53 protein-coding genes, 1 tRNA gene and 1 pseudogene (1 of these 55 running past the window's edge) are annotated in these 57,671 nt (G+C 65.3%); 51 read left to right on the top strand and 4 right to left on the bottom strand.

The window, feature by feature from the left end:
• From ACTNAU_RS10075 to ACTNAU_RS10030, 10 genes are all read left to right on the top strand, one after another.
• On the top strand, positions 1 to 175 hold the 3' portion of the coding sequence (locus ACTNAU_RS10075) for a YabP/YqfC family sporulation protein (protein ID WP_441098353.1). It extends 125 nt beyond the left edge of the window; 175 of the gene's 300 nt are visible here — the last part of the coding sequence; its start codon lies off the left edge, out of view; it ends in the stop codon at positions 173 to 175.
• A 21-nt stretch (positions 176 to 196) separates the two neighbouring features.
• Positions 197 to 1,372, top strand: coding sequence for a sporulation protein YqfD (locus ACTNAU_RS10070; protein ID WP_441098352.1), 1,176 nt, complete (start codon positions 197 to 199; stop codon positions 1,370 to 1,372).
• A 281-nt stretch (positions 1,373 to 1,653) separates the two neighbouring features.
• A complete protein-coding gene (locus ACTNAU_RS10065; RefSeq protein ID WP_441098351.1) occupies positions 1,654 to 2,628 on the top strand; it encodes a PhoH family protein in 975 nt (324 codons plus the stop codon).
• Positions 2,629 to 2,700: 72 nt separating this feature from the next.
• Positions 2,701 to 3,201 (top strand): rRNA maturation RNase YbeY, encoded by a 501-nt coding sequence (gene ybeY, locus ACTNAU_RS10060; RefSeq protein ID WP_044991953.1) that lies wholly within the window; start codon positions 2,701 to 2,703, stop codon positions 3,199 to 3,201.
• A complete protein-coding gene (locus ACTNAU_RS10055) occupies positions 3,198 to 3,689 on the top strand; it encodes a diacylglycerol kinase family protein (RefSeq protein WP_441098350.1) in 492 nt (163 codons plus the stop codon). The genes ybeY and ACTNAU_RS10055 overlap by 4 nt, the downstream gene beginning before the upstream one ends.
• 9 nt (positions 3,690 to 3,698) lie before the next feature.
• Entirely contained in the window at positions 3,699 to 4,610 is a 912-nt protein-coding gene (era, locus tag ACTNAU_RS10050) for a GTPase Era (protein WP_021659323.1), read from the top strand.
• A 160-nt stretch (positions 4,611 to 4,770) separates the two neighbouring features.
• The gene (locus ACTNAU_RS10045; protein WP_216401658.1) at positions 4,771 to 4,932 is read left to right on the top strand and encodes a hypothetical protein; all 162 of its coding nucleotides are present in this window, start codon (positions 4,771 to 4,773) and stop codon (positions 4,930 to 4,932) included.
• Complete coding sequence (gene recO, locus ACTNAU_RS10040) at positions 4,880 to 5,629, top strand: DNA repair protein RecO (protein ID WP_082671823.1); 750 nt, start codon at positions 4,880 to 4,882, stop codon at positions 5,627 to 5,629. Before ACTNAU_RS10045 ends, recO begins: the two co-directional genes overlap by 53 nt.
• 79 nt (positions 5,630 to 5,708) lie before the next feature.
• Entirely contained in the window at positions 5,709 to 8,063 is a 2,355-nt protein-coding gene (locus ACTNAU_RS10035) for an endonuclease MutS2 (RefSeq protein WP_441098349.1), read from the top strand.
• A gap of 27 nt (positions 8,064 to 8,090) precedes the next feature.
• Positions 8,091 to 8,648, top strand: a complete 558-nt coding sequence (locus ACTNAU_RS10030; protein WP_185916183.1) for a hypothetical protein — start codon at positions 8,091 to 8,093, stop codon at positions 8,646 to 8,648.
• 768 nt (positions 8,649 to 9,416) lie between these two features.
• Here ACTNAU_RS10030 and ACTNAU_RS10025 read toward each other — a convergent pair.
• Complete coding sequence (locus ACTNAU_RS10025) at positions 9,417 to 9,857, bottom strand: GNAT family N-acetyltransferase (RefSeq protein ID WP_021659840.1); 441 nt, start codon at positions 9,855 to 9,857, stop codon at positions 9,417 to 9,419.
• Positions 9,858 to 10,073: 216 nt separating this feature from the next.
• On the opposite strand from ACTNAU_RS10025, the gene putP reads away from it, so the two are divergent.
• Positions 10,074 to 11,516 carry a sodium/proline symporter PutP gene (gene putP / locus ACTNAU_RS10020; protein WP_207721321.1) on the top strand — a complete coding sequence of 481 codons (1,443 nt, stop codon included), beginning with the start codon at positions 10,074 to 10,076 and terminating at the stop codon, positions 11,514 to 11,516.
• A 967-nt stretch (positions 11,517 to 12,483) separates the two neighbouring features.
• Here the strand turns inward: putP and ACTNAU_RS10015 are convergent.
• Both ACTNAU_RS10015 and pdxR read right to left on the bottom strand, forming a co-directional pair.
• Positions 12,484 to 12,813 carry a rhodanese-like domain-containing protein gene (locus tag ACTNAU_RS10015; RefSeq protein ID WP_216401663.1) on the bottom strand — a complete coding sequence of 110 codons (330 nt, stop codon included), beginning with the start codon at positions 12,811 to 12,813 and terminating at the stop codon, positions 12,484 to 12,486.
• A 63-nt stretch (positions 12,814 to 12,876) separates the two neighbouring features.
• Entirely contained in the window at positions 12,877 to 14,244 is a 1,368-nt protein-coding gene (gene pdxR / locus ACTNAU_RS10010; RefSeq protein ID WP_441098348.1) for a MocR-like pyridoxine biosynthesis transcription factor PdxR, read from the bottom strand.
• 120 nt (positions 14,245 to 14,364) lie between these two features.
• On the opposite strand from pdxR, the gene pdxS reads away from it, so the two are divergent.
• From pdxS to ACTNAU_RS09855, 31 genes and pseudogenes are all read left to right on the top strand, one after another.
• Positions 14,365 to 15,243, top strand: coding sequence for a pyridoxal 5'-phosphate synthase lyase subunit PdxS (gene pdxS / locus ACTNAU_RS10005; RefSeq protein ID WP_044993025.1), 879 nt, complete (start codon positions 14,365 to 14,367; stop codon positions 15,241 to 15,243).
• Between the two features lies 1 nt (position 15,244).
• The gene (pdxT, locus tag ACTNAU_RS10000; protein WP_059005271.1) at positions 15,245 to 15,820 is read left to right on the top strand and encodes a pyridoxal 5'-phosphate synthase glutaminase subunit PdxT; all 576 of its coding nucleotides are present in this window, start codon (positions 15,245 to 15,247) and stop codon (positions 15,818 to 15,820) included.
• Positions 15,821 to 16,006: 186 nt separating this feature from the next.
• A complete protein-coding gene (locus ACTNAU_RS09995) occupies positions 16,007 to 17,146 on the top strand; it encodes a hypothetical protein (protein WP_441098347.1) in 1,140 nt (379 codons plus the stop codon).
• A 301-nt stretch (positions 17,147 to 17,447) separates the two neighbouring features.
• Positions 17,448 to 19,325, top strand: a complete 1,878-nt coding sequence (locus tag ACTNAU_RS09990; RefSeq protein WP_441098346.1) for a DUF3825 domain-containing protein — start codon at positions 17,448 to 17,450, stop codon at positions 19,323 to 19,325.
• Between the two features lie 413 nt (positions 19,326 to 19,738).
• The gene (locus tag ACTNAU_RS09985) at positions 19,739 to 20,956 is read left to right on the top strand and encodes a YibE/F family protein (protein WP_441098345.1); all 1,218 of its coding nucleotides are present in this window, start codon (positions 19,739 to 19,741) and stop codon (positions 20,954 to 20,956) included.
• An 897-nt stretch (positions 20,957 to 21,853) separates the two neighbouring features.
• Positions 21,854 to 22,591 carry a gamma-glutamyl-gamma-aminobutyrate hydrolase family protein gene (locus ACTNAU_RS09980; RefSeq protein WP_185916191.1) on the top strand — a complete coding sequence of 246 codons (738 nt, stop codon included), beginning with the start codon at positions 21,854 to 21,856 and terminating at the stop codon, positions 22,589 to 22,591.
• Between the two features lie 236 nt (positions 22,592 to 22,827).
• The gene (locus ACTNAU_RS09975; protein WP_185916192.1) at positions 22,828 to 23,367 is read left to right on the top strand and encodes a phosphoribosyltransferase family protein; all 540 of its coding nucleotides are present in this window, start codon (positions 22,828 to 22,830) and stop codon (positions 23,365 to 23,367) included.
• A 50-nt stretch (positions 23,368 to 23,417) separates the two neighbouring features.
• Positions 23,418 to 24,941 (top strand): ComEC/Rec2 family competence protein, encoded by a 1,524-nt coding sequence (locus ACTNAU_RS09970; RefSeq protein WP_441098357.1) that lies wholly within the window; start codon positions 23,418 to 23,420, stop codon positions 24,939 to 24,941.
• Positions 24,942 to 26,090: 1,149 nt separating this feature from the next.
• Entirely contained in the window at positions 26,091 to 27,263 is a 1,173-nt protein-coding gene (locus ACTNAU_RS09965; RefSeq protein WP_216401670.1) for an iron-containing alcohol dehydrogenase, read from the top strand.
• A gap of 908 nt (positions 27,264 to 28,171) precedes the next feature.
• Positions 28,172 to 29,203 carry a DNA polymerase III subunit delta gene (gene holA / locus ACTNAU_RS09960; protein ID WP_441098344.1) on the top strand — a complete coding sequence of 344 codons (1,032 nt, stop codon included), beginning with the start codon at positions 28,172 to 28,174 and terminating at the stop codon, positions 29,201 to 29,203.
• A 13-nt stretch (positions 29,204 to 29,216) separates the two neighbouring features.
• Entirely contained in the window at positions 29,217 to 29,804 is a 588-nt protein-coding gene (locus tag ACTNAU_RS09955; RefSeq protein WP_216401672.1) for a toprim domain-containing protein, read from the top strand.
• Between the two features lie 47 nt (positions 29,805 to 29,851).
• Positions 29,852 to 29,938: transfer RNA gene (locus tag ACTNAU_RS09950), tRNA-Leu, on the top strand.
• 115 nt (positions 29,939 to 30,053) lie between these two features.
• Entirely contained in the window at positions 30,054 to 30,530 is a 477-nt protein-coding gene (locus ACTNAU_RS09945; protein WP_441098356.1) for an N-acetyltransferase family protein, read from the top strand.
• Between the two features lie 915 nt (positions 30,531 to 31,445).
• Positions 31,446 to 31,703, top strand: a pseudogene (locus ACTNAU_RS09940) (CHC2 zinc finger domain-containing protein); the annotation flags it as partial.
• A 292-nt stretch (positions 31,704 to 31,995) separates the two neighbouring features.
• Entirely contained in the window at positions 31,996 to 33,837 is a 1,842-nt protein-coding gene (locus ACTNAU_RS09935; RefSeq protein WP_441098343.1) for a DUF927 domain-containing protein, read from the top strand.
• A gap of 768 nt (positions 33,838 to 34,605) precedes the next feature.
• On the top strand, positions 34,606 to 34,794 hold the full coding sequence (locus ACTNAU_RS09930) for a hypothetical protein (protein ID WP_185914981.1): 189 nt from the start codon (positions 34,606 to 34,608) through the stop codon (positions 34,792 to 34,794).
• Entirely contained in the window at positions 34,791 to 35,201 is a 411-nt protein-coding gene (locus ACTNAU_RS09925; protein WP_441098342.1) for a hypothetical protein, read from the top strand. Before ACTNAU_RS09930 ends, ACTNAU_RS09925 begins: the two co-directional genes overlap by 4 nt.
• 358 nt (positions 35,202 to 35,559) lie before the next feature.
• Positions 35,560 to 35,808: a hypothetical protein gene (locus ACTNAU_RS09920; RefSeq protein WP_441098341.1), complete on the top strand. Its 249-nt coding sequence runs from the start codon at positions 35,560 to 35,562 to the stop codon at positions 35,806 to 35,808.
• A gap of 49 nt (positions 35,809 to 35,857) precedes the next feature.
• A complete protein-coding gene (locus ACTNAU_RS09915; RefSeq protein ID WP_441098340.1) occupies positions 35,858 to 36,412 on the top strand; it encodes a hypothetical protein in 555 nt (184 codons plus the stop codon).
• 376 nt (positions 36,413 to 36,788) lie between these two features.
• Positions 36,789 to 37,835 carry a hypothetical protein gene (locus ACTNAU_RS09910; RefSeq protein WP_441098339.1) on the top strand — a complete coding sequence of 349 codons (1,047 nt, stop codon included), beginning with the start codon at positions 36,789 to 36,791 and terminating at the stop codon, positions 37,833 to 37,835.
• Between the two features lie 301 nt (positions 37,836 to 38,136).
• Positions 38,137 to 38,541 carry a KGG domain-containing protein gene (locus ACTNAU_RS09905; RefSeq protein ID WP_441098338.1) on the top strand — a complete coding sequence of 135 codons (405 nt, stop codon included), beginning with the start codon at positions 38,137 to 38,139 and terminating at the stop codon, positions 38,539 to 38,541.
• A 601-nt stretch (positions 38,542 to 39,142) separates the two neighbouring features.
• Positions 39,143 to 40,462 (top strand): phage terminase large subunit, encoded by a 1,320-nt coding sequence (locus tag ACTNAU_RS09900; protein WP_441098337.1) that lies wholly within the window; start codon positions 39,143 to 39,145, stop codon positions 40,460 to 40,462.
• A 4-nt stretch (positions 40,463 to 40,466) separates the two neighbouring features.
• Positions 40,467 to 40,703, top strand: coding sequence for a hypothetical protein (locus ACTNAU_RS09895; protein WP_441098336.1), 237 nt, complete (start codon positions 40,467 to 40,469; stop codon positions 40,701 to 40,703).
• Positions 40,700 to 42,241: a hypothetical protein gene (locus tag ACTNAU_RS09890; protein WP_441098335.1), complete on the top strand. Its 1,542-nt coding sequence runs from the start codon at positions 40,700 to 40,702 to the stop codon at positions 42,239 to 42,241. Before ACTNAU_RS09895 ends, ACTNAU_RS09890 begins: the two co-directional genes overlap by 4 nt.
• A 133-nt stretch (positions 42,242 to 42,374) precedes the next feature.
• Positions 42,375 to 42,542: a hypothetical protein gene (locus ACTNAU_RS09885; protein WP_441098334.1), complete on the top strand. Its 168-nt coding sequence runs from the start codon at positions 42,375 to 42,377 to the stop codon at positions 42,540 to 42,542.
• 53 nt (positions 42,543 to 42,595) lie between these two features.
• Entirely contained in the window at positions 42,596 to 43,036 is a 441-nt protein-coding gene (locus ACTNAU_RS09880) for a hypothetical protein (RefSeq protein ID WP_441098333.1), read from the top strand.
• A 17-nt stretch (positions 43,037 to 43,053) separates the two neighbouring features.
• Positions 43,054 to 44,097, top strand: a complete 1,044-nt coding sequence (locus tag ACTNAU_RS09875) for an FN3 associated domain-containing protein (RefSeq protein ID WP_441098332.1) — start codon at positions 43,054 to 43,056, stop codon at positions 44,095 to 44,097.
• 1 nt (position 44,098) lies between these two features.
• Complete coding sequence (locus tag ACTNAU_RS09870) at positions 44,099 to 44,482, top strand: hypothetical protein (protein ID WP_185914988.1); 384 nt, start codon at positions 44,099 to 44,101, stop codon at positions 44,480 to 44,482.
• Entirely contained in the window at positions 44,479 to 46,311 is a 1,833-nt protein-coding gene (locus ACTNAU_RS09865; protein ID WP_441098331.1) for a hypothetical protein, read from the top strand. Before ACTNAU_RS09870 ends, ACTNAU_RS09865 begins: the two co-directional genes overlap by 4 nt.
• A gap of 17 nt (positions 46,312 to 46,328) precedes the next feature.
• Positions 46,329 to 47,129: a hypothetical protein gene (locus ACTNAU_RS09860; protein ID WP_441098330.1), complete on the top strand. Its 801-nt coding sequence runs from the start codon at positions 46,329 to 46,331 to the stop codon at positions 47,127 to 47,129.
• 10 nt (positions 47,130 to 47,139) lie between these two features.
• Positions 47,140 to 47,337 (top strand): hypothetical protein, encoded by a 198-nt coding sequence (locus ACTNAU_RS09855; RefSeq protein WP_441098329.1) that lies wholly within the window; start codon positions 47,140 to 47,142, stop codon positions 47,335 to 47,337.
• Positions 47,338 to 47,404: 67 nt separating this feature from the next.
• On the opposite strand, the gene ACTNAU_RS09850 is transcribed toward ACTNAU_RS09855, so the two are convergent.
• Positions 47,405 to 47,803 (bottom strand): hypothetical protein, encoded by a 399-nt coding sequence (locus ACTNAU_RS09850; protein ID WP_441098328.1) that lies wholly within the window; start codon positions 47,801 to 47,803, stop codon positions 47,405 to 47,407.
• A gap of 124 nt (positions 47,804 to 47,927) precedes the next feature.
• On the opposite strand from ACTNAU_RS09850, the gene ACTNAU_RS09845 reads away from it, so the two are divergent.
• The 9 genes from ACTNAU_RS09845 to ACTNAU_RS09805 all read left to right on the top strand — a co-directional run bounded on the left by ACTNAU_RS09845 (position 47,928) and on the right by ACTNAU_RS09805 (position 57,287).
• Entirely contained in the window at positions 47,928 to 49,001 is a 1,074-nt protein-coding gene (locus ACTNAU_RS09845) for a tyrosine-type recombinase/integrase (protein ID WP_441098327.1), read from the top strand.
• The gene (locus ACTNAU_RS09840; protein WP_185914994.1) at positions 48,986 to 49,711 is read left to right on the top strand and encodes a pyocin knob domain-containing protein; all 726 of its coding nucleotides are present in this window, start codon (positions 48,986 to 48,988) and stop codon (positions 49,709 to 49,711) included. Before ACTNAU_RS09845 ends, ACTNAU_RS09840 begins: the two co-directional genes overlap by 16 nt.
• A 107-nt stretch (positions 49,712 to 49,818) precedes the next feature.
• Positions 49,819 to 50,427, top strand: coding sequence for a hypothetical protein (locus ACTNAU_RS09835; protein WP_441098326.1), 609 nt, complete (start codon positions 49,819 to 49,821; stop codon positions 50,425 to 50,427).
• A 12-nt stretch (positions 50,428 to 50,439) separates the two neighbouring features.
• A complete protein-coding gene (locus ACTNAU_RS09830) occupies positions 50,440 to 50,724 on the top strand; it encodes a hypothetical protein (RefSeq protein WP_185914996.1) in 285 nt (94 codons plus the stop codon).
• 12 nt (positions 50,725 to 50,736) lie between these two features.
• The gene (locus tag ACTNAU_RS09825; RefSeq protein WP_441098325.1) at positions 50,737 to 51,774 is read left to right on the top strand and encodes a LysM peptidoglycan-binding domain-containing protein; all 1,038 of its coding nucleotides are present in this window, start codon (positions 50,737 to 50,739) and stop codon (positions 51,772 to 51,774) included.
• Between the two features lie 20 nt (positions 51,775 to 51,794).
• On the top strand, positions 51,795 to 52,232 hold the full coding sequence (locus ACTNAU_RS09820; protein ID WP_185915311.1) for a phage holin family protein: 438 nt from the start codon (positions 51,795 to 51,797) through the stop codon (positions 52,230 to 52,232).
• Between the two features lie 52 nt (positions 52,233 to 52,284).
• Entirely contained in the window at positions 52,285 to 53,157 is an 873-nt protein-coding gene (locus ACTNAU_RS09815; protein WP_441098324.1) for a hypothetical protein, read from the top strand.
• Between the two features lie 21 nt (positions 53,158 to 53,178).
• The gene (locus ACTNAU_RS09810) at positions 53,179 to 54,648 is read left to right on the top strand and encodes a hypothetical protein (RefSeq protein ID WP_441098323.1); all 1,470 of its coding nucleotides are present in this window, start codon (positions 53,179 to 53,181) and stop codon (positions 54,646 to 54,648) included.
• A gap of 1,280 nt (positions 54,649 to 55,928) precedes the next feature.
• On the top strand, positions 55,929 to 57,287 hold the full coding sequence (locus ACTNAU_RS09805) for an amidohydrolase (RefSeq protein WP_441098322.1): 1,359 nt from the start codon (positions 55,929 to 55,931) through the stop codon (positions 57,285 to 57,287).
• The last annotated feature ends 384 nt before the right edge of the window (positions 57,288 to 57,671 follow it).

Genomic DNA, 57,671 nt, shown 5'->3' with positions numbered 1-57,671 from the left:
CGAGGCGGTGGTGGAGGGCTGCAAAGGGGTGCTGGAATACGACGAGAACGTCATCGTCCTCAACCTGGGGAAGATGTCGGTGAAGTTTGAGGGGGAGGACCTGAGTCTCAAGTGCATGAACGACTCCGACGCGGTGGTGGAGGGGGTGTTTGTCAGCATCGAGTACCTGCGGTGAGAAGAGAGGGGAGAGAGAAGGTTGTATCTGGTTCGATTTATCCGCTGGCTGCTGGGGACGGTCCGCTTCACCCTGCGGGGGATCTTCAGTGAGCGGTTCATCAATTTGGTCTACAAAAACGGCCTGCGCCTCTGGGGCACCCAGAAGCGGGAGGACGGCTTTGACTGCTACACCGTGGCGGGGGACTACAAGCGGATGCACCGGCTGGCCCGGGCCACCGGGGTGCGCATCCGGGTGCAGGAGAAGAGGGGCGCCCCCTTCTGGCTGCACCGCTACCGCAAGCGGGTGGGGGTGGCGCTGGGCATCCTCCTCTTCTGCCTCTTTCTGGGGTGGATGTCCCGGCTGTGCTGGACCATCGAGGTGGTGGGCAACGAGGCGGTGAGCAGCGAGCAGATCGTGCAGGCGGTGGCCGAGTCGGGGATCAAGCGGGGGGCAAACATCAAAAAAATCGACCTCAAGTCGGTCGAGGAGCGCACCATGGTGCTGCTGCCCGGCCTCTCGAGCATCTCCATCAGCAACATGGGCACCACCGTGGTGGTGGAGGTCAAGGAGGTCAGGGAGAAGCTGCCGGTGGTGGACCCCTCGCAGCCCTGCAACCTGGTGGCCGCCAAGAAGGGCCGCATCACCCGGGTGCTGGCGCTGGAGGGGAACGCCGCCGTCAAGGTGGGGGAGTACGTCACCGAGGGGCAGCTGCTGGTCACCGGGGTCTACGAGGACCGCTGGGGCAAGGCACTCTTCAAGCACAGCCAGGGCCAGGTCTTTGCCGAGACCGAGGAGGAGGTCACCTTTGAGATCCCCCTCACCGAGCTGGTCAAGACCCCGGTGGGAAAGGTCAAAAACCGCCATGTGCTGGAGATCTTGGGCTTCAAGGTGCCCTTGTTTTTCCCCGGCAAGTTGGAGGGGGACTACCTCTCGGAGGTGGAGCGGCAGGAGCTCTCCCTCTTCGGGCTGACCCTGCCCATCACCTGGCACACCCAGCACATCACCCCGGTGGAGGTGGGCAGCCGGGAACTGGGCGAGGAAGAGGCCCTCGGGCAGGCCCAGGCCCGCGCCCAGGAGTACGCCGACAGCCACTACCAGGGCAAGGAGGTGCAGATCCGCCAGACCGGCGGCGAGATGGGGGACGGCGCCTTTCGCGCCACCTTCACCCTCACCTGCGAGCAGGACATCGCCCAGGAACAGGCGGTGCAGCGGTAGCGGGGGACGAAATTTGGAATTTTTTCTGAAAATTTCAGAAAAAACCTGTTATAACCCCCAATTGTGTGATATAATGTGCTAGGAATATGTGAACAATTATTAGAATTTCAAACAAAACGTTCAGTTTTTATGCCATATTTTCTAAAATCCGCCCCTGAGAGGGCTATTTGGCGGCAAAGGAGCCCAATCTCCCTTGTGTCGGGCGCCTCTCTTTTGGGCCCGGGGCGGCGGCGCGCCCATTCCCCTCGCCGCAGACAGCGTTGAAAAAAAGGAAGTTTTGAATGGAAGACATCGTACTGGAAAACCTCGACCCGGTCCAGCTGGCGGCCCTCTTTGGCAACCTGGACGAGAACGCCCGCCGCATCGAGGGGCGCTTTTTGGTCAAACTCACCGCCCGGGACGGGGCCCTGCACATCACCGGGGAGAGAGAGCAGGCCCACCTGGCCCAAAAGGCGGTGGAAAACCTGCTGCTCATCCTGAAAAGCGGCACCCCGCTGGACGAACAGAACGTGGGCTACACCCTGGAGATGGTGGGCGGCGGCCTGGACGAGGTGCCCCCCCAGGCCCAGCCGGGGGTGGTCTGCCTGACGGCCAAGGGCAAGCCGGTGAAGGCCAAGACCTTCGGCCAGAAGAAATACGTCGAGGCCATCTCCAAAAACAGCATCGTCTTCGGCATCGGCCCGGCGGGCACCGGCAAGACCTACCTGGCGGTGGCCATGGCCGTAAAGGCCTTCAAGGCCGGGGACGTGAGCAAGATCATCCTCACCCGCCCGGCGGTGGAGGCGGGGGAGAAGCTGGGATTCCTCCCCGGCGATCTGCAGACCAAGGTCGACCCCTACCTGCGGCCCCTCTACGACGCCCTCTTTGAAATGCTGGGCGCCGAGAGCTTTTACAAGTACCAGGAGCGGGGGAGCATCGAGGTGGCGCCCCTGGCCTATATGCGGGGGCGCACCCTCAACGACTCCTTCATCATCCTCGACGAGGCGCAGAACACCACCCCCGAGCAGATGAAGATGTTCCTCACCCGGCTGGGGGCGGGCTCCAAGGCGGTGGTCACCGGCGACGTCACCCAGATCGACCTGCCGGAGAAGAAAAAGAGCGGCCTGGTGGTCTCGGCCGACATCGTCAAGGGCATCAAGGGGATCGAGCAGATCTACTTCACCGAGAAGGACGTGGTCCGCCACCGCCTGGTGATGGAGATCATCCGCGCCTACGAGGCGTATTACCGCCGCACCCCCGAGGGAAAAGAGGAGTAGTCCCTCCCGGCCGGGCCCTCCCCGGCGAGAGGTTCTGTGACAGGACGACAAAATAAGCGAAGGAGAATGAACATGGCTCTCGTAAAGGTATCCATCACCAACCGCCAGAAGAAGGTCAAACTGCCCTCCGGGCTGCGGCTGCTGGTCCGCCGGGCCTGCAACGCCGTTTTGACCGCCGAGAAATTTGCGGGTCCCGCCGAGGTGAGCGTCACCTTTGTGGACAACGAGCAGATCCAGGAGCTCAACGCCGAGTACCGGGGCAAGGACATCTCCACCGACGTCCTCTCCTTTCCCCTGGGGGAAAACGGCAAGTTCGACAAGAACCGGGAGACCGGCGCCTACGTGCTGGGCGACGTGGTGATCTCGGCCGAGAAGGCGGTGCTGCAAGCCGAGATCTACGGCCACTCCCTGCAGCGGGAGATCGCCTTCCTCACCGTCCACTCGATGCTGCACATCCTGGGCTACGACCACGTGGCCGGGGGGATGGAGCAGGTGCGGATGCGGGAGAAGGAAGAGGCCATCATGCTGCAGCTGGGCCTGCCCCGGGACGCCAGTTACGTCAGCGAGGAGTGATCTTGCGCCCCCACCGCCCGGCGGCCCTGGGCCGCAGCTTCGCCTGCGCCGGCCGCGGGCTCTGGCGGGCCCTGCGGGCCGAGCGCAACCTGCGCATCCATCTGGCGGCCACCGCGCTGGTCTTTTCCCTGGCCCCCTTCTACCCCTTTGACCGGGGGGACTGGGCCCTCCTCTTTCTGGCCTGCGGGCTGGTCTGGGGGGCCGAGCTCCTCAACACCGCCGTCGAGCGGCTCTGCGACCGGGTCTGCCCGGACAGGGACCGCGCCATCGGCTGGGTCAAGGACGCGGCGGCGGGCGGGGTGCTGGCCTGCGCGGTTTTTGCCGCGGGCGCGGGGGTCTGCCTCTTTGCCGACCCGGCGGGGCTTCGCGCCCTCGGGGCGGCGATCAGGACCCCGCTGGGGGCCGGGGCGGCCCTGGCCCTCCTCGCCGCGCTGGGGCTCTTTGTCCTTTGCGGCGGGAAAAGAAAAGACGATAAAACCCATTTTTAAGGAGAAAATATGACGGAACAACCAATCAGCAAATCGGTCTTTGTCAGCTTGGTGGGCAGGCCCAACGTGGGCAAGTCCTCCCTTCTCAACGCCGTGGTGGGGGAGAAGGTGGCCATCGTCTCGGACAAGCCCCAGACCACCCGCACCCGCATCACCGGGGTGCTCACCCGGGGGGCGACCCAGCTGGTCTTCATCGACACCCCGGGGCTGCACAAGGGCAAGACCAAGCTCAGCGAGCAGATGAACCGGGCGGTGACCCAGTCCATCGGCGACGTGGACGTGCAGGTGCTGGTGGTGGAGCCCGAGGGCCCCATCGGCGCCGCCGAGGAGAGCTTGCTGGCCAGCATCCGCCAGTCGGGGGCGCCGGCGATCCTCTGCGTCAACAAGGTGGACACGGTGTCAAACAAGGAGTCCCTGCTGCTGCGCACCGCCCAGTTCACCGAGAAATACCCCTTTGCCGAGGTGTTTTACACCTCCGCCCTTCAAAATGACGGGGTGGAGGAGCTGGTGCGCGCCCTGGAGGGATACGCCTCCGAGAGCCCCCACTTCTTCCCCGACGACGCCTTTACCGACCAGCCCGAGCGGGTGATCGTGGCCGAGATCGTGCGGGAGAAGATCCTGCGCAACACCGCCCAGGAGATCCCCCACGGCACCGCGGTGGTGGTGGAGAAGTTTGCCGAGCGGGAGGGCAAAAAGGATCTGGTGGACATCGACTGCACCCTCTACTGCGAGCGGCCCAACCACAAGGGGATGCTCATCGGCAAGGGCGGCTCGATGCTCAAAAAGATCCTCACCCAGTCCCGCCAGGACATCGAGGCCTTTTTGGGCTGCCAGGTCAACTTGCAGTGCTGGGTCAAGGTGAAAGAGGACTGGCGAAACAAGGACCGGCTGATCCAAAACTTCGGCCTCAAGGTCGAATAAAAGCCCTTTTGGGCGCAGAGCAGCGGCCGGGGGCCGCCAAAAATCACCCCCGGCGGCCGCCGGTTTTCCGCCAAAACGGCGAACCTGTTTTTGACAGGACTAATCTTCCCCCCAGGGGCCGATGCTAGTTTTGCAGAGGTCAAAAAAAGGGGGGGTCGCCGTGTATACCGACGAGAGCCAGCAGCTCTGGGCCCAGTTTGAGATGACCGGCAGCGTGGGGGACTACCTGCGCTACCGGCAGGCCAAGGAGCGCACCGGGGAGGTCGAAGATGGCCTATACACAGATGTGCGGGATCGTGATCCGCGAAGTGCAGGTCGGTGAGGCGGACAAGATCGTCCACCTGCTCACCGACCGGGCGGGCATCGTCTCGGCCTCGGCCAAGGGGGCCATGCGGGTCAAGAGCAAGCTCGTCAGCGCCACCGGACTGCTGACCTATTCCAGCTTTTCCCTCTACGAGGGAAAGGCGATGTACATAATCGAGGACGCCAAGGTCCTCAACCAGTTTTGGAACCTGCGAAAGGACGTGGTGGACCTCTCCACCGCCGTCTACTTTTTGGAGCTCATCCGCCGCCTGAGCCCCGACGAGCCCGACCTCTCGGGCCATCTGCGGCTGCTTTTGAACACCCTGCACTTTTTGGACGCCAAAAAGCGCGACCGGCTGCTGCTCAAGGCCCTGTTTGAGCTGCGGCTGCTGGCCATGAGCGGCTACATGCCCGATTTGGTGGGCTGCTGCCGCTGCGGCGGGTACGAGTGCGCCGGGGGGATGCTCTTCTCCCCCCAAAACGGCAACCTCCTCTGCCGCGACTGCGCCCAGCCCGGCGACGGGGGGCGGTATGTCCCCCTCTCCCCGGGGCTGCTGGCGGCCATGCGCCACATCATCTACAGCGATTTTTCGGCCCTCTTCAACTTTCGCGTCGAGCCCGAGACCGGGGCGGCCCTGGCCCGGCTGGCCGAGCAGTACCTGCTCTGCCAGACCGAGGGGGGCTTTCAGGCGCTGGACTTTTTGAAGTCCCTGTGAGGGGGCCGCCTGCGAGGACCACCCACCGGCGGCAGGGCAGAGCGCTGCCCGCCGCCGCGCCACAGTGAGGATACGACCATTGAACGCGGAAAAACACTACAAGACGCTGGAGTTCGACAAGATTTTGTTCCAGCTGCAAAAAAAGACCTTTTGCGAGAAAAACGAGACCCTCTCCTTTGAGGACCTGCTCTGCCCCTCGGCCGACGAGGCCAGGGAGGCGCTGGCGCGTACCGACGAGATGTACACCCTGCTGCTGCGCTACGGCGACCCCGGGGTGGGGCGGGTGAGCGACCTCTCCCGCCCCCTGACCCGGGCGGACAAGGGCGGGGTGCTCTCCATCAAGGAGCTTTTGGGGGTGCGCAAGCTGCTGGGCGCCTGCCGCGCCGTGCAGGACTGGTACAAGAACAGCCGCCAGGTGGGCAGCGGGCTGCTGGACCCCTACTTTGCCTACCTGACCTTTCACGACGGCATCTACCGCCGCCTGGGGGACGCCATCTTGAACGAGGAGGAGCTGGCCGACTCGGCCAGCCCGGAGCTGCACTCCATCCGCCGGGGGATCCTGCGGGCCCAGAACCGGGCGCGGGAGAAGCTGGAGGACATCCTCCGCTCCTCCTCCCAGCAGAAATACCTCCAGGAGGCCCTGGTCACCATGCGGGACGGGCGCTTTGTGCTGCCGGTCAAGAGCGAGTTTCGCACCCAGGTGCCCGGGCTGGTGCACGACGCCTCCCAGAGCGGGGCCACCCTCTTTGTGGAGCCGATGGCGGTGGTGGACCTGAACAACGAGGTGCGGATGCTGCGGGGCAAGGAGCAGGAGGAGATCGAGCGCATCCTTCAGGAGCTCACCGAGCTGGTGGTCTCCTGCAAGGCCGACCTGCTGGCCGACTACGACCTGCTGGCCGCCATCGACCTGCTGCTGGCCAAGGCCAAGCTGGCCAAGGCCCTGGACTGCACCGCCCCCGAGATGGGGGACGAGCAGCAGATCGACCTGCGGGGGGCCCGCCACCCCCTGATCGCCGCCGGGGACGTGGTGCCCATCGACATCTCCCTGGGGCGGGACTTCGACACCCTGGTCATCACCGGGCCCAACACCGGCGGCAAGACCGTCTGTCTCAAGACCCTGGGGCTCTTTGCCCTCATGGCCAAGAGCGGGCTGCTCATCCCCGCCAAGAAGGGGAGCCGGGTGGACTACTTCGCCCACGTCTACGCCGACATCGGCGACGAGCAGTCCATCGAGCAGAGCCTGTCCACCTTCTCCTCCCACATGGTCAACATCATCGGGCTGCTCAAGGAGGCGGGCCGGGGCTCCCTGGTGCTGCTGGACGAGCTGGGGGCGGGGACCGACCCCACCGAGGGGGCAGCCCTGGCCATCGCCGTGCTGGAACACCTGCGCGCGGCCCGCTGCCGCACCGCCGCCTCCACCCACTACGCGGAGCTGAAGATGTACGCCCTGAAGGAGCCGCGGGTGGAGAACGCCAGCTGCGAGTTCGACGTGGAGAGCCTGCGCCCCACCTACCGCCTCATCGTGGGGGTGCCGGGGCGCTCCAACGCCTTTGCCATCGCCGGCAAGCTGGGGATGAGCAGGATGGTGCTGGACGCGGCGCGGGGCTACATTCAAAAGGACGACATCAAGTTCGAGGACGTCATCGAGAGCCTGGAGCAGAAGCGCAGCGAGCTCACCCGCCAGTTGGAGCGGGCCGAGCAGTACGCCGCCAAGCAAAAGCGCCAGCAGGAGTACGCCGAGAAGGAGCTCTACCGCCAGCTCAAAGCGGCCAAGCAGGAGGCGGAGGAGGCCCACATCGCCGCCCAGCGGGTCATTGAGCAGACCAAGCGGGAGGCGGAGGCGGTCATCGCTGAAATCAAGGAGCGAAACCGCAAGAAGGACGCCGCCCTCACCCCCGGCGCGGTGCGCAACCGGGTGGACAAACTCTACGACGTGGCCGGCAGCCAGCCCCAGGTGGACGACCACTACACCCTGCCCCGCCCCCTGAAGGTGGGGGACGTGGTCACCCTGCGGGAGATGAACACCCCCGCCGAGGTGGTGGAGATCAAGGGCGAGGACGTGACCATCCAGACCGGGGCCATCAAGACCCGGGTGAAGATGAAGGACGTTCGCCTCTCGGGCAAGAAGATGCCCAAGAGCGGCGAGCGCAGCGCCCGCCGGGTGGCGGGCAGCAGCCAGAAGACCCGCCGCGCGGCCCTGGAGATCGACCTGCGGGGCCAGAGCGTGGACGAGGCGGTGATGGAGCTGGACGGCTTCATCGACCGGGCCGTCCTCTCGGGGATGGAGCAGATCTCCATCATCCACGGCAAGGGGACCGGGGCCCTGCGCGCCGGCATCCACAGCTACCTCAAGCGGCACAAGAACGTGGCCGGGTTTCGGCTGGGCACCTTTGGCGAGGGGGAGGCGGGGGTCACCATTGCCACCCTCAAATAAAGGGCTCAAAAAAGGGAGGAATCGCCGGTGAAGATGGACACCTATCTGCAAAAGACCCTCAAGAAAATCGACCTGCCCGAGGGGGACAAGGCCCTCATCGAGGCGGACCTGCGCCGCGAGATCGAGGAGAAGCGGGCCGCCGGGATGCGGGACTGGCGCATCCGCCGGAAGATGGGGCAGCCGGTCTGCCTGGCGGCCTACTGCTACACCCTCTACGGCGACCCGGTGCAAAAGGAGATTCGCCGCCTGCAGCGCTGGACGGTGAGCCTGCGGCTGGCCACCGCCGTCTTCACCCTGTTGGCGGCCGCCTGCTACCTGCTGCGCTTCTTTGCCAGTCGGGGGACGGTGCAGGTGGCCTTCAGCGACACCGTCCTGCAGGAGGCCACCCTGCGGATGGCCCCCCTGATGCAGGTGATGGAGGGGCTGGCCCTGGGGTTTTTCTTCTCGGCGGCCATCTTCGCCCTCCTCTCCCTGCTGGCCGACCACTGCCAGCAGAAGCTGGGCGGCCAGGCGAGCCCTTCGGCGGTGCTGGAGTGGCTCCACCGCCTGGCCGGCCGGCGCAAAGAGGGGGAGAGCCAGCAGTAGGCCGAGGGGAGCAAAAGAGAGAGGGAGGCCCGGCGCGGGGTGCGCCGGGCCCTCTTTTTTATTTTGTCGGCGGGAGACGCCGGGAGAGATGTCCAAAAAGAGGCGTTTGCTGCGGCATTGAGCGGAGCGGACTGCCAGCGGCGGAGGGACGACCCAAAGGGGATGTCACAAGAACGGAAGAACGGGCCATAGGGCAGGCAGTGCAAGTGCAGGGGAAGCGAAATTTCGGCGGGTCTTCGCCTGCCTGCCGGCGCCGGGCCCTTATGTGGCCGGAGCGGGCGAGCGGATGTGTGAGCGGTCGCAGCGGTCCCGTTGGCACCCTGTTCTCCGGCTCTGCCGGAGGGAGGAGTGAGAGGAAGGGCGCGAAAGGCGCAAGAGAGGGCGGCCCAGCTTGCTGGTTGGCCGGTGGCGGCGGACGGGGTGCAATCGATGCCCTCGGGGGCAAAGCCCGCATGGCCTCCTTTTAAAGGTGGCGCACACCGGCGGGGTGGCCGGTGGCTTCGATCGGGTCGGGGGGAGAGAAGCCCCTTGGAACTGCCGGGGGCGGAGCCGAGGGAACTGCACTTGAAAATGCGGGCGCGGGCAGACTTTTTCCACCTGCAGGCTGGCGGAGAGGGAAGGGGGGCCCTGTCGGCCGCTGGGGCGGGGACGGCCCGCGGCGTTTTGCGCCTCCAAAAGGCCCGCCGCAGCGGGGGCGGACAGAATAGAGAAAGCGGGGGCCGGCCCGGGTGGGCCGACCGCCGCTTTTGGCGCTCTGGAGAGGAAAAGTCAGTTGGGTTTGACCATGCAGCGGTAGGGGAGGAACTGAAAGCCCTGCCGCCCGTAGAGGCGGATGGCCCCCTCGTTCTCGGCAGTCACATCCAATCGGAAGGCCGCCGCCTCGCGGTACTCGGTGAAGAGCCAGTCAAAAAAGGCCCGGCCGAGCCCCCTGCCCTGAAAGGCCGGGTCGACGTAGAGCTCTTCCAGCAGCACCAACAGGCCGCCGTACTCGCAGGTGTGGGAGAGGGAGAGCAGGGCGTAGCCCGCGGGGGCGCCCCCCTCCTCCAGCAGCAGGCCCCGCACATAGGGGCTTTTCTCCACCGCCAGCGCGAAGGTCTTCTCCCGGTAGGCGTCGGGGATGTCGTGATCGGTGGCGTCGGTGTGGTAGAAGGCCCGCGAGAGGGTGAGAAATGTGTCTCGATCTGCATGGGCGAAGTCTCGTATATTCATTTTTTGCCCTCCTTTTCGGCATTTGACCGCCATTATACCACAGGTTTTACAATATTCCAAATCGAACATTGCGGTTGGGTTCAAAAAAAGGTATAATACAAATATCTCTGCGCCGGGCCCTCGGGTCCGGGCGCGGCAACGATCTGAAAAGAGGGGGATTTTTCTGTGGAAGTCAGTGTCACCACACTGATCACCTTCGTTCTCTACCTGCTGTTGATGGTGGGGATCGGGGTGTTCTTTTTCAACAAATCAAACAACCTGTCCGACTACTTTTTGGGCGGGCGGGGCCTGGGCAGCTGGGTCACCGCCATCAGCGCCCAGGCCTCGGACATGAGCGGGTGGCTGCTCATGGGGCTGCCCGCGGCGGCCTACATCTCGGGGCTCTCGGCCTCCTGGATCGCCATTGGCCTGGGGCTGGGCACCTACCTCAACTGGAAGGTGGTGGCCGGGCGGCTGCGCAGCTTTACCGAGCTGTCGGGCGACGCCATCACCATCCCCGAGTACCTGGAAAACCGCTTTATGAGCAAGTCCAAGGTGCTGCGGCTGTGCTGCGCGGTCATCATCTTCGTCTTCTTCCTGGTCTACACCGCGTCGGCCTTTAACGCCGGGGCCAAACTCTTCATGTACGTGCTGGGGATGGACAGCTATGTGGCCGCCCTCACCATCGGCGCGCTCATCATCATCGCCTACACCTTCTTGGGGGGCTTTTTGGCCGTCTGCTGGACCGACCTGATCCAGGGCATCCTCATGTTCTGTGCCATTGTGCTGGTGCCGGTGCTGGCGGTGATGAACGTGCCCGACTTCTCCCTCTCCACCCTGACATCCATCGCCGGGGGGAGTTTCACCAGCTTCTTCAACAGCCCCCAGGGGGCCCTCTCCTTCACGGCCATCATCTCCAGCCTGGCCTGGGGGCTGGGCTACTTCGGGATGCCCCACATCCTCACCCGCTTCATGGCCATCAAGAGCCGCTCCCTCATCAAGCGCTCCCGCCTCATCGCCATGATCTGGGTGGTCATCTCCCTGACGGCGGCGGTGGTCATCGGCATGGTGGGGTATGTCTACCTGACCCAGGAGGGGATCGTCTACGCCGACAGCGCGGCGGCCGAGGTCATCTTTATGCAGATGGTGGGCCGGCTGGCCCCGGGGCTGCTGGCGGGGGTGCTGCTCTCGGCTATCCTCGCGGCGGTGATGAGCACCGCCGACAGCCAGCTGCTGGTCACCGCCTCGGCGGTCTCCAACGACTTTTACAAGCCCCTGCTGCGCCCCCAGGCCAGCGACAAGGAGCTGATGTGGGTCAGCCGGGGGGCGGTCATCGCCGTGTCGGTGCTGGCCTACCTGCTGGCGCTGGACCCCACCAGCTCGGTGATGGGGCTGGTCTCCTACGCCTGGGCCGGGTTTGGCGCGGCCTTTGGGCCGGTGATCCTGCTCTCCCTCTTCTGGAAGCGGATGACCCTCAAGGGCGCCATCGCCGGGATGGTCTCGGGCGGCGCCGTGGTGCTGCTGTGGGAGAACCTGCCGGTCTGCAAGGCCACCGGCCTCTACTCGCTGATCCCTGGGTTCTTCCTGGCCCTGGCGCTGGTGGTGGTCGTCTCCCTCTGCGACAAGGCCCCGGGCAGAGAGGTGACCGACCTCTTTGAGCGGGCCTCCAAGGCGCGGTAGACAAGCGGAATCAAAATGAAAGAGAGCCAGTCCCTGCGGGGGCTGGCTTTTTTTGTTGGGTTGTGGGAAAAGGGCGACGGTCGGGCAGGAAAGGGACGGGTCTCTGCCCCCCTGTGGTGGGGGAGGAGAGGGAAAAACAGGCAGGGGTCCGGCCGAGTGGTTTGGGTGGAGCTGGGGTGCGGGGAAGGGGATGCCCGGTGGTCGGGCGGCCGAGTCTTTGCCGGTTGGCCGCGGATGGGCTGTGGGGGACCGGCGCTGGGTGGAGAGAGGTCCCTCTGCTGCCGGTTGGGCGGGGGCTTGGCAGTGTATCCCAGCAGGTGGGCGGCTTTGCGCAGGAGGAGCTGTTCTGCGGCCAGGTGGTCGCTTGCAGTTGATTTGCCACAGGCGCGGGGAATTGGTGCTGGTGGGGAAAGGGGCCACCGCTGCCGGGTTGGGCGGGCACTTGGTCACAGAACACGGACAGGGATGTGGTTTGGCGTAGGGGAAGCTGTTTTGCCGCCGGGAGCCCCTTTTGGCCGGTTTGTCGCGGACAGTGCAGAAAATCGGTGTTGGTTGGAAGAGGAGCCCAGTCGCTGCCAATGGGGGGATATTTGTCCACAGGGCCCGAGTGGGCAGGAGGTCTTTCGGGGAAGAGTCTTCCCGGTGGTCGGGCGGCCCTTTTTGTCCGTTTGCCGCAGAGAAGTGCGGGGAACAGATGGCGGTTGGGACACCCCTTTTTCTCTGCCGGTCGGGTTGTGGGGAAAAAGGATGTTTTTCTGATGCGAGGGCTGGGTCTTGAAAGGGGATTTGCCCGCCGTGCCAGAGCTTTCACGGGGGCGCGAGGGGCGCAGGCGGGGATGTGTTGGCCGGGCGCGGGGAGTATGCTGCCCGGGTGCGCATCGGGCGGTAAGAGACGCCCCCGGACAGGCGGCAAGCAGTCGGCTGTCCGGGGGCGTTCGCTGTGCAGATAGGGGCTTGGCGGCGGGCCCTACCTGCCGGACACCGTGTCGTAGGGCCAGCGGTCGATCCCGCCGAAGTGGCAGACCCGGCGGTAGCCCAGGCCGGCCAGCAGGGCGCTGGCCCGCAGGCTGCGCACCCCGATCTGGCAGTAGACCAAAAGCAGGGCGTCCTTGTTGGGCAGCAGGGTGGGGGCCTGCTCCACCAGTTTTTCCAGGGGCAGGTTGAGGGCCCCCGGGATGTGCCGGGAGCGGTACTCCTGCGGGCCCCGCACGTCGAGGATCACCGCCTCGGGGTGGGCCTGCATCAGGGCCCGGGCCGCCTGGGGGGTGATGTCCTGAAACAGCTCTTGTTGCGGCATGTATACGCCTCCTCTCTCCTATGGCTGCCCCATCCTATGAGAGAGGGGGAAAAAGGGGACCGCTCAGGGCAGCCAACAGGCCCGCAGGGCCTCCACCGCCGGGGCGATCTCCTCCCGGGGGATGGCGGAGATGGAGAAGAGCACCTGGGGGCGTTCCCCCGGGGTCAAGGGGGGCACCGGGCGCAGTTTGACCCCGGCGGCCAGGGCCCGCTGGCAGAGGGAGGCGGCGCTCTCCCCCAGCTCCAGCCGGGCGGTGAGCTGGAGGGCGCTGGCAAAGCTGCCGGGGCGGCAGAGGGGGCCGAAGGAGGCGGCGAGGCACTGGCGCAGCAGCCGGCTCTTCTCGGCGTAGAGGCGGCGCATCCGCCCGATCTGGCGGGCCAGGTGGCCGTCGGCGATCAGCCCCGCCAGGGCCAACTGCTCCAGGGTGGAGCAACTGGGGTTGTAGCGGCCCTTGAGGGGGAGGTAGCGCGCCAGCAGGGGCTGGGGCAGGGCCATGTAGCTGATGCGGATGGAGGGGAGCAGCAGCCGGGAGAAGGAGCCCAGGTAGACCACCCGGTCGTTCTCGGCCAGCCCCTGCAGGGCGGGCACCGGCTGTTTGGCGTAGCGGAACTCGCCGTTGTAGTCGTCCTCCAACAGGTAGGTGCCGGTCTGCTGGCACCAGGTCAGGAGGCGGAGCTTCTCTCCGGCGGCGAGGGGGCGGCCCCGGTAGGGGGAGGAGGGGTTCAGGTAGATGGCGGGGTAGGGGCTCTCCCGGCGGGCGAGGAGCTTTTCCAGGGAGAAGGGCTCGGCGGGGAAGCCGTGGTCGAAAAAGACCTGTTCGGCCTGCAAAAAGCCCGGGTGCTCCACCCCGATGGGCCGCCCGTCCCGCCCCAGCAGGGTGCAAAAAATCTGCAGCAGGCTCTGCACCCCGGCCCCCACCACCAGGCTCTCGGGGGTGCAGACGGCCCCGCGGGAGCGGCGGGTGTACTCGCAGAGGGCCCGGCGGAGGGCGGGTTCCCCCTGGCTGTCGCCGTAGCTGGTCATGGCGGCCTGGGTCTCCAGCGCCCGGCCCAGGTAGCGCTTCCAGAGGCGGCGGTCAAAGAGGGAGGCGTCCACCGCGCTGGCGGCAAAGTCGTAGCGCACGGGGGAGGCGGGGACGGCGGCGGGCCCGGCGGACCCGGACGGGTGGAGGGGGGGCACCGCCCCCAGGGGGGAGACGGTGTAGCCGCTGCCCGGGCGGCTGGCGATATAGCCCTCGGCCAGGAGCTGGGCGTAGGCGCTCTCCACCGTGGTCTTGCTGACCTCCAAGCTGGCGCTGAGGGCGCGGATCGAGGGGAGCTGCGCCCCGGCGGGGAGCTGCCCGGCCGCCACCGCCCGCCGCACCGCCCCGGTGAGCTGGGCGTAGAGGGGCTCCGGCTTGGCGCGGTCCACTGCGAAAACAAAACTCTCCATTGCAAACTGCCCTTACTAAAAATAATAAAATTGTATATTTTCAAGGGAACAGTATGATTGTACAATGGCCCCATACCAAATGCAACCCCCGCCTTGGGGGCGACGAGAGGAGAGCGTGAGATGACAGAGCGCGAACAGATGAACCGGAACCTGGCCCAGATGCTCAAGGGCGGGGTGATCATGGACGTGACCAATCCCCGGGAGGCGGAGATTGCCCAGGAGGCGGGCGCGGTGGCGGTGATGGCCCTGGAGCGGGTGCCCTCGGACATCCGCCGGGAGGGGGGCGTGGCCCGGATGAGCGACCCCAAGATGATCGCCGAGATCCAGGCGGCCGTCTCCATCCCGGTGATGGCCAAGGCCCGCATCGGCCACATTGTGGAGGCCCGGGTGCTGGAGGCCATGAAGATCGACTTCATCGACGAGAGCGAGGTGCTCACCCCGGCGGACGACCGCTTCCACCTGGACAAGCGGGCCTTTGCGGTGCCCTTTGTCTGCGGCGCCCGCAATCTGGGGGAGGCCCTGCGCCGCATCGGCGAGGGGGCGGCCATGATCCGCACCAAGGGGGAGGCGGGCACCGGCAACATCGTCGAGGCGGTGCGCCACCAGCGCTGCATGAGCGAGGAGATCGCCCGGCTGTGCTCCCTGCCGAAAGAGGAGCGGATGAGCTTTGCCAAGGAGATCGGCGCGCCCTACGAGCTGGTCTGCCAGGTGGCCGAAGAGGGGCGGCTGCCGGTGGTCAACTTTGCCGCCGGCGGGGTGGCCACCCCGGCCGACGCGGCCCTGATGATGGTGCTGGGCAGCGAGGGGGTGTTCGTGGGCTCGGGCATCTTCCGCTCGGAGAACCCGGAGCGGCGGGCCAAGGCCATCGTCACCGCCACCACCTACTATAACGACCCCAAGATCATCGCCGAGGTGTCCCGCGATCTGGGGGAGGCCATCCGCGGCGTGGAGATCTCCCAGATCCCCGAGAGCCAGCGGATGGAGAACCGGGGCTGGTAGGATGGCGGGGGGAGAGAGGACCGTCGGGGTGCTGGCCCTGCAGGGCTCCTTTGCCGAGCACCTGGCCTGCCTGGGGCGGCTGGAGGGGGTGCGGCCCCTGCCGGTGAAGACCCCGGCCGACCTGGCGCGGGCCGAGGCGCTGATCCTGCCCGGCGGGGAGAGCACCGCCCAGAGCCGGCTGCTGCGGCGCGCCGGTCTCTGGGAGCCGCTGAAGGGCCGGCTGGCGGAGGGGATGCCCGCCTGGGGCACCTGCGCCGGGGCCATCCTCCTGGCCGGCGAGGTGGTGGGGGAGGACCCCCACCTGGGGGCGATGGACATCGCCGTGCGGCGAAACGCCTTTGGCAGCCAGTTGGACAGCTTTACCGCCCGCCAGGCGATCGCCGAGGTGGGACCCGAGGAGCGGGCGCTGGTCTTCATCCGCGCCCCCTGGATCGAGCGGGTGGGGCCGCGGGCCCAGGTGCTCTGCCGGGTGCGGGGGCAGATCGCGGCGGCCCGCCAGGGGCGGCTGCTGGCCACCGCCTTTCACCCGGAACTCACCGGAGACCTGGATTTTTACCGCTACTTCCTCTCACTGTGAGGGGGAAACGGAAAGGGGGACGCGCTGCCTGCGGGCGGCACGCCCCCCTTTTTTGCCCGGTTTGGGGGGAGGGGGCAGTCCGGCAGCGGGTGGGGAGAGCGGGAGCTGGTGGCCAGATGGAAAATGTGATAAAATAGGGTAAAATGCACGCCGACCAAAGGATGTGCGCAGGGGGAGAGAGGGAACATGGCCGACACGATTTTTTTAGAGGGAGAGGCGGGCGACCTGGTCGAGGTGAGAGAGACGCCCTACCCCTCGGAGGACGATTTTCAGAGGCTGATCGAGAGGCACCCCGCCATCCTCGCGGGGGGACAGATCGCGCCGGAAGACGCGCTGCGCTTTGTGCTGATTTCGCGGGAGATGGGGGTCCCGGAGACAGAGAAGGGGGGCAGCCAGTGGTACTTGGACCACCTGTTTATCGACCAGAACGGAATCCCCACCTTTGTGGAGGTAAAGCGCTCGACCGACACCCGGATCCGGCGGGAGGTGGTGGGGCAGATGCTGGACTACGCGGCCAATGCGACCGAGTACTGGAGTGTTGCCGACATCCGCCAGCTCTACGAAAAAGGGGGGCACGCCCGCACCCTGGAAGACGACTGGGGCTTTGATGAGACGCAGGTGGAGGCGTTTTGGACAGAAGTCGGCGACCATCTGCGCGCTGGAAAGGTGCGCCTTTTATTTGTGGCCGACCAAATCCCCAAGACGCTGCTGCGCATCATCGAATTCCTCAACAACCAGATGGTCAACACCGAGATTTTGGGCCTGGAGATCAAGCAGTACTTCTCCGGCGACGGGCGGAGGATCGTTGTTTCCAGGGCGGTCGGTCAGACCGTCCAGGCGGACGATGTCAAGAAGCCCGAAAAGCGGGAGTGGGACCGCGATTCCTTTTTGGAGGATGTGGAGCGGGTGGGCGGATCGGACGCGAGGGATTTGGCGGCCCGCGCCATGGAGGACTTTGCGGAGATGGGGTGCAGGATCTGGTTTGGCAAGGGGCACACCCATTCCAGCATTGTGGCAATCTGCGACGGCAAGTGCGCCAAGTCGCAGCTCGTCAGCATCTACCCGTGGAAGAAGGGCGTTTTTGCGGAGATCGAGTTTTGCTACTTTAAGGCCCCCTATGACACGGTTGAGGGGAGGCGGCCACTTAAAGAGCGGTTTGAAGCGGCCTTGGGCGTTGCTATTCCGGGAAAAAAGGCGGAGGGGGGACGTTTTAGCTTTTTGCTCTCAAAATTGCTGGATGAGCAGGTGTACCGAGACTTTATGGAAGTCGTTCGCTCGATTATTTGCGGCATCAGGGCCGTGGAAGAGGAGACGCTTCCCGGCTGAGACGGGAGTAGCAAAACAGTTGGGCGCTGCCTGTACGGCTTAAAGGAAACGGAGAGGGGAAGAGGGAGAGCCGCTCTTCCCCTCTTTTTTAGAGGACACAGGGGAAGTGACAACTCTTTTGATGTTCGATTTGCCGGGGAAATACGTGACTGTCGAGGGCGGGAGAAGGGCTCAAACCCCTTTCAATAGAGCCCCCCGCCGGGACGGGCTGCGCCTTGTCACTGCCGGCGGATGATGGTACAATAAAACCAGTTTGAGCGCCGCCGGAGGGCGGCCGATTTTGCGGCAAAGGAGCAGATGGATGGACGGCGAGGAGATGCGGTGGGAGGACTGCCCACTGGAAGAACTGATCGGCCGGGAGATGGTCCACTCCCTGGCAAAGCGGTTACAGGTAGAGGAGGGGCCCCTCTTCGAGCGGCTCTGCGCGGCCTACGAGGGCGCCCGGGCGGGCGGCACCCTGCGGCGGGAGGGGGAGGGCCTCGGCTTTTCCCTGGACGGCGGGGTGGAGATCTTGCTGGTGAAAAACAGCAACCCGGCCCGGGACCGGCCCTGTTACCTGAAATACCGCATCGGCGGGGAGCTGCGGCCCGAGGCGACCGCCCTCTCGGAGGAGGTGCGGGGGGAGATCTACCGGCTGCTGACGGGGCTGCACCCCTTTGGGGAGCCCATCGCCCTGGCCCAGGCCAGCAGCGACCTGATCGCCGCCGGGTACACCAAGGCCAGCTTGGGGGTGTACAAGATGAAGACCGCCTTTGAGCAGCTGGAGGAGTTTGCCCAGCTGCTGACCCGGGAGGAGTTCAGCCCGCCGGTGGTGGAGGTGGTGCTGCGCCCCTGCCCCCGGTACGAGGCGGCGCCGGGCGCGCCGGCGACCCCTGCCGCGCCGAAGGAGCCGGCGGCCACCCCCGGGGGGACGCCCCCGAGCGGCGGGGGAGAGCGCCCCCTCCCCGAGGGGATGGAGGGGAACATCTTCCTAACCAAGGCGGCGGCGCAGAACGCCAACTACCTGCTCACCGGCCTGCGGGGCGGCTATTTGAGCCACCAGCAGACCGCCCAGCTGATGGAGGGGTACCGGGCGGCCTACCGGGGCGACCGGATCGAGCGCCGGGGGGACGCCTGGTTTTTCGACACCACCCTCACCGGCACCACCGGCGAAGGGGTGGTCGCCTCCTTCAAAGAGGCCAGCCCCGGCGGCAGCTACGGCTGGTATGTCAACTGGGTGGGCTACGACCGGGACAACAGCCGCCCCGGGGACGAGCTGGGCAAGTTCGCCTACCTGGGGAACATGACCGAGTTCCTGCGCACCCTGGCCCAGATGGCCCTGCCCGAGCGCTGGAGCTTTTCGCGGGACAACGCCGACGACTACTCCATTTTGGTGCGCTACATCAAGTACACCTTCTACCGACTCAAGCAGGAGGGGAAGGTCTGCATCCTCGAGCGGGAGGGGCGGCGGGAGTTCGCGGCCTTCAACACCGGGCTGGTGGACCACACCTACGAGGAGATCTACGCCTGTTTCCTCCCCAACGCCCAGCCGGAAAAGACCCCCTGGGCCTTTGACTGCTTCTGCACCGCCGGCTCGCGGGGGGCGGGCAAGCGGCTGGTGGACAGCTTCAACCCCCTGCCCCAGGCGGCCAGCTACTTCCGCCGCAAGGAGGACCTGCTCTACGACCTGGAGCGGGAGCTGATCCTCGACCGCCACCACATCATTGTGGACAACGTCAACCGCCTCCCCCTGGACTTTTTGGAGGAGGTGCTCTACGACAGCGGGGAGATGCGCCCGGTGCTCTGCGGGCTGCGGGAGGGCCGTCCCGGGGAGCAAAAGGCCCTCTACGACCAGTTGCGGGCCTTTTTGGACAGCGGCGACAAGCACTTTCGCCGCATCTGCAGCCGGGTGGACGAGGCGGTGGAACTGGCCAAGAAGCGGGTGCGGTGGAACTTCAAGACCGCCCTGCCCTGCTTCTTCCCCACCCGCAATGTGATGAGTTTGATGCTCCCCCTGGCCCTGCTGCGCGACGACCGGGTGGACGTGGCGCTGGTGGTGGAGCTGACCCAGTCGGGCAACTACCAGGGGCAGACCATCCTCCCCCTGCGGGAGGCCTACATCGACGCCCGGCTCCTCTGCCGGCCCGACAGCGACTGGCTGGACACCAGCGCCGCCGCGGCCGCGGGGGAGGAGGACTAGGCCGGCAGAGAGGGCGGCGCGAGCAGATGGACCGCCGGGGTGGCTGACTGCGGGGGAAGGCGAAGAGGGGGCCTTGGGAAAGAGGTGCTCCCGCTTTCCTGCGGGGGATTTTGCGGGGAAGAGGGGACTTTTTGGGGCGCTGTTCCGACTCTCTGCAGGGGGGGAGCGCCGCCTATCTGGGCGGGGCTGCGCAGGGGCGCGCTCGCGGCGGCCGTGTGGGAGCGGCGGGCAAAGCGGCTGTTCGCCCCCCTTTGGCGGCGACGGCGAAAGAGGGGGCGGGATAGCCCTCTTTTTTGTTGCCCGGCGGGGAAATTTGACATTGCCCGGCGGTTGACGGGGGCGGCGGCGGGACGGTATACTGGTATAATATTGCCCGCCCGCCGTGGCGGACGGAAGAGAGGGAGGACGGACGCGTGAAGCAGAAACTGATCTACCTGCTGACGGTGCTCTGCTCGGTGCTGCTGCTCTGGGGCGGCAACAAGATCGCCACCGAGGACCTGGCGCTGCAGGGCGATGGGGCCGCCGCCGAGACGGTGAAGGTGCGGGTGGTGGAGATCACCGCCCGGGTGCCCAGCCAGGTGGTCATCGACGGGATCACCCAGACCACCCAGGACAGCACCTACTTCAAAGGGGAGGTGCTCGCCGGGGCGCGCAAGGGGCAGGTGCTCTTTGCCAAGCAGCAGCTCGACCCCCTCATGGGCGGGCAGCCCGACCAGGTGCAGGCGGGGGACAAGGTGCTGCTGACCCACAACCCCGACGAGCAGGCCGACACCGACTGGATCTGGGCCGAGCGGGTGCGCAGCGACGCCCTGATTTGGCTGGGCGCGGTGTTCTGCCTAGTGCTCTTTGCCTTTGGGCGGGCCAAGGGGGTCAACACCATCCTCTCCCTGGGCTTCACCATCGCCGCCATCTTCGCGGTCTTTGTGCCCGCCATCCTCTCGGGCCAAAACGTCTATCTCTGGGCCATTTTGGTCTGCGCCTTCATCGTGGTGATGACCCTGCTCATCGTCAACGGGCCGGGCCGCAAGAGCCTGGCCGCCGGGCTGGGTTGCGCGGCGGGGGTGCTGATCACCGGGCTGCTGACCTTTGGGATGGACAAGATCATCCGCCTGACGGGGATGGTGGACGAGAACTCGATGTTTTTGATGTACCTCAACGGGGAAAAGCCGCTGGATCTGAAGGCCATCATCTTTGGGGCCATCATCATCGGCGCGGTGGGGGCCATCATGGACGTGGCGGTGGACATCGCCGCCTCTCTCTACGAAATCAAGCGGAAGCTGCCCCAATCGAGTTTTCACAGCCTGGTGCGCTCGGGCTACACCATCGGGCGGGACATCCTGGGCACCATGGCCAATACCCTGGTGCTGGCCTACATCGGCAGCTCCCTGTCGGTGGTGCTCCTCCTCTTTGCCTACAACGACTCCCTGCTCTACATCCTCAACCGGGAGATGATCGTGGTGGAGATCTTGCAGGCGCTGGTGGGCAGCTTCGGCATCCTCCTGACCATCCCTGCCACCTCCCTGATCTGCGGGCTGCTCTACGGCCACCGGGGAGGCGAGGGGGAGGACGGCGCCAAAAAAGCCGAGGAGGCGCCCCGGCGGGCCAGCTGGGAGGACCTGCCAAATCTATAAAGGGGATAGACTTTACATGCTCTGGCGCGCCCCGGCGGGCAGGCTGTTGCGGCGCGGGCGGGGCCAAATGGGAGAAGCGGCCAAGGGGCGGCGGTGCTGGTGCGGAGGGCACCGGGACCGCCGCCCCTCCTTCTTTTTTAGGGGGCTGCCGGCAAGGGGGGAGGCGCGGGGGAAAGTGCCCCTGTGGGGAAGGGGGTGGACGCTGGGAGCAGATGGCAGTGCGGCCCCTCCGGACACGGCCCACTTGGGCGGGGAGACGGCCGGGTCGGGAGTGGATGGCGGCGCTGCCCTTCCGGACACGGCCCGCCTGGGCGGGGAGACAGTCGGGTCGGGAGCAGATGGCGGCGTTGCCCCTCCGGACGGCCCGCCTGGGCGGGGAGACAGTCGGGATGGGAGCGGATGGCAGTGCTTCCCTTCCGGACGGCCCGCCTGGGCGGGGAGACAGTCGGGATGGGAGCGGATGGCAGTGCTGCTCCTCCGGACACGGCCCACTTGGGCGGGGAAGACGGCCGGGATGGGAGTGGATGGTGGCGCTGCCCCTCTGGACACGGCCCGCCTGGGCGGGGAAAGACGGCCGGGTCGGGAGCGGATGGCAGTGCGGCCCCTCTGGACACGGCCCTCCTGGACGGGGAAGACGGCCGAGATGGGAGCAGGCAGGGCCTTTTAGAGGAAGGAGAGGGGGACTTTTTCCCTGGGGACGGCTGCGGGGTGGGCAGGGATCGCTGTAAAGGCAAGTGACTTTATATAGGCCGAGGAGGAGCCGTCCGGCAATATGCACCTGAACGGGGGAAAAAACTGATACAAGTGTAGAAAATAAGCCTGGGCACTGGTTGCTTTTTGTGTTTTTTGGTATACTGATAGCAGGCAAAGCGCCAATACATAAAAGGTAGTGATTCTATGAAAAAACCAGTGATCGGCATCACTGCGGGCACCACCGTACACGACGACCCGGTGTTCTTCGGCTGCAGCAGCGACTATGTGCACGATGAGTACGTCGCCGCTGTCCATCGGGCGGGGGGGGTGCCGATCCTGCTGCCCATCACCGGCGACCGGGCGGTGGTACAGGCCCAGCTGGAGCTCTGCGACGGGGTGGTGCTCACCGGCGGAAACGACTTGAGCCCCCTGCTCTACGGGCAGGAGCCCCACCAAAATCTCACCGCCGTCTCCGACCGGCGCGACCGCTTTGACATGTATGTCTGCAAGCTGGCGCTGCAGGCGGAACTGCCCATCCTGGGCATCTGCCGGGGCTGCCAGATCCTCAACGTGATGTGCGGCGGCACCCTCCACCAGGACCTGCCCAGCCTCTCCACCTCCTTTGTGCAGCATATGCAGCCCAGCCACCCCACCCAGGCCAGCCACACGGTGAGCGTGGACAGCCAGTCGGTGCTGGCCCCCATTTTGGGGGAGACGGCGCTGGTCAACTCGCTGCACCACCAGGCCATCGACCGGGTGGCCGAGGGCTTTCTCACCGCCGCCACCGCCAAGGACGGGGTGGTGGAGGCCATCGAGCGCCAGGGCGGCTCCTTTGCCCTGGGGGTGCAGTTCCACCCGGAGATGCTCTCCGCCACCCGGGCGGACATGCTGGCGATCTTCCAGCTGCTGATGGAGGTCTGCGGCGGCGGGGAACAGGACTAGGCAGGGCAAAATTTTTCGCCCCTTTTTTGGCGTTTCCCCTTTATTGCGGGGGAAGTTGTGCTATAATAGCCGAGGACGGCTGTCCCCCCGGGGGCGGCCGATGTTCCCTTTTGCCCCTTTGCAGGGGCGCGAGAGGGGGCAAGACGGGGGACCGGGAGAGGCCCGGCCCAAAAAAAGGTTCGGCGGGCGCGGCCCTTATGGGGCGGGCCGCCGAAGCGGTGTAAAGGGAGTTTAGCATGGAAAAGTTCTATCCGATCGAGATCGCCGGGTGCAAGCGGCAGCTGCCCATCTGCAAGGTGGACGACCACCTGTCCATTGCGGCCTTCGTCATGTTTTCCGACGTGGAGATCACCATCGCCTGCGCCAGAGAGCTGCTGAAGGTCGTGCCGGAATTCGACTACATCGTCACCGCCGAGGCGAAGGGCATCCCCCTGGCGTACGAGATGTCCCGCCAGAGCGGCAAGAATTACTACCCGGCCCGCAAGATGACCAAGCTCTACATGACCGACCCCATCCACGTGAGCGTCAAGTCCATCACCACCGCCAAGGTGCAGGACCTCTACCTGGACAAGGCCGACGCCGACGTGCTCAAGGGCAAGCGCATCCTGATCGTGGACGACGTCATCAGCGGCGGCGACTCCCTGCGCGCCATGGAAGTGCTGGTCAACGAGGCCGGCGGCAACATCGTCGGCAAGGCCACCGTGCTGGCCGAGGGCGATGCCGCCAACCGCGACGACATCATCTTTTTGGACAAACTTCCCGTTTTTGAAAAATAGGACAGACTGCGGCGGGCTGCGGCCTGCCCACTGAAGAGGTGGGGCAGTTGGTGAAGCGGCCTCTGGGGACGATCGGCTTTGGCTGGTTTTTGTCCCTGGAGGCCGCTTATTTTCTGCCCCTCTCCCCGCTGGGCAAGGGGGTGCTGGCGGCGGGGTCGGCGGCGGCCGGGCTGCTGCTTTTGCTGCTGGCGCGGCGGCGGGCACTGCCGTCGGCCCTCCTCTGCCTGGCGGCGGCCGCGGCGGTGGCGGCCAACGCCTGGGTCTGCGCCGCCCGGGTGGAGCCGGTCCGGCGGCTGGCCGGGCAGCTGGGGGAGACGGTGCTGGAGGTGACCGAGGCCCCCCGGCAGAGCGGCGGGGCGACCCGCTTTGTGGCCCGGGTGGAGTCCACCACCGCCGAGGGGGCGCCGGATCTCCCCTTTTTGGCGGAGGTGCTCGTCTGGGGGACGACGGATCTGCAGGTGGGGGACCGGGCCGTCTGCACCGCCCGGTTTGGGCTCCCCGACCGCCCGGCCGGGGGCTGGGACAGCTTGACGCCCCGGGGCATCTACCTCTCGGCCGAGCTGTTGAGCGAGGAGCACCTCCTCTTTTTGGAGCACCGGGACAGCCCGGCCGCCGCCCTGGAGCGCTGGCGGCAGCGGCTGGCCGCCTCGGTCCGGCGGCAGCTGCCCTCCCAGGCGGGGGAGCTGGTGGCGGCCATGAGCTGGGGGGAGCGCGCCGCCCTTTCGGAGGGGGTGCGGGGGGACTTTCAGACGGCGGGGGTGGCCCACCTGCTGGCCCTCTCGGGGCTGCACCTGGGGCTCTGCGCGGCCATGGGCGCGGGGCTGGTGCGGCTGCTGGGGGGCTCCAAGCGGGGGGCGGTGCTGGCGGGGGCGGTTTTGGCCCTCCTCTACGGGGCGCTGGTGGGGTTTTCCCCCTCCATCTGCCGGGCGGTGGTGCTCTGCTGCTACGGGGCGGGGGCCTTTCTCTGCCGCCGGACGGTGGACGGCCCCACCGCCATGGGAGTGTGCGGGCTGGTGCTGACCCTGGGGGACCCCTTGGCGGTGGCCGACCTGCGGCTGCTGCTCTCCTTTGGCGCCACCTGCGCGCTGGTGCTGGCCCTGCCCCGGGTGCGCCGGGCGGTGGGGGAGCGGGGGCTGCTGGTCACCAGCCTCTGCCAGACCGGGGTGGTGCTGGGCTGCACCGGGCCGCTGTTGGCTGTCTCCTTTGGCGAGCTGTCGCTGCTGGCCTTCGCCGGCAACCTGCTCTGCCTGCCCCTGGCGGGACCCACGGTGCTGGGGGGCGCCCTCTGCGGCCTGCTGGGGCTGTTGCCCGGCCCCTGGGGGCAGGCGCTGGGCTACCCCTTTGCCGTTTTGGCCGGGCTCTGCGCCCGGGCCATGGCAGCGGCGGCCCACCTGCTGGCCCGGTGGGACTGGCTGGTGATCCCCCTGCGGGGGCCGGGCGTCTGGTACGGGCTGGGGGCGGCCTGCCTGTGGGGGGCCATCTGCCTGCAGCTGCCCGAGCGGTTTCACCGGCTGCGCTGGCTGGCGGCGGGGGCGGCGCTCTGTGTTTTGGGGGGCTGGCTGCTGGCGGGGTGAGGGGGGGAGCGGCGGGCTTTGCCTTTGGCGCGGGGGCGCGGGGCCGCGACGCGCCGGTTTGGCCGGCTGGGGAGAGGGCGCCCTGCCCTGTTTTCTTCGCGCAGGGTGTGAGATCGCGCCGGCGGATCGACGGGCGGGCCGGGGGAAGAGATCCCCTCGCCCCGCTTTTTTGCTGGATCGGGGGCGAAGTCTCCTCCTCTCTGCCCACAGGTCTGCCCACCGGCGATTTCATCGCTGTGCGGGAACGGAGGTGCTGGTGGATTCGGCGCGGTGTTTGGGGCTGGGCTGCCTTTGGGAGTGGTCGACTGTGGTCCCAAGCGGGAGAGGGGACCGTCTGGCTCGCCGGTGCGCCGGAGGGGGAGCTGCTGCAGGGGGCGCGGGGGTGCAGCGCGCCTGCCGCCGCCTGCCAGTCTTCTTTTTCCCTCAAAAGGGGATCTCTCTTGGCCTCCCGCAACAAGCCCGCCGCCCGCACGACCGCTCCACACCGACACAGGGGGGGCTGCGCTCCCCCTTCACAAGTGCCTAGCCAACCGCGCTTCCCCCACCCCCCCAGGCGGTTGAGCTGCCCATCCGCCTTGACTTTATCTCTACTGCAGAAAGCAGTGCAAAAAAGGCGTCTTCCCCGCGCTGCAGCGCGTGCTGGAGGGGCGGCCGGCCTCGCGAGTGCTTGGAACTGCTTTGCGGGTGTGCGGCCCGCAGAGGAGGGCTGGGGGGCTTTGGAAAGGGCGCGGCGGTCGTCGGATGCGGGGAGAGAGGAGGGACGCCGAGCTGTCGGTTTGCCCGGGAAATGGGGAAAGCGACGATTTGCCGGACGCCGGTGGAGAGGGCAGAGGGGAGAGGTTTCCCATGTCGGCGCGGGCCGGTCTCCACGTGTCCGCCAGGTGGACGGCGCGCTCGGTCAAGGGGGGGGATGTCCGCCCGCGGCGGGAGCGCTCTGGTTTGAAGGGGCTGTCAGAGGGGCCACACGGCTCGGCAAGGAGCGCCAACGCGCCCTTCTTCGGCTGTTTAGACGGCTTGGCGGGGCTGTGAGGGGGAGAAAGGCGTGGGAATTTTTTACATACTCTTTTCAAATCTCTCCCCGGCCGCTACAATAGGGGAAAGGGAGAGTGGGCGGCGGTAGGGCGCCGCACGGCGAGGGGAGGAAACGATATGACACAGTTTTGCGGCCGGGTCGACACCGAGCTCATCAGCGGCCCCCAGGTCTTTGACCGGGCCATTGGGGCGGTGCGCGGGCACCTGGACAAGCTGATGGTGCTCTACGACGGGCGGGTGATCGGCGGGCGGCTGCACGATCTGCTCTACGAGACGCTCTGGGCCCACGGCTTTCACTGGACCGAGATGGACCTGGCCGAGGGAGAGGGGCCGCCGTTTGCGCGGGACGCGCTGGGGCCGTCGTCCCTGGCGGGCGGGGAGGACCCGTCCGGCGGCAGTCGGGTGGTGGCCCGGGGGATCGACATCTACCAGAGATACCGGCTCGACGGCATCCTCGCCGTGGGCGGGGCCCGCACCCTGCTGTGCGCCCAGGCCATTGCCGCGGCGGGCCGCTTTGGCCGGCGGGAGGCGGGCGGGGGCCCGACCATCCCCCTCTTTGCCATCTTTACGCTGGCCTCCTCCGGCAGGGAGGGGGCGCTGCCGGGGTTCGCCCCGGTGGGCTCGCCCGAGCTGCTGCCCCGGCTCATCGCCCTGGACCCCGTTTTTGCCTACACCGGCGACCGGGGCCAGGTGGCCGAGGAGATCGCCGGCCTCTTCTGCCGGGGGCTGGAGCTCTCCTTTGCCCCGGGGGAGGGGGCCTATCTGCAGCGGCAGCTGGCCGAGGGCATCCTCAGGACCTGTATCCACTGCGCGGGCGGCGCCCTGCGGGGGGAGGAGCGGGACTGCAGCGACCTGCTCCGGGCCCTGGGGCTGGCTGTCAGCGAGCTGCCCGGCTGGGGCCGCAAGCTCCCCTGGGGGGTGCACGGCATGGGGCGGCAGCTCTGCGAGCGCTTTGACATCCCCTGCGGGGCGGCGCTGTCGGTTCTGGCCCCGGCCTGGATGGGCTACGTGCTGCGGGCGACCACCCTGGAGAAGTTTGCCGAGTACGGCGTTCACGTCTGGCGGTTGAGCGGAGAGCTGCCCAAAGAAGAGCTGGCCCGCCGGGCCATCGACGAGACCCAGCGCTTTTTCACCCAGGTGCTGGGGCTGCCCGAGCGGCTGGGGGAGCTGGGCGTCGCTGGAGATCAGCTGGGGGAGCTGGCCGAGCGGGCCGCCACCCCGGCGCTGCAGGAGGGGGTCGTCCCCCTGGACGCGGCCGACGTGCTGGAGATCTACCGGGCCTGCCTGTGAGGCGCGCAGGGGGCGGGGCGAAGGGAGGAAACTCCCTTGCCCCGCCCCCTTTTTGTTTTTCGGTGGCCGGATCGGACAGCGCTTGGCGGAGAGCAGGGGAAAGGGGAAATCGTGACCCGCTGCCGCTGCGCCGGGGCGGCGGGGGGATGCGATGGCGGGGAATGGGCTGGCGAGGGGGCTGTCTGGCGGGGGCGGAGAGGAAAAGTCCTCGGCCTCATGTCCTTTTTGCTTCTGCGGCCGGTTGGGGCGTCTGGAGGAGGGGACCCCTTCTGCCGCTGCGCCGGGCGGAGGGAGGGCGCGGCGGCGGGCCGCTCTCTTTGCAGGCGATGCTCTGGCGGGGCAGTCTCGGCCCGTGCCGGCGGGGGCTGTCTGGCTTGTGCGCGCCCCTCTTTCGGCCGCTCCTTCGCCGCTGCACGGAGGTGGGGTGGAGGGGAGCGGCTTATTTTGGCGGCTGGGTTCTCCGCCGGGTTTCCCGGGGATTTTTGCGCTCCTTTCGAGGGGGCGTTTCGCTCGGCGGGGGGAGAGGGGTGCGGACGCCCTTTTGGCCGGCGGTATGATGGGGGAGCTTGGCCCTCTCTCTGGCGGGATGCGCTGCCCTTTTGCCCGGCGGGAGAGCGTTTGGGCGGAGGGGAGGGGGTGCCGGACGGGCTCTTGGCCGGCTGTGCGCGGGGGGCCAGGCGCTGTGCCGACAGGGGGAAAAGGGCCTGTCGGGGATGGAGGGGGAGAGCGCCGCTCCGGCACGGCCGCGGCGGGGAGCTCGGCGGCGGGGGGGGGGAGGGCGCTTTGTCCCAACTGCCCGCCGGCGGGGCGGGCGGCGGATTGCCTATGGAAAAAGGGGCGGCGGTTTGCTATAATGACTAGAGATGCGGGCGGCCACGGGGCGGCCCGGCGAGAGGGGAGAGGCGAGCTTGAAGTACACGGCCACCAACTTTGCCAAGGCGGTAAAGGGCGGGCCCCTGGGGGGGCTCATCTACTTTTTCGGCGACCAGCGCTACCTGATGGAGCGCTTCACCGCACAGCTGCTGGAGGCGCTGGGTGCGGGGGAGGAACAGGTCGTCCGCCTGGACGGGGACGAGCTGGACTTCGACGCCCTGGGCGACGAGGTGGTGACCGTCTCCTTTACCCCGCCCAAAGTGCTGGTGATCAGCGGGCTCTCCCCCGAGGGGATGAGCGAGGCCCAGATCAAGCGGCTGGGGGAGATGGCCGACTACCTCTCCCTGGAGACGGTGCTCATCGCCCAGGAGAAGTTTGTCAAGGAGAGCTACAAGGTCAAGCGGGCCAAGGCCCAGAAGCTGCGCAAGCTGGCCGACGCCAAGGGGGCGCTGGTGGACGTCAACAAGCCGGACGCGTCCTCCTGCGCCAAGCTGGCGGCGGCCCTCGCTCGGGAGGAGGGCATCGCGATCGCCGAGCGGGACGTGGCCTACCTGGTGGAGCACTGCGGCGGCGATCTGCTGAAGGTGCAAAACGAGCTGAAGAAGCTGGGCAGCTACCGGCTGGGAGAGACGGTGCGGCGGGAGGACATCGACCGCTTCACCGCCCCCACGGTGGAGCGCACCTCCTTTGAGATGGCGCGGGCTTTGATCCGGGGCGATGTGCGCCGGGCGCTCCACCTGCTGGGGGACCTGCTGGACGCCCGGGAGGAGCCCATCACCATTGTGGCGGCCCTGGCCACCAACTTCTGCGACATGTACAAGGTCAAGTGCGGCCAGGCCGACCGGCTGGCCACCCCGCAGATCGAAAAGACCTTTGGCTACCGGCCGGGGGACTTTCGGGTCAAGCAGGCGGTGCAGAACAGCCGCAGCCTGAAGTACGGGCAGGTGGTGAAGATCGTGGAGGAGCTGCTGGAGGCCGACCTGGCCCTCAAGTCCTCCGGCGCCGACGCCACCGTGATCTTGCAGCGGCTGCTGGTGCAGATCAGCCTGCTGCTGCGGGCGCGCTAGAGGGGGGAGCGGGATGGTTCGCTGTGAGCGGGTGATCGTGGTGGAGGGCCGCTACGACAAGATCAAGCTGTCCAACTTGGTGGAGGGGACCATCGTCCCCTGCGGGGGGTTCTCCCTCTTTCACAACGAGGGGAAGAAGCGGGAGATCCGCACCCTGGCGCGACAGAAGGGGGCGGTGATCCTCACCGACAGCGACGTGGCGGGGTTTCAGATCCGCAGCTACCTGAAAAACTACCTGGCCGACTGCGACGTGGTGGACGCCTACATCCCCGACATCTACGGCAAGGAGCGGCGGAAGGCCCGCCCCTCCAAAGAGGGGAAGCTGGGGGTCGAGGGGGTGCCGGGGGAGGTGCTGCTGCGGGCGCTGCAGACCGCCGGCGCCCTGGCGGACGGGGCGCCCCGCCCCCGGGAGATCACCCGGCTGGACCTCTACAACTGGGGGCTGGTGGGGGGCGCTGACAGCGCGGCGCGGCGGGGGGCGCTGCTTGCGCGGCTGGACCTGCCGGAAAACCTCTCCCCCAAGGGGCTTTTGGGGGCGGTCAACGACCTCTGCACCCGGGAGGAGTTGGCGGCCCTGGTGGAGGAGCTGGGGCGGCCTTGACAAACGCGGCCCCGGCGGATATACTGAAAAAGCTGCCAGAGAGGCATGCCGCTGTGGTGGAACCGGCAGACACAAGGGACTTAAAATCCCTCGGGGGAGACTCCGTACGAGTTCAAGTCTCGTCAGCGGCACCAAAAGACCTATCTTCCCCTGGGGGACGATAGGTCTTTTTCTGTGCTTTCAATCGCGCTGCATGGGGGGGATGGCAACATGCCGTATTTTGATAGATTGGAAGTTGGCGGGGCGGCTATGGGTTATGCGATCAGAAAGATAAAGCAGTCAGAAATACCGCTGTTATCTGATTTTCTGTATGAAGCAATATTTGTTCCGGAAGGGGTCGCACCGCCGCCAAGGGAAATCATCGACCGGCCGGAACTTCAGGTCTACACATCTGCTTTTGGGGAGAGGGACAGCGATATTTGCTATGTTGCAGAGGTGAACGGCAGGGTCGTTGGGGCCGTATGGGTCCGCGTGATGGACGATTATGGGCATATCGATGATGAAACGCCCTCCTTTGCGATTTCTCTTTACAGGGAATACCGGAGTCAGGGCATGGGCACGGCATTGATGAAGGCGATGCTCGATGAATTGAAAGAAAAGGGCTACCGACGAGCTTCCTTGGCGGTGCAGAAGGCGAACGGCGCACTGAACATGTACAAAAAGCTTGGATTTGAAATCGTAGACGAAAAGGATGAGGAGTATATCATGCTCTGTCATCTGTGTTAGAGGGACAACGCCCCATTTGGCGGGATGCTCAGCAGTTCGACGTATGGTCTCGTTCGCCGTGCGGGTCCGATTTCCCCGCGTTTCCCTTAAAAACGCAATGGCGCTCAGGATGGGCACACCTCACAGCGCGGCGCTGGACCCAATTTCGATTGCGTTCAGCGCTCTTTTTGCGCTCGTACTCGCGAATTAAAAATGGCATCTTTTTGGCAGTTTCGGCGGCTTGTGGGCCGCCCTTTTTTCTTTGGTGCGGGGCCCTTGGGAGAGCAGCCCTTCGGCGGGCTTGAAAGGGGGGCGGCTTCTCTTGGGCGGGGGAACTCTCGACGGAAGGTTCTCCTTTTGGGCGGGTGGGTTTCTTTTTGGCGTTTCGGCGGCTTGTGGGGCGGTCTTTTTTCCTTTGGTGCGGGGCCCTTGGGGGAGCAGCCCTTCGGCGGGTTAGAAAGGGGGGGGGCTTCTTTTGGGCGGGGGAGCTCTCGACGAGGGGGGCTCCTTTCGGGCGAATTTCTCATTGCCGGGCTTCGGCTTTGTGGGCTGCTCGGCGGACGGCTTCCTTTTCAGAGAGAGTGACTCAATCTTCCCGGGCCGGGACAGGCGTTCGATCGCTTGCCCCGGCTTTTTTTGTGTGCGGGGAGCACTGGCGGGACGCCCTCTGCGGAGGGGGGCGGCTGGTTCGCAGTGGGGGCGGGGGAGGCCCTGTCTGGGGGCCGCTGTCGCTCGGCGGGCGCTGGCAGGGTTCGGAACGCGGGCATTTTGACTCGGACGGAGAGCACCGGTTTTGCGTGGTAGAGTGGTCATAGGGCGGGGCGTTTCGGCGCTGCATGGGAAAATCCGGCGTCCGCGGCAGGGGGGCGGGGAAGGCGCCCTGCTTCCCGCCCGGGAAAGGTGGGGGAGATATGTGTCAAAAGGGGAGTTTATGAAATGAGCGGTTTGGCGGGGAGGGGCGCGGCGGAGGAGGTCAAGGCCCGGGTAAGCCTGCCGGAGGCGCTGCGGCGCTACGGGCTGCCCACCTCCCCCCGGGGGCGGATCGCCTGCCCCATCCACGGGGGGGAGGGGCCCAACTTCGCCTACGACCAGCGGCGGTTTCACTGCTTTGTCTGCGGGGCGGGGGGCTCGGTGATCGACCTGGTGATGGGGCTTTTCGGCCTGGCCTACCCCCAGGCCCTGGTGCGGCTGGACGAGGATTTTTCCCTGGGGCTGTTGCTGGGGCGGGGGGACGAGCGGTCGCGGCGGCAGGCGGCCGAGGCGGCCCGGCGGCGGGCGGCGGAGAGGGAGAGGCGAGAGGCGGGGGAGCGGGCCTACCGGGCCCTGGCGGCGGCCGTCTGCGCCGAGGTGCGGCAGCTGCGGCTGCGCGCCGGGGAGCCGCCCCCCTGGAGCGGGGAGGGGGAGCCCCCGCCCCTGCCGGAAAACTGGGTGGAGGCGGCCCACCGGCTGCCCTACCTGGAGCACTGGCTGGAGGAGAACGAGCGATTTGAAAAATGGGAGGCGAATGGACATCGAGGCCATACAGATACCAAATTACACCCGGGAGGACTACCTGGAGGGGACGGACCCCTACGAATTCCTCTACCAATTCGCGGGGGACCCCTTTGTGCTGGAGCGGCTGGCCCAGCGGATGGGGGAGCAGGCCCGGCGGCTGCGGGTATACGGGTTCAAGAGGACCTTTGGCGAGTACGCCAAGAAGCAGCGGGCCCTGCTGGCCCCCGCCTGCGGTCAGGGGGTGACTCGGTTTGCGGGCCAGCCACTGGAACTGGCCACCGGCTCCTGGCGGGCCGACGGGGAGGGGGTGGCGATCTTTGAGGGGTACCGGGAGATGGAGGCCTGCAACCACCCCATCCTCCCGGTGATGCGGCTGGTGAACATCGACACCGGGGTGGAGAAGATGGTGCTGGCCTTTTGCAAGGGGGGCCGCTGGCGGCAGATCACCGCCGAGAAGCGGACCCTGGCCAGCCGCCGGGAGATCTTGGAGCTGGCCAACGCGGGGGTGGCGGTGACCTCGGAGACGGCGGGGACCCTGGTGCGCTATCTCCACGACATCGAGGGGCTCAACTACGAGCAGATCCCCGAGCGGCGGAGCGTGGGGCGGCTGGGCTGGATCGAGGGGGAGGGGTTCTCCCCCTACGTGGAGGAGCTGGTCTTTGACGGGGACCAGAGCTTTCGCCCCTTTTTCGAGAGCGTGCGCACCCGGGGCGAATGGGAGAGCTGGCTGGCCGTTGCCAGGGAGGTGCGCGCCGGGGAGGGGATCGCGGCGCGGATGGCGCTGGCGGCCTCCTTTGCCAGCGCGCTGGTGGGGCCGCTGGGCTGCCTGCCCTTCTTTTTGCACCTCTGGGGCGGCACCGAGACCGGCAAGACGGTGGGGCTGATGCTGGCCGCCAGCGTCTGGGCCGACCCGGAGATGGGCCGGTACATCCACACCTTCAACTCCACCGCCGTGGGGCGGGAGCGGTCGGCGGCCTTCTGCAACGCCCTGCCCCTGGTCCTCGACGAGTTGCAGATCGCCAAGGACAGGCAGACCTTTGACAAGGACATCTACCTGCTGGCCGAGGGGGTGGGCCGCACCCGGGGCACCCGGGAGGGGGGGACCGACCGGGTGCCCACCTGGCACAACTGCATCCTCACCTCGGGGGAGATGCCCATCACCAGCGCCTTTTCCGGCGGGGGGGCGGTCAACCGGATCTTGGAGGTGGAGTGCGGCGAGCGGCTCTTTGCCGACCCCCGGCGGGTGGCGGCGGCGGTGCGGCTGCACCACGGCCACGCGGGGCGGCGGTTCGTGCAGCGGCTGGACGGGGCCGGACTGGCCGAGGCGGTGGCCCTTTTTGAGGGGCACCGGGCGGCTTTGGGCGAGGGGGACGCCACCGAAAAGCAGGCCATGGCGGCGGCCCTGCTGCTGACCGCCGACGAGCTGGCGACCCGCTGGCTCTTTGCCGACGGGCGGGCCCTGGAGCGGCGGGAGGTGGCGGAACACCTGCGCAGCCGCGCCAGCGTGGACCAGAACGGCCGCTGCTACGACTACCTCTGCGAGTACGCGGTGCAAAACCGCCACCGCTTCTGCGGCGAGAGCGAACAGACCGAGGTCTGGGGCGCCCTGGAACCGGGGCGGGTCTACATGGTGCGCAGCGCCTTCGACCGCATCTGCCGGGAGGCGGGCTACGATCCCCGCGCCTTTTTGAGCTGGGCCCGCCAGGCCGGGCGGATCGATGTGCGGCCGGGAAAGGGGTTCACCCTGACCCGGCGGATCAACCACGCCCCCTGCCACTGCGTGGCGCTGCGGCTGCCCGGAGAGGAGGACGACAGGGCGGAGGAGGCGGTTTAAAGGGCGAGCGGAGCGGGTGTCGGCCGGGTTTTGGGCTGGGGAGAGAGGATGGACTTGCTGCCAAAAGAGGGGGGATATGGGGCCTTGGGTGCGGGCTTTGCTGTCAAAGGGGGCGGCGGGGCGGCCCCTGTGGCGGGGCGGCTGCGGCTGGGCCCTGGGGGGAGAGGCGGAGCTGCCGAAGGGGGAAGGGCTGGGGGCAGGCTGCCGCCGGTCGGGCGAGCGGGTCTGTGCCACTGTGCGAGTTGTGCGAGGAAATGGAGAGGGTCCTCTTGTGGAGAGGAAAATTTGCGCAGGGGGCGAGACTGACTTTGGGAAGGCTGGGGGGAAAAGAAATATCCCCTATAGGGGAGAAAAAGAGGTGGCACAGTTGCACAGGGGGTCAAAAAGGGGATGGGGAAGCCGAAAACAGAGTGCGAGGAGAGGTGGCACAGGGTGGCACCTTTGGCACCCGGAGGGGAGGGTGTGCCACCGTGCGAGTTGTGCGAGGAAATGGAGGGGGTCCTCTTGTGGAGAGGAAAATTTGCGCAGGGGGCGAGGCTGACTTTGGGAAGGCTGGGGGGAAAAGAAATATTCCCTATAGGGGAGAAAAAGAGGTGGCACAGTTGCACAGGGGCCCAAAAAGGGGATGGGAAAGCCAAAAACGGGGTGCGAGGAGAGGTGGCACGGGGTGGCACCTTTGGCACCCAGAGGGGAGAGGCGTGAGAGGATGAGAGGAGAGAAGATGGAGAGACAGCGGAGCGGCAGGGACGAGAGGGGACGGCTGTGGGGGTGAGTTACGGGTTATACCTGGCCACCACCGCCGACGAGTGGGAGCTGCCCCTCTGCGTGGGGACGGCGCGGGAGGTGGCCGACTACCTGGGGGTGAGCCGGGCGACCCTCTACCGGGAGATCTGCCGGCCCCGGGAGGGGCTGAAGCGGGGGTACCGGGTATACAAGATCGAGGAGGACGAGGAATGACCGAGGAGAATCGGGCCAAGGTGCGGTGGCTCTCCCGCTACCAGCGGTTGGGACAGCGGGTGGACGAGCGGTTTGAGGAGCTGGCCGCCTGGCGCAGCCGGGCCACCCGGATGGGGCCCCGCCTCACCGACGGGCCGCGCGCCCTGCGGGAGGGCAGCCGCATCGAGGAGGCGGTGGAGAGGATCATCGACATCGAGGGGGAGATCGCCCGGGAAATCGACGAGATGGCGGCGGCCCGGGGGGAGATCCGGGCCGCGGTGGCGGGGGTGGAGGACGACACCCTGGCCCTGCTGCTGGAAAAGCGCTATCTGGCGGCCAAGACCTGGGAGGAGATTGCCGGGGAGATGGGGTACAGCACTATGCAGGTGTGGCGGCTGCACCAGAAGGGGCTGGAGCAGATAGGGTAAAATGAAGTAAAATAAGGGAAAGAAGCCATTTGCAATTGAATATGTATGATTTATACTATAAATGTCTTAATAGAGGTAAATAAAACAATTAATGAAAAATTAGGTGATCCTTCTAGTAAGTTGGTTTCGGATAGTCATAGTGAATTACCCTGGAAAGAGACGACAAAAGAGGGTAAGCGTATCGGACTTGAAATTTCTAACCGGTTATTGTTTCAACAATTTGAAAAATAGTAGTTTTATTTGTGTAAAAAGCGTTTTGCAGGTTTCTGCGAGACGCTTTTAATGATTACTACCTTGCCTTTTTGATATTTATTGGTTATCCTGTAAAGTGTAAAGAAAAAGAGAGGACTGAATAACTGTGGATGAAAAGCTCTATCCAGAAAAATATATTATTCACAAACTGATTGAGAGTCCTTTGGCCAATGTAGCGATGAAACAAGAAATAATTGAGCTTTTCAAAACTTTTTATTACTCTAATAAAAGACATAGCTATGCTAACATTTTTGAGGCCGTTAATGATTTACAGTCTGATGAACAGGACATGCTTACAGAAAATATAAAAGAAATTATAGACTATATTAAAAAAAGAGGATGTTCAGTCGCCTAATGATCTGCAGCTGTTTGAAAAAATTGGAAAGTTTTGCGACCATGTAAGATTGGAGATTCTACAAATAAGAGCTCTTTATAACGGAAAAGAAATTATAGGTAAAGCAGAAGAGATAAGGAACAGTACTTTTGAGTACGCGAAGCAGGAATCAAAAAGTGTCCAAGATAAACTAGAAGCACTAAACAAAAATTGGGATGAAATTAAAAAGAACATTGATGGTGTCAATGAAAAATCAATTACTATGTTTAGTATTTTTTCTGCTGTTATTATTGCTTTTACAGGGGGATTTTCTTTTTTATCGGAGGCGTTGCAGGGGTTGGTAGCGCCTATCAGCAAATACAGATTATTTTTTGTTGTGCTGGCAATTGGATTTGTTCTTTACAATGTAATTATCTCTCTTCTTTTTATCATTGGCAGGTTTAATCATAGTGATTTATCCCATAAGTGCAGGTATGGAGAATGCAATAGCTGTTATCGAACACATGATTTAGGAGGTGTAGCATTATATTTTTGCAGGGTACTTCATCGGTATTCCTACGCCTTTCTTGTGAATATAATTTCTCTACATGGATGGTATCCTTTGGCTTTTCTCAAGTGGGAATAGGGATGTTTTTCCTATGTTTTTTCGTGCGCTAGACCTTTGGCACCCTGTTGCCCTCTGTCTATTTGAAGGACTGCTTGTTTTGTTGCCACTTTTCTTATTTGTAGTTCTCCTGATGAGAGTGTTTCTATCCAGTCCAGAAGACAGAAGGCGGCGGAAACTTCGTAAATTGGAGAGAAAAGGCATTCAAAAAGACTAATGAGATTAAATTATCAGGGATGATAGAAGCAGTTGCTCCTTTGATAAATGTGAGAAGTGTGTGAAAAACGTTAAATAGTGTATAACAATTATATATAAAGGGGGAATTACCATGCGCTCTGGACAGTTTGAGCTAATTAAATGGGAAATGAGGCGACTTATTAAATCGCCCATTTTCTCTGTGCTTATTGTTACCCTTGTTGTGTCATGCTTAGTTTTACCACTAGTGCGTAGTCTCCCTCTGGCGAATGATGAACAACTAAAACAAGATATTAACATAATGGAAGCTAATCCTGATATGGATCTATCTAATAATTTCGAGAGAACAAGGTTTATCAGTCAAGAGGGCGTAAGTCAATTTAATGAGACACGCTCAATACGCAGTTATTATTCTCAGGGGATCCCTGACAGATGTTATTTTACCGAGTTGGAGTTAAATAGGCATAAGTTTTCAGATGTAGAATCCATTAAAGCAGAGCTGGAAAAATTTCCAGGCAATTCGCGTCTGGCATGTCAGCTAAAAATGATGACCAATATTGGACAGCCAGAACTGCACTTTATGAACTTTGCAAAAAACTATCTTGAGCTAGGTGATATAGAAATGCTTTTTGTGTACTTTCTAATCATTTTACTAGTTTCAGACTTGTTCATGAAAGAGTATAAAAGTGGATCGTATAAGGTTATTGACACATCTGAAATAGGATATAAGGCTATGAGAAGAGTTAAACTTATGGCCGCTTTAATGATTGCAGTACTAATAATTATAATAATAGATCTAGTTCCATTGATCATATACTGTTTGTTTTCAAATGGGGTGGGGTTTTTTTGTAAGCTAAATTCATATTCAACTTTTGCATATACCCCTTATAATATAACAGTTTTTCAGTATTCTTTGTTTAGGATGATTATACATATAATTGGTTTAGTATTAGTTGTAGAGGTTACTTCTTTAATATCGTTGAAAAGTGGCAACACACAATTATCTATATTTGGAACTGTATTCCTTATTGTTGGCCCAGCGCTTTTAAGGAGTTTAATAGGAAATAACGTTGTAACTAATTTTAGTCTATGGTCTCTTTTAAATACGAAAATATTGTTTGCCGAGTTCAATGGATTTGTCATATCAGGGAAACTTGTTTCGCTGCCTGTTTTGGTATGCGCATTGAGCTTGCTTTTAACAGCAGGATTATACTTAGGCATTATTAAAATAAAGCCTGAAAATGTTTAAGAAATTGCTGCAAGTATACCTTCTTTACTTATGGGGAATTTAAAAACATAATCTGCAAAAGCAACTTTTTGGCAAACGAGTAATACTTCACAATTATAGGATGATATAATTTTCGAACAAAAATTATATGGATCATCTAAACATATTGATAGGCGGAGAATTGATTTTGCGGAGATGTAGAAAAGTAGGAAACTTTTTAAGTGGGACGTGATGGAATGTTATCCTCTCCCCGTGCTACACTGTAAATGGAAAAGAATATTTTTCGGGCGGGGCCCTGCCGGCAGGCGGGGGCCCGCCTTTTGTGAAAGGCAGGCGATGCGATGTGGACGGGCAGAAAAACCTCATCCCCCTGTCCGCCCGCGACCCCCAGGAGCGCCGGGAAATCGCCCGCAAGGGGGGGCTGGCCTCGGGTGCGGCCCGGCGGCGAAAGCGCACCTTCGGGCAGGTGTTCGCCGCCCTGCTGCCCCGGGCGGTGGCGCTGGACGGGCTGGACGAGATCGCCCGGCTGGCCGAGGGGCTGGGCCCGGTCACCGCGCAGGAGGCCATCGCCCTTGCCCTCATCTGCAAGGCCATGAAGGGGGACACCTCGGCCTTCAACGCCATCCGCGACACCCTGGGCGAGAAGCCCGGGCAGAAGGTGGAGGGGGCTCTGGAGGGCCGCATCACCCTGGCCCTGGCGGGGGAGCTGGACGAGTTTGCCCAGTAGGCACATCGACCCTCGCCGGACTTTCGTGAGGGGGCGTTTTTCCGCCTGCGGCTGGCTTGCGGTTTGGCGGGTGGGGTTAAGTACATCGGCCCCGGTCGACCTTCTGTTGGCGGGTGTTTTCCCTGCCCGCGGCTGATTGCAATTTGACAGGCGAGGCTGTTGCGACGCGCTCTCTCAACTCCAATAGAGGAAACGTGGGAGAAGGGCAAACGGCAGGGGCCCTCGACTGCCGAGACATGAGACGGGAGGGGCGGGTATTGCCCAGCGGGCACATCGGCTCCGCTCGGCCTCCTGCTGACGGGTGTTTTTCCCTGCCTGCGGCCGGTTTGCGGTTTGGCAGGCGGAGGGTTGAGCACATCGGCCCTCGCCCGGCCTCTGCGGGTGGGCGTTCTTCCCGACGACGGTCAGTTTGTGATTTGGCGGGCGGGGGTCGTTGCGGCATGCGCTCTCGACCCCGACGGGGAAAAGCGGGAGAGGGGCCGGTTTGGCGGGTGGGGGCTACGGGGGAGCACCCCCTTCCACCCCAACGGGGGAACGCGGGAGAATGGCAGAGGACAGGGGGGCCGCAAACGGCCCCAAGACGGAGGGGGAGGGAACGGGATTGCCTGATCGGCTCATCGCACCGCCCAACCCCCGCCAGCGGGAGTTCTTCCTCGCCCGCAGCCGCTTTGTGGCCTACGGCGGCGCCCGGGGCGGGGGGAAGAGCTGGGCGGTGCGCAAAAAAGCGACCCTGATGGGGGTGCGCTACCCCGGCATCCGGATGCTGCTGCTGCGGCGGACCTTTCCGGAGCTCAAAGAGAACCACATCCTCCCCTTGCAGGGGGAGCTGAAGGGCCTTGCCGCCTACAAAGAGGGGGACAAGGCCTTTTCCTTTGCCAACGGCAGCCGGCTGAAGTTCGGCTACTGCGACAGCGAGCGGGACGTGCTCCAGTACCAGGGGCAGGAATACGACGTGATCTTTTTGGACGAGGCCACCCAGTTCACCGAGTACCAGTTTCACACCCTCACCGCCTGCATCCGCGGGGCCAACCCCTTCCCCAAGCGGATGTACCTGACCTGCAACCCGGGCGGGGTGGGCCACGGCTGGGTGAAGCGGCTGTTCATCGACCGGGACTACCGGGGGGCCGAGCGGGGGGAGGACTACGCCTTCATCCCCGCCCGGGTGTACGACAACCGGGCCCTGATGGACAGCGACCCGGGTTACCTGGCCATGCTGGAAAGCCTGCCGGACGACCTGCGCCGGGCCTGGCTGGAGGGGGACTGGAACGTCTTTGCCGGGCAGTACTTCACCGAGTGGCGGGAGGACATCCACGTCTGCGAGCCCTTTGCCATCCCGGGGCACTGGCGGCGGTACTTCGCCATGGACTACGGGCTGGACATGCTGGCGGGCTACTTCATCGCCCTGGACGAGGGGGGCCGGGCCTGGGTCTACCGGGAGCTCTACCGGCCGGGGCTCATTGTCAGCGAGGCGGCGCGGGCCATTTTAGAGGCCGCCGGGGGGGAGCCCATCGAGGGCTGGCTGGCCCCGCCGGACATGTGGAACCGCCGCCAGGACACCGGCAAGAGCGTGGCGGAGATCTTCGGGGAGGGGGGCATCCCGCTCACCCGGGCGCAGAACAGCCGGGTGAGCGGGTGGATGGACCTCAAGGAGTGGCTGCGCCCCCGGGGGGAGCCGGGGGCCCGCTGGGCGGCGCTGACGGTCTTTTGCTGCTGCCCCAACCTGATCCGCTGCCTGCCCCAGTTGCAGTTTGACGGGCGGCGGCCCAGCGACGCGGCCGGGCAGCCCCACGAGATCACCCACGCGCCGGACGCCCTGCGCTACTTTGCGGCGGGGCGGCCGGCGCCCGCTCTGCCCCCGCGGGAGGGGGAGGGAGACCCCCCCGGCGGGGAGCTGGGCGACTTTTTACACTACGGAGGTTGAGGAGATGACGGAAGGATTGATGGCGGCGGCCCTGCTGCTGCTCTGTCTGTGCGCCCTGCTGCTCTGCGCGGCGTCCGCGGCGGGGATGACCCTGCTCTGGCTGCGCCAGCGGCGGGGAGGGGACGAAGGAAGGGGAGAGGGGCGGCCCGGGCCGGACCGGGAGGAACTGGACCGGCAGTGGCAGAACCTCTGGGACTACGACGGCGCCCCCCAGGGCGCGCAGAGGGGGGATGAGGAGTGATCGCCACCGAGCCGGCAGAGCTCTTTCGGGAGTACCGCAAGGGCATCGAGCACAAGGAGCGCATCGGCCTGTACGAGACGGTGCGGCAAAACGAGAACTTCTACCTGGGCAAGCAGTGGGAGGGGGTGAACGCCCCCGATCTGGACAAGCCGGTCTTCAACGTGTTGGGGCGGGTGCTCTCCTACTTTTTGGCCACCATCGTCTCGGACGACGTGGCCGCCCAGGTGAGCCTGTTCGACGGCAAGCCGGACGAGGGGGAGCAGATCGCCCTGGAGGTGGTGAGCCAGCAGTTTGCCAAAATCATGGAGCAGGACGGCACCAAGGCCAAGAACCGGCTCATCGTCCGCAACGCGGCGGTGGACGGGGACGGCTTCCTCTACGCCTGGTTCGACCCGGAGGAGGCCACCGGCCAGGAGGCGCGGGGGCAGATCAAGACCGAGGTCATCGAGAACACCGACTGCTATTTCGGCAACACCCAGCGGGGGGACATCCAATCCCAGCCCTGGGTGGCGGTGGTCTCCCGGCTGCTGCCCGACAGCGCCCGCCGCCTGGCCCCGGACGGGGAGACGGCGGCGGCCATCGTCCCCGACGGGGATGGGCGGCCGGGGCGAGGGGAAGGGGAAGAGGACGAGGAGCGGGTGACGGTGCTGACCAAGTTCTGGAAGGTGCGCACCGGCGGGGAGACCCGGGTCTTTTGCACCCGCTGCACCGAGACGGCGGTGCTGAAGGCCCCCTTTGACACCGGCCTCACCCGCTACCCCCTGGCGGGGATGAGCTGGCAGCCGGTGAAGGACTGCTGCCACGGGCGGGCGGCCATTTCGGGGCTGATCCCCAACCAGATCTTCATCAACAAGCTGATGGCCATGTGCATGGAACACGCCAAGCGGATGGCCTTCCCCAAGATCGTCTACTCCCGGGCGGCCTTCCCCAACGGGTGGGACAACCGGGTGGGGGTGGCGGTGGCGGCCAACGGCAACCTGGCCGACGCGGTGACGGCGAGGACGGCCACCGCGGAGATGCCGGCCCAGGTGATGACCCTCATCGACAAGGTGATCGGCTACACCAAGGACCTGATGGGCGCTTCCGACGCGGCCCTGGGCAACGTGCGGCCGGACAACACCTCGGCCATCATCGCGGTGCAGAAGGCCTCGTCGGTACCGCTGGAATTGCAGCGGATGGCCTTTTACCAGTTTGTGGAGGACACCGTCCGCATCTTTTTGGACATGATGCGGGCCCACTACGGCACCCGCCGGGTGCTCTATCAGGACGGCGGCGGGGAGAAGCGGGAGCTGGACTTCGACTTCTCCCTGCTGGGGGAGATGTGCCTGCAGCTCAACGTGGACGTGGGGGCCTCGACCTACTGGTCGGAGCTGATGCAGGTGCAGACGGTGGACAACCTCTTTGCCCGGGGGATCATCACCGACCCGGTGACCTATTTGGAGAGCATCCCCGACGGCTATATCCGCAACAAGGCCGGGCTGATCGCCGCCCTCAAACAGGGGCGGGAGGGGCAGGCCGGGGAGCGGGGGGCCCCTTGAGGGGCGGTCCGGGGCCTGGGAGGCCCCGCTTGAGATGGCTGCGGGGGCGGCGGGCGGCGGGAAACCAACGCCGCCGGCCGCCCTTTTGCGCCCCGCCGAGAAACCAGCGGCGGGCAGAAGGAGGAGAGACGAGATGGAGAGACTGCTGAGACTGCCCTTGCAGTGGTTTGCCGAGGGGGGCGAGGAGCCCCCCGCCCCCGAGGAGGGGGAGCAGGCCCTGGGGGAGGCCGTCTGGGAGGCGGCCGAGGACGGGGGGCCCCTGCCGAGGAGGCGCCCGGGGAGGGGGAGGAAGACGAACTAATAGTTCGCCTCACCCACCTGGGACAGGCGCGGGAGGTGCCCCTTTCCGAGGCGGTGTCCCTGGCCCAGAAGGGGCTGGACTACGACCACATCCGCCAGGAGCGGGACGAGCTGCGCCGGGACCCGGCCTGGGAGGTGCTGGACGCCTTTGCCGCCCGCTCCGGCCTGAGCCGGGGGGAGTACGTGCGGGCCCTGAAGGAGCAGATGGCGGGGGCCGCCCCCTCGCCGGAGGAGGGGCGGTGGGCCGAGTACCGCCGCTTTTTCGAGGCCTACCCCGAGGTGGGGGTGGCGGACATCCCCGACGAGGTGTGGCGGCGGGCGGCGGCGGGGGAGCCCCTGGTGGAGGCCTACCGCCGCCACGAGAACGCCCAGCTCAAGGCCAAGCTGGCCGCGCTGGAGCAAAACGAGCGAAACCGGCAGGCGGCCGTCGGCAGTCTGGCGGGGGAGGCGGGGCAGGACGAGGCAGACCCCTTCCTCCAGGGATTTTTTGAATGAGAGAAGGAGAGAGGACTATGGCCATCAATCTGGCAACCAAATTTTCGAACAAGATCGCGACCGCCTTCACCCACGGCAGCTACGTGAAGGCCCACACCAACGGCGACTACAAGTTCACCGGCGTCAAGACCCTGGAGGTGGTGACCCCCCAGACCGTGCCCATGGCCGCCTACAAGCGCACCGGCACCAACCGCTACGGCGAGCCCCAGGAGATGCAGGACACGGTGCAGACCTTCACCCTGGAGGTGGACGAGGGCTTCTCCCTCACCGTGGACAAGGGGAACAACTCCGAGCAGATGGGGGTGAAAAACGCCGGGCGGATGCTGCGGCTGCAGCTGGACGAGCAGGCCATCCCCAACATGGACAAGCGGGTCTTTGCCCAGGTGGCCCAGCAGGCCGGCAGGGTGGCGGGCATCGCCAAGCCCACCAAGGCCACGGTGGTGGACATGGTGGCCGCCGCCGGGGAGTTTTTGGACGAGAACATCGCCCCGGACGAGGGGCGCTTCCTCTTTGTGACCCCGGAAGTCTACCGGCTGATCAAGGGCTCGGACGAGTTCATCGCCATCGGCGAGCTGGGCAAGAAGTCGGTGGCCAAGGGCGAGGTGGGAGAGCTGGATGGCAACGCGGTCATCAAGGTGCCCTCCCGCTACTTCCCCGAGGGGGTCTACTTTGAGCTGTGGCACCGCTCGGCCGTGCTGGAGCCGGCCAAACTCCACGACACCCACCTGCACCTGGACCCTCCGGGCATCTCCGGCCACCTGCTGGAGGGGCGCAACATCTACGACGCCTTTGTGCTGGGCGCCCGCTCCGGGGCCTGCTACGCGGCGGTGGACAGCGCCGCCAAGCTGGGGGCGGTGAGCATCGCCAAGGCCAGCGGGGCCATCACCTGCGAGGGGGCGGGCAAGATCCTCTACACCACCGACGGCACCGATCCCCGCTACTCCAAGACCGCCCAGGTCTACGCCGCCGCCCTGGGGGCCATTGCCGCCGGCACCACCGTCAAGGCGGTGGCCTATGCCGAGGGCAAATTCCCCAGCGACTTGGCCGAGCTGGTGGCCTAAGATGACCGCCGACGACCTCTACGGCGCCGCCCTGGCGCTGATGGCCGAGAGCCGCGACCGGGCCAAGGGCTACCGGGACAAGCTGGTGCCCCTGGTCAACCTGCTGCTGGCCGGGGCCTACCCGGCGGAACAGGCCCTGCGGCGGGCCAGGGGACACCCGCCCCTGGCCGCCCTCCCCCGGATCGCCACCGAGGGGGAGGAGCTGCCCTACCGGGAGGAGCTGCTGGCGGGGGCCCTGCCCTACGGGCTGGCGGGGATGCTGGTGATGGACGACGACCCGGGCAAGGCCAACTACTTTAATGCCGTGTACGACGCGGCCCTGGCGGCCCTCTCCCCGGCGGACTTCGTGCCGGTGGCCGACTGCTACGGGGGGGACGGGCGATGAGCCGCTACCAACTGCCCGCCGGCCGCCCCCTCGCGCCGGTGGTGATCCAGCAGTTTCGGGGGGTGGACTTTTCCTCCGACAGCACCCAGGTGGATGTCAGCCGCTCCCCCGACGCGCTGAACATGATCGCCGACCAGGCCTTCTTCCCGATCAAGCGCACCGGCTACAAGCGGGTGGCCCAGGGCAGCGGCCGGGTCTGGGGGCTGCACAGGCTGGCCGGGGGCAGCGGGGAACAGCTGCTGGCCCACATCGGCACCGCCCTCTACCGGGTGGGGGCGGACGGGGGGCTGACCCAGCTCTGCGCCGGGATGGCGGCGGGGCGCTCCCGCAGCTTTGTGATGGGGGATTGCCTCTACCTGCTGGACGGGGTGACCTACCGCCGCTACGACGGCGCGGCCGTCCGCCCGGTGGCCGAGGTGGCCTACCTGCCGACGGTGCGCATCGGCGCGCCCCCGGCGGGGGGCGGCAAGGCCTTTGAGGCGGTGAACCTGCTGACCCCGGGCCGGAAGGAGAGCTTTCAGGCCGACGGGTCGGCCACCGCCTTTCAGCTGAGCACCGGCGGGCTGGACGCCGCAGCGGTGACGGCTGTGGTGGCGGGGGCCGCCAAGGCCGAGGGGACCGACTTCACGGTGGACCGGGCCGCGGGGCGGGTGACCTTCAAAACGGCGCCCCCCAAGGCGGTGCAGAACGTGGACAACGTGGTCATCACCTACCGCAAGACGGTGGCCGGCCACCGGCAGAAGATCGACGGCTGCCGGCTCTTCGGCATCTACGGCGGGAAAAACGACACCCGGGTGTTCCTGGCCGGGAACGCCGCGGAGAAGAACGTGGACTGGCAGTCGGGGCTGTACGACCCCACCTACTTCCCCGACACCGGCTACACCAAGGTGGGCGGGGACGCCAGCGCCATCATGGGCTACGCAAGGCAGTACGAGACCCAGATCATCCTCAAGGAGGACAACGACCAGGACGCCACCCAGTTTTTGCGCACCTTTGAGCTGGACGGGGAGGGGGGCCCCCTCTTCCCCCTGCAACAGGGGGCGGCGGGGGCCGGTGCGGTGAGCAGCGACAGCTTTCAGGTGCTGGAGGACGCGCCCCTCTTCCTCTCCCCCGATGGGGTGTACGGGGTGGCGGGGACGGCCGTGACCCAGCAGCGGATGCTGCGGCACTGCTCCCGCCGCATCGACAACCGGCTGCTGGGGGAGCCGGGGCTGGCGGAGGCCGCGGCCTGCGTCTTTCAGGGGCGGTACTACCTGGCGGTGAACGGCCACTGCTACCTGGCGGACAGCCGCCAGGTCTACCGGGACGGGGGGAGCGCCCAGTACGAGTGGTACTACTGGGACAACATCCCCGCCGTCTGCTGGTGCGCGCTGGGGGAGAGCCTCTACTTCGGCACGGCGGACGGGCGGGTCTGCCGCTTCTGCCGGCCGGAGGAGGAGGGGGCCTACCGGGACGACGGGGCCCCCATCGAGGCCTACTGGGTGACCCCCTACCTGCACTTCGGCACCTGGACGCGCTACAAGACGGTGCGGGATGTCCACGTGGCCCCGCTGCCCTACCAGCGCAGCGGGATCGAGGTGTATTACAGCTCGGACGAGGAGGGGGAGCGGCTGGTCGCCCAGGAGAACATCGACCTGTTCGACTGGGAGCGGATGGACTTCGGGCGGTTCTCCTTTCGAACCATCCAGGTGCCCAGCGTGCTGGCCACCGGGGTGAAGGAGCGGAAGATCCAGCTCTTTCAGCTGAAACTGCGCAACGCCCAGTTGGACGAGCCCTTCGGGTTCGTGTCCATCTCCATCACCTACGGGGTGGGGGGAAAGGTCAAGTAGAGGAGAGGAGGGCATTCGTGCTCAAAGACAGAAAGATAACGGGGTTTGCAAAGCCGGTGAGCGCGCTGGCGGACACCCCCAAGATGAGCGCCCAGAAGCTCAAGGAGTGGTTTGACTCCAACTCCACCGTGGAGCTGAAGACCGCCCTCAACGGGGTGGTGGACGATCTGGTGGGGCCGGGGGGCGCGGAGAACATCGGCACCGAGTACGGGGCGCTGGCGGACGTGCTGACCTACCTGCGGGAGAAGACCGGCAGCGACAAGGAGTACGGGGAGTTTCTCTCCTTTTTGGCCCGGCACACCGCCATGGCGGCCGAGGCCTACGAGGGGTACGCCGCCGAGGTGGCGGGGCGCTCGGAGGAGGCCCAGTTGGAGCTGGTGAACTTTTTGGCCTGGATCGAGGCGAGCAAGGCCCGCTCCGCCGCCGAGATGCGCGCCTGGCTAGAGGGGGTGCAGGGGATCCTCTCCAGCGACGCGGCGGGGAAGCTGCTGGTGCTGATCCAGGCGCTGGAGGGGCGGCAGCCCACCCAGCAAATCGGGAGCTTGACGGGGGTGGCGGAGGCCGACGGCAGGGTTGCCGAGTGCGCCCTCTACGCGGCGGAGTACGCCTGCGGGGTGGGGGGCATCGGCGACGGGCCCTGCGGCGGCGGGCCGCTGGTGAGCCAGCCGGTGGAGACCGAGCAGGATCTTGACGGGACGCTGCAGGTCTCGACCCTGCCCCGGTGGGGCGAGATGAAGGAGGTTCACCGGCTGGGCGGGGGGCAGTACGCCTTCTGCGGCGAGAGCGGGAGCCAGAGTCTGCTGTTGACAGTGAGATGAGGAGGAGAAGATGCACAGATTTGTAAAGGGGGAGCTCAACTGGGTGGAGCCCCTGAACCAGAATTTCGAGGAAGCGGCGGCCCACGCCGCGGCCCAGGACAACCCCCACGGGGTGACGGCCGAGCAGCTGGGGGCCCCGACCAAGGCGTACGTGGATGCGCAATTGTCGAATAAGGCGGACGTGGGGGGCCAATGTAATCACCCATAAATGGATTGATAAAATAAACAGCTTAAATTTAGCGATGTTTTGGCACATTAAGACTTCTTTGTAAAATCTAGGTGAGGTAGGTGATTGTACCGGCTATTTCTGTCCCCTCTTGAAATGAGCTGGCATCTAAATTGGAAAAGGAATTGCCGTTTTGTATTCTGATATATGCTGTTGAACCGTCTCCAGGAGAGGTCAAAAATAGTGCTCCGTCAACGGAGAAAGTCAATTTGTATTTGTAACCTACAAAATAGGAGCGAGCGGCGCCCGTCGGCCCACCCATGCAAAAGGGAAAGCCTCCCAGACAGACAAGCCCCTGCAGTGTACCGGCACTCCTCCAAATGATATCAAAGCCCACTGTTACAACATTCCCAGTACGGCTGTACATGCCATAAGCCCCCGCGGTAATGGCTGTGCCGCCATCTGCACCGACAAACTGCGGTACCCATTTCCCAGACTCCTGTACCAAAGCTCCCACGTCCTGCGCCGTCGGCATCGGAGTGATTTTTCCGTCTACCACGTCCGCCTTATTCGACTAGTGCGGCGCGGGCGCTCCTTTTTGCTATACTGAAAAGCAAAAAGGAGTTTTTACTGTGGACGCAAAATCAGAACTCACCAGTGCGCTTTTGGCCGCCTTTCCCGGGCTGGAGGAAGCCCGCTTGGCGGAGGTGCTCGCCCCCTATCAAGTGGGCAGGGAGGATGCGGGCGGGCGGAGCAACCTGCGCCGCCGCATCCGCCAATTCCTCACCGCCAAGCGCATCGACGGCCTCTCGGAGAAGACCCTCAAAAACTACTCCTACGACCTGGCTATCTTTGAGGGGCAGGTGAAAAAGCACATCGCCAAAATCAACACCGATGACATCCGCGAGTACATTGCCTACCTCTACGACGAGCGGGGGAACGCCGATTCCAGCGTGCAGACCAAGATCAACACCCTGCGCTCCTTTTTTAGCTGGAGCCGGGACGAGGGCATCGTCAAGCGCAACCCCATGAGCAAGATCAAGTCGATGAAGCTGGACAAAAAGCACGCCCGCAAGCCCCTCACCAGCGAGGAGGTGGAGCGGATGCGCGACGCCTGCCGCACCTACCGCGAGAAGGCGATGCTGGAGTTTTTCGTCTCCTCCGGCGTCCGGCTCGACGAGGCCGCCACCATTGAGGTGGACAGCCTCAACCTACAGGACCGCAGCGTCACCGTCCACGGCAAGGGGGACAAGAGCCGCACCGTCTACTTCTCGGTGCGCGCCCGGCTGATGATCGAGCTGTACCTGAAGGACCGGCGGGGGGCAGCGCCCTCTTTGCCAGCGGCAGGCGGCCCTACGGCGCCATCAAGCACCGGGCCATCGAGCGGATCATCCAGGGCATCGGCGAGCGGGCGGGGCTCAACCACCGGGTCCACCCCCACCTGCTGCGCCACACCTTTGCCACCGCGGCCTACGACAAGGGGATGGACCTGTCCATCCTCCAGCGGCTTCTGGGCCACGAGGAGCTGGACACCACGCAGATCTACGCCGAGATCAGCGTGGAGCACATACGGCGGCAGTACGACAAGTTCGTGGCCGCCTGACCGAGGGGGCGCCGAAGGGCGTCCCCTCCTCCTCTTTCGGGGGAGGAGGGGGCCGGCGTCTGGACTGAAAAGAGGAGGAAGAGGAGAATGTACACCTTTGTGAAGGGCGAACCCGGCTGGGTGAAGCCCCTGAATGAAAACTTCGAGGAGGTGGCGGCCCATGCCGCCGTTCGGGACAACCCCCACGGGGTGACGGCCGAACAGGCGGGGGCAATGCCAGCCACCCCTACAAAAATGCTGTACCAGCCCACAGTGACCTCGGGTTGGGACAACGCCGACAACTACACTGTGCCCGGTGAGATGGTGGACATCCCGTCTGCCACCACGGCAAAATCAGTCGGCAACCTGCCCTGTGTCGACAGTGGGATGCTGCGGGTATACGGCAGCTTGGCTGACGGGGGCAGCGATTTGGTGCAGACCTATGAGTGTTACACCGTGGGCGGTTGGTGGGTGCGCCGTCGTCTGTCCGGAGTGTGGTCATCCTGGTCGCCCTCCAGCGGCATTCAGTCCGGCAGCAACGCCAACGGCAGTTGGACCAAATTCCCGGATGGGACGATGATCTGCCGGGCTGCCAAGGCCTACACGATACAGTCTTCCGAAATCACCATCACATTGCCGGTGGCATTTGCAGCGGCTGACTACGTGCCGACGATATCGTTTCAGTGGGTTGGCACCTCGGCCGCCCTTGGAGCCATTCGCGGCATTACAGTGAACGGGTTTTTGGTGCGTGTTTCAGATGCGGTCAATGATGTCACCTATCCCAACGGCACACAGTTGACAATGAACTATATCTGCGTCGGCCGCTGGAAATAGGCGGAGGCGTCGGTAGTCCAGTCGAGGGCTCGGGGAGACTGTTGGCGGCCCGCCCCTCCTCTTTCGGGGAAGGGGGACGCTCAAAAAGAGAAGAGGAGGAAGAGAAAATGTACACCTTTGTAAAGGGCGAACCCAACTGGGTGGAGCCCCTGAATGAAAATTTTGCGGAGGTGGCGGCCCTGGCCGGGGCGGCTGTCCCCGCGAGCGAGAAGGGGGCGGCCGGCGGGGTCGCGACCCTGGACAGCGACGGGAAGTTGGCACAGATGCCGACGGCAAATGACATAGGGGTATTTACTGGATTTCGGCCAACATCATGGACAATGGCGCCTCGGGTGGTGACAGACAACAAGGGGTTCCAGGACATCTCTTTTGACTTTTCTACAGATAAGAATTTCCTCGCATCTATCGCATCCAATCCTCATAGAGGGGGCGCGCCCCAATATCGTGCATCTTATGTGCTGTTGGTATGCCCCGTAGTAGATTATCTCAATAACCAACTGACTGTGAAAGTTGTGTTGGATATTTTGGCGGCGCATAATACAGCTGTTATTAATGGACGAGCACCAGAAGTTAAGTTGGCGTCAGGCAGTGCGGATATGCCATGGTCACAGTGGGCAAGCAACCGCAAAGTCACTTTGTCTATCCCATATATGCGCGGCAGCGAGGCTGCTGATAATTCGGAAAACTGGACGGTCAAGGTTTGGTCAATAGAATAGGAGAGGTGCAAAATGGCACTTGAAAAACAAATCACCTATGACAATGGCACCACCGCCAGCCGCCACCGCATTGACGGGCTGCCGGTGCGTTACCAGCAGGGCGAGGGTGCAGAGGTGACCGCAACCCTGTACAGCTACCTCAACGCCAACACTAGGGGCAGTGCTGCAAGAGCGCCTGTTACCACCACGGGCATCACCATGGGGCTGTCCGAATCCCAGAGCAACGGCAACCTCCGTGAGGCCATGTACACCAAAATCAAGTCCCTGCCCAAATGGGCAAACGCGGCCGACTGCTGAAAGGAGAAAAGAATGGAGTTCAAAGGAATCGACGTCTCCAAGCACCAGGGGTCCATTGACTGGGAAAAGGTCAAGTCCTCTGGAGTGCAGTTCGCCCTGCTCCGGGCGGGCTACGGATCGGACCGGGAAGGCCAGGACGACGAGCGCTTTTTGCAAAATGTGGCCGGGTGCGAGGCAGTGGGTCTCCCCTGGGGGGCCTACCTCTACAGCTACGCCATGAGCATTGAGGAGGCCGAGAGCGAGGCCGCCCATCTGCTGCGGCTGCTTCGCGGCAAAAAGCCCAGCTACCCCATCGTCATCGACATGGAGGACGCCGACGGCTACAAGGCCAAGCGGGGCGGCATCGGCCGGCAGTTGGCCACCGACATTGTAAAGACCGTCTGCGCCCGGCTGGAGGAGGCGGGCTACTACGCCATGTGGTACGCCAACCGGGACTGGTATCTCAACCGGCTGTGCGCCGACCAGTTGGCAAAGTACGACTTCTGGCTGGCCCACTGGGGGGTGGAGGGGCCCAGCCTGCCCTGCGGCATCTGGCAGCACACCAGCGACGGGGCGGTGCCGGGCATTGCCGGTCGGGTGGACTGCGACATCGCCTACAAGGACTACCCGGCCATCATCCAGGCCGCTGGGCTCAACGGCCGGGGTCAGGGGAGCGAAGGCGAGAGCGGGGGCGGTGAAGAGGGGGAGGCCGAGCGCCCTCTCGTCCCGTCCAGGCCAGTAGAGGACAGGACCTACACGGTGCAGAAGGGCGACACCCTCTGGGGAATTGCCCAAACCTACGGCACCACGGTGGCTGCCCTGGCAGAGCGCAATGGGCTCGTCAACCCCGACCGCATCTACCCCGGGCAGGTGATCCAAATCGGGGGCGGGAGCGCCACCTCGACTGCGCCGACGGGCGGCAGGACCTACACCGTTCAAAAGGGGGACAGCCTCTGGGCCATCGCCGCCCGGGAGCTGGGCAGCGGCGGCAGATACGGGGAAATCAAGGCCGCAAACGGCCTGTCCGGGGACACCATCTACCCCGGGCAGGTGTTGGATATTCCGAGATAGGGGGAGCGGAAGTGGAACAGATGACACACATCAAGGCGTGGGTGCTGGCGGCTGTGGGGACAGTGGGCGGCGCGATCTCCGCCGCAATGGGGGGATGGTCGCAGATGCTCACAGCCCTGCTCATCGTCATGGGGGCCGACTACCTGACTGGGCTGGTGGTGGCGGGGGTCTTTCACCGCTCGGGCAAGTCGGCAGACGGCTCGCTGGAGAGCCGGGCGGGGTTCAAGGGGCTCTGCCGCAAGGGGGCCATGCTGCTGGTGGTGCTGCTGGCGGCCCGGCTGGACCTGGTGATGGGCACCGGCTTCATCCGGGACGGGGCGGCCCTGGCCTTTCTGGCCAACGAGCTGCTCTCGGTGGTGGAGAACGTGGGGCTGATGGGAGTGCCGGTACCCAAGGTGATCGCCGGCGCCATCTCGGTGCTCCAGTCCCGGGCGGACGGGGCCGGAAAGTCGGAGTGAGAGGGGCCCTGCCGTCCGGCGGGGCCTTTTTTTGAGTGAAGGAGGGGACGCCATGTCCAGTTATATTGACCAGCTGCGCCAGTCGATGGAGGAGGAGAAGCGGCTGTACGAATTGGCCCAGGCCCAGCAGACGGCCGCGCTGAACCAGCAAAAAGACCCCATCAAGGAGGCGGCCGCCAAGTTGCGGGGGGACACCTACACCAACGCCCGCCTCTCGGCCATCGGCAACAACGAGGTGCTGGCCCAGAAGGGGCTGGCCGGCGGGGTCTACCAGGAGCCCCGCTCGGGCTATTCCGAGACCTCCCGCATCCGCCAGGACACGGCGCTGCGGGGCTCGCTGAACGTGGCCGATTTGGAGGAGGCAAAGAAGATCGCCGAGATCGAGGCCAAAATCAAGGACCTGGGCTACGACACCGGCAAGCAGATCGCCGCCTCCACCTCCCGCTGGAACGAGAAGATCGCCGCCGCCGTGCAGGAGGAGGAACTGCGCCGCCTGCAGCGGGAGCGGGAGGACCAGCTCCGCCGCCAGCAGCAGGAGAGAGAGGACCAGCTGCGCCGGGAGCAGCAGGAGCGGGAGGACCGCATCCGCAAGGAGGAGCAGGCCTTTCAGCGGGAGCTGGCGAATGCAGCGGCCGCCAGCTCCCGCTCCAGCGCGCCCAGCTACGCTCAGGCGGGCGGCGGCTCGACGGCCCGCAAGGCGGGGCTGACGGCGGCCGACAAAAAGCTCTACTCCCGCTCCCTGATCGACCGGGTGGACAGCTACGCCCAGTCGCTGGGGGTGGGCCGGGCCGGCACCTACAGCCAGATCGAGCAGATCCAGCGGCAGGCCTGGGCCAAGGCCCTGGAGGATCTGCGGGCGCAGTTTGGCGGCAGCGACTTTGCCGCCATCGCCGGGCTGGCGGGCGCCCCCAGCGACCTGTATTGACAGATGGAGGGAGAGGAAGAGATGGAGCGATTTCGCCTGTTGAGCGAAGAGGAGGAGCGGCTGTTGGCCCGGTTGGGTCAACATGGAGGCGGGGGACGGCCCTCTGCCTTTGACCCCGAGCGGGCGGCCACCGAGGCGTACGCCATCGGCCGGGTGGAGCGGGCGGGGACCGCCACCGACCGGCAGAGGGAATACCGGGAGGACCTGGTGCGCCGGGCCAGGGAGGAGCGCCTTGCCCGGCAGGACGCGTCGCTGGACGAGGCGGCCCAGGCCTACCTGCTGCGCCAGGGGGGCTATGCCGCCGAGGCCGAGCCCCATGCCCAGCAGTCGCGGAAGGAGCGGGCGCAGTCCCGCCGCTACAGCGACGCCGCCAACTGGCTGAAAGGCGCGGTGCCGGCGGCAGAGGCGCAGAGGGAGTTGGAGGGGCTGCAGGCGGCGCGCCGGAACAGCGACTACGAGGAGCTGGCCGCCCAGGGGAAAAGCCTGGACAGCGAGCCCCTCTTCACCCGGGGAGCGGTGAAAAACCCGGTGGAGTTTGCCCACCGCAACCCCGGCGCCTTTGCCTTTGTGGACAATGGGGCCGGCGGGGTCCCGATCACCTACAACGACGGCGCGCAGGCCAAGTACCGGCAGTTGTCCGACCAGGAGCGAAAGGACTACAACTACTACCTGGGAAAGGGCGACCGGGCGTCGGCGGATCGGTACCTGGAGCTGCTGGACCGCTCCCTCAACCGGCGGGAGGGGGAGGAGCTGGCCGAGCAGGTGAAGGAGGACGCCCGCGAACACCCGGTGTCGGGGGCGGCGCAGAGCGTCCTCGCCGGCGGCGTGCTCGGCCCGCTGGCCGTCCTCCCCATCGTCGGGCAGGGCCTGAAAAACGCCGTGGCGGGGGAGTACGAGCCGGTGGACCCCTACAACCCCTTCTTTTCCGGCGCGATTGCAAAAAATGCCGGGCGGGAGGGGCTGACCGAGGGCCGACCGGCGTGGCAGCAGATGCTCATCAACGGCGCGCTGGACATGGGGGAGTCGCTCACCCACGCCCCGGCGGGCGCCCTTGCGCCGGCCCTGGACATCGCCCAGGCAGCGGGGGATAGCGGCTGGCGGGCGACTGCCAACGGGGGCACCGCCGATGAGGCCCTGTTGGCGGCCACTGCCGGAGGGGCTTCAGAGTGGCTGGCGGGGAAACTGCTCCCGACAGGGGAGACCGAGCCCGGCCTGGTGGGAGATTTGCAGAAAGTCGCCGCAGACAGAAAGCGGGCAGCCCTCTCCGGCGCAGTGGACAGCGCCGCCGAGACCGCCCTTTTGGAGAGCCGCTCCAGCTATGCCCGCTACCGGGACGCCCTCATCGACCGGGGACTCTCCCCCGAGGAGGCGGAGTGGCAGGCCCTGCGGACCTTTTTTGTGACCCGGCCGCAGGGGTTTGACAGCGACTTCGTCTCCGGTGCCAAACAGCCGCTTGCGCCCCTGCCTGTTCTTCCCACCCTCCGGCGCTGAGAGTGGAGGAGGCGAGAGCCGTCCGCCCCATAAAAGAAGGGGTGGGCGGCTTTTTTTGTTGTCTGCGGGGGAGGGATGCCCTGTCACGCCACCGGTGGGCGCGGGCGGCTATCTGTTGCCCACGGGGAGGGATATTTCATCCCTCCGCCAGCGGGAGGGCGGGCAGCCCTCTTCGGCGCGGCAGACAGCGCCGCCGAGGCCTCCCTTTTTGTGTGCCGCTCCAGTATGTCCGCTGCCGGGGCAGCCTTCATTGACCGGAGCTTCTCCCTGAAGGCGGCGGAGAAGCAGGCGATGAGGGCCTTTTTGTGACCCGGTCACGGGGCTTTGACGGCGCGCCGGTGCCCGGCGGCAAACAGCCATTTGAGACTCTGTCCGCCTCCCCTCCGCCCGCCACTGGGGGAGGAGAAGGGGAAAGCCGCCCGCCCCGCGGAAGAGGGGAGGCGGAGGAACCGGTGCAGTGGGCCTTTTTGTGACCCGGTCACGGGGCTTTGACGGCGCGCCGGTGCCCGGCGGCAAACGGCCATTTGAGACTCTGTCCGCCTCCCTTCCGTCCGCCGCTGGGGGAGGAGAAGGGGAAAGCCGCCCGCCCCGCGGAAGAGGGGAGGCGGAGGAACCGGTGCAGTGGGCCTTCTTGTGGCCCGGCCGCAGGGGTTTGACGGCGCACTGGTGTCCGGCGGCAGGCGGCCATTTGAGACTCTGTCCGCCTCCCCTCTGTCCGCTGCTGGGGGAGGAGAAGGGGAAAGCCGCCCGCCCCGCGGGAGAGGGGAGGCGGAGGAACCGGTGCAGTGGGCCTTTTTGTGACCCGGTCACGGGGCTTTGACGGCGCACTGGTGTCCGGCGACAAGCGGCCGCTCGCGCCCCTGCCCATCCTGTCCTCCCTTCGGCGCTGGGGGAAAAGGCGAACACTGTCTGCCACGCAGGGAGGGGCGGCCGCCCTTTTCAGTGCGGTGGACGCCGCCGAGACCGCCCTTTTGGGGAGCCATGCCGGCTGTGCCTGCCATCGGGACGCCCTCTCTGGCCAGGGGCGGGCGTCTTTTCTGTTGCCCCTACAGGAGGCGGGAGGCGTCGGCGTTCCTCCGCGGGGGCGAAGGGCGAAGTGGGGGAACGGGTCACCCGCCCCCACTGCTTTTTTATGCAATCACCCCAGAATTTTACTGCTTTGTTGTGCCAAAGTGCCGATATCCCGCGCCGCCCCTTTTCAAGGGCCGCAGCCGGGCGGTATAATGGAAAGCGACAACGGTTATTTTGTCAGACAATGTGACTGAAGGGGTGTAATTTCATTGGATCAAATTGAGAAAAAGATCATCGAGACCATCGACCAAAACCGCGAGCAGATCGTGGCCTTTGGCCGGGATATTTGGCATCACGCCGAGCTGGGGTACCGGGAGTTCCGCACTGCTGGCAAGTTCAACGAGCTACTCAAGAGCCTGGGGATGGAGGTGGACGAGGGTCTGGCCATCACCGGGGCCAAGGGCTACTTAAAGCCCAAGGGCACCGCCGGCCCCACCGTGGCCGTCATCGGCGAGCTGGACGCCCTGCCCATCGCCAACCACAAGGACACCAACCCCGAGACCGGCGCCGCCCACTGCTGCGGCCACCACGCCCAGCTGACCGCCACCATCGGCGCGGCCCTGGCCCTGAGTGTGCCCGAGGTCAAAGAGGCCCTCGACGGCAACGTGGTCTTCATGTCCACCCCGTCGGAGGAGTTTGTGGACATCGACTACAAAAACGGCCTGCGCAAAGAGGGCAAGGCCCGCTACGGCGGCGGCAAGTGCGAGCTCATCCGCATCGGCGCCTTTGAGGACATCGACGTGGCCCTGGGCCACCACAGCGACACCGACACCGAGCACGACGCCATCATCATGAACTGCTCCTCCAACGTCTTTGTCAACAAGACCGTCAAGTTCAAGGGCCGCAAGGCCCACGCCGCCGGCTTCCCCGAGAAGGGGGTCGACGCCCTCAACGCCGCCGAGCTGGCCCTGCACGGCATCGCCCTGCAGCGGGAGAGCTTCCGCGACGAGGACACGGTGCGCTGCCACGGCTACTACCTCAAGGGCGGCGACGCGGTCAACATCATCGCCGACGACGTGGTGCTGGAGTACTGCGTGCGCGCCAAGACCATGGAGGCGGTGAAGGACGCCAACGCCAAGGTCGACCGCGCCTTCAAGGCCGGGGCCCTGGCCACCGGCTGCGGGCTGGAGATCGAGACCCTGCCCGGCTACTTCTCCACCCAGCCCTGCCCCGACGTGTCGGCCCTGCAGGCCGCCCTCGACGCCGTGGGGGAGGCCAAGCCCCTGCGGGTCAAAGAGGTCCCGGCCAGCGAGCACATCACCGGCTCCACCGACTTTGGCGACGTGTCGGCCATCATGCCCCTGATCCAGTTTTACACCACCGGCCTCACCGGCCAGCTGCACAACAACAACGTCGAGGTGGTGGACGAGGAGATCGCCTACATCCTGCCTGCCAAGCTCTTCGCCCTCACCGCCTACCACCTGCTCAAGGGCGACGCCGCCGGCGCCCGGCACCTGATGGAGATCTACCAGCCCAAGCTCGACCGCGAGAGCTATGTGGAGTACATGGAGAGCATGCTGGGCACCATCGAGATGGAGATGGACCCCCTGCCCCTGCTGGAGGACTAGTTCCCCCCCCTGAGCGCTTGCACAAGAGAAAGCGCCCTGGCTTATTTGCCGGGGCGCTTTTTTGGCGGGCGGGGAGGGGGGAAGAGGCCCCGGGCGGGCGCCCCGCCGGGAAGGCTGCCGGGTATCGCGGGCATGCGCGCCTCCCCGCCGGGCGGGGGGCTTTTGCGGAGGGGGCCCCATCTGGTCGCCTTGTCGCTGCCGATCTGCCGCTGCCGCGGGAGGGGCGCTTTGAGGGAAACGCCCTCTCTGTGAGAAGGGCCAGGCGCGGGGGAGAGCGGCGGCTTTCCCCCTTTTTGTCTGCCCTGCACAGCCCGGGCAGCTGGCTTGACACCCGTTTGGCGGGGGGGCCCGCCCCGCCCCCCGCTGGAATTAATCGGCCCGGCG

This window comes from Bittarella sp. HCP28S3_D9 (genome assembly GCF_052065655.1).
GTDB classification, from domain to species: Bacteria; Bacillota; Clostridia; order Oscillospirales; family Ruminococcaceae; genus Bittarella; species Bittarella massiliensis.
The sequence above is the reverse complement of the archived record's forward strand: the minus strand, read 5'-3'. Positions and strand labels throughout refer to the sequence as shown.

Coding starts and splice junctions, on each gene's coding strand:
- ACTNAU_RS10065 (WP_441098351.1), top strand. CDS start 1,654: ATGGAAGACATCGTACTGGAAAACCTCGACCCGGTCCAGCTGGCGGCC.
- ybeY (WP_044991953.1), top strand. CDS start 2,701: ATGGCTCTCGTAAAGGTATCCATCACCAACCGCCAGAAGAAGGTCAAA.
- era (WP_021659323.1), top strand. CDS start 3,699: ATGACGGAACAACCAATCAGCAAATCGGTCTTTGTCAGCTTGGTGGGC.
- recO (WP_082671823.1), top strand. CDS start 4,880: ATGGCCTATACACAGATGTGCGGGATCGTGATCCGCGAAGTGCAGGTC.
- ACTNAU_RS10025 (WP_021659840.1), bottom strand. CDS start 9,857: ATGAATATACGAGACTTCGCCCATGCAGATCGAGACACATTTCTCACC.
- putP (WP_207721321.1), top strand. CDS start 10,074: ATGGTGGGGATCGGGGTGTTCTTTTTCAACAAATCAAACAACCTGTCC.
- ACTNAU_RS10015 (WP_216401663.1), bottom strand. CDS start 12,813: ATGCCGCAACAAGAGCTGTTTCAGGACATCACCCCCCAGGCGGCCCGG.
- pdxR (WP_441098348.1), bottom strand. CDS start 14,244: ATGGAGAGTTTTGTTTTCGCAGTGGACCGCGCCAAGCCGGAGCCCCTC.
- pdxS (WP_044993025.1), top strand. CDS start 14,365: ATGACAGAGCGCGAACAGATGAACCGGAACCTGGCCCAGATGCTCAAG.
- pdxT (WP_059005271.1), top strand. CDS start 15,245: ATGGCGGGGGGAGAGAGGACCGTCGGGGTGCTGGCCCTGCAGGGCTCC.
- ACTNAU_RS09995 (WP_441098347.1), top strand. CDS start 16,007: ATGGCCGACACGATTTTTTTAGAGGGAGAGGCGGGCGACCTGGTCGAG.
- ACTNAU_RS09990 (WP_441098346.1), top strand. CDS start 17,448: ATGGACGGCGAGGAGATGCGGTGGGAGGACTGCCCACTGGAAGAACTG.
- ACTNAU_RS09980 (WP_185916191.1), top strand. CDS start 21,854: ATGAAAAAACCAGTGATCGGCATCACTGCGGGCACCACCGTACACGAC.
- ACTNAU_RS09975 (WP_185916192.1), top strand. CDS start 22,828: ATGGAAAAGTTCTATCCGATCGAGATCGCCGGGTGCAAGCGGCAGCTG.
- ACTNAU_RS09965 (WP_216401670.1), top strand. CDS start 26,091: ATGACACAGTTTTGCGGCCGGGTCGACACCGAGCTCATCAGCGGCCCC.
- ACTNAU_RS09955 (WP_216401672.1), top strand. CDS start 29,217: ATGGTTCGCTGTGAGCGGGTGATCGTGGTGGAGGGCCGCTACGACAAG.
- ACTNAU_RS09945 (WP_441098356.1), top strand. CDS start 30,054: ATGGGTTATGCGATCAGAAAGATAAAGCAGTCAGAAATACCGCTGTTA.
- ACTNAU_RS09925 (WP_441098342.1), top strand. CDS start 34,791: ATGACCGAGGAGAATCGGGCCAAGGTGCGGTGGCTCTCCCGCTACCAG.
- ACTNAU_RS09895 (WP_441098336.1), top strand. CDS start 40,467: ATGACGGAAGGATTGATGGCGGCGGCCCTGCTGCTGCTCTGTCTGTGC.
- ACTNAU_RS09885 (WP_441098334.1), top strand. CDS start 42,375: ATGGAGAGACTGCTGAGACTGCCCTTGCAGTGGTTTGCCGAGGGGGGC.
- ACTNAU_RS09875 (WP_441098332.1), top strand. CDS start 43,054: ATGGCCATCAATCTGGCAACCAAATTTTCGAACAAGATCGCGACCGCC.
- ACTNAU_RS09870 (WP_185914988.1), top strand. CDS start 44,099: ATGACCGCCGACGACCTCTACGGCGCCGCCCTGGCGCTGATGGCCGAG.
- ACTNAU_RS09865 (WP_441098331.1), top strand. CDS start 44,479: ATGAGCCGCTACCAACTGCCCGCCGGCCGCCCCCTCGCGCCGGTGGTG.
- ACTNAU_RS09855 (WP_441098329.1), top strand. CDS start 47,140: ATGCACAGATTTGTAAAGGGGGAGCTCAACTGGGTGGAGCCCCTGAAC.
- ACTNAU_RS09840 (WP_185914994.1), top strand. CDS start 48,986: ATGTACACCTTTGTGAAGGGCGAACCCGGCTGGGTGAAGCCCCTGAAT.
- ACTNAU_RS09835 (WP_441098326.1), top strand. CDS start 49,819: ATGTACACCTTTGTAAAGGGCGAACCCAACTGGGTGGAGCCCCTGAAT.
- ACTNAU_RS09830 (WP_185914996.1), top strand. CDS start 50,440: ATGGCACTTGAAAAACAAATCACCTATGACAATGGCACCACCGCCAGC.
- ACTNAU_RS09825 (WP_441098325.1), top strand. CDS start 50,737: ATGGAGTTCAAAGGAATCGACGTCTCCAAGCACCAGGGGTCCATTGAC.
- ACTNAU_RS09820 (WP_185915311.1), top strand. CDS start 51,795: ATGACACACATCAAGGCGTGGGTGCTGGCGGCTGTGGGGACAGTGGGC.
- ACTNAU_RS09815 (WP_441098324.1), top strand. CDS start 52,285: ATGTCCAGTTATATTGACCAGCTGCGCCAGTCGATGGAGGAGGAGAAG.
- ACTNAU_RS09810 (WP_441098323.1), top strand. CDS start 53,179: ATGGAGCGATTTCGCCTGTTGAGCGAAGAGGAGGAGCGGCTGTTGGCC.